56 protein-coding genes (2 of these 56 only partly in view) are annotated in these 55,459 nt (G+C 64.5%); 26 read left to right on the top strand and 30 right to left on the bottom strand.

The window, feature by feature from the left end:
* On the top strand, positions 1-724 hold the 3' portion of the coding sequence (locus ACNJX9_RS01055) for an outer membrane lipoprotein carrier protein LolA (RefSeq protein WP_057752503.1). Its footprint begins 35 nt before the window's first position; the window shows 724 of its 759 coding nt (coding positions 36-759); its start codon lies off the left edge, out of view; it ends in the stop codon at positions 722-724.
* 209 nt (positions 725-933) lie between these two features.
* Positions 934-1,749: an exodeoxyribonuclease III gene (gene xth / locus ACNJX9_RS01050; protein ID WP_439407560.1), complete on the top strand. Its 816-nt coding sequence runs from the start codon at positions 934-936 to the stop codon at positions 1,747-1,749.
* Between the two features lie 102 nt (positions 1,750-1,851).
* Here xth and ACNJX9_RS01045 read toward each other — a convergent pair whose 3' ends face one another.
* Together ACNJX9_RS01045 and ACNJX9_RS01040 are read right to left on the bottom strand one after the other, a co-directional pair.
* The gene (locus ACNJX9_RS01045) at positions 1,852-2,295 is read right to left on the bottom strand and encodes a cyclic nucleotide-binding domain-containing protein (RefSeq protein WP_057752509.1); all 444 of its coding nucleotides are present in this window, start codon (positions 2,293-2,295) and stop codon (positions 1,852-1,854) included.
* Positions 2,296-2,355: 60 nt separating this feature from the next.
* A complete protein-coding gene (locus ACNJX9_RS01040; protein WP_007598630.1) occupies positions 2,356-3,042 on the bottom strand; it encodes a response regulator transcription factor in 687 nt (228 codons plus the stop codon).
* A gap of 204 nt (positions 3,043-3,246) precedes the next feature.
* On the opposite strand from ACNJX9_RS01040, the gene ACNJX9_RS01035 reads away from it, so the two are divergent.
* Positions 3,247-3,816 carry a L,D-transpeptidase family protein gene (locus tag ACNJX9_RS01035; RefSeq protein WP_439407559.1) on the top strand — a complete coding sequence of 190 codons (570 nt, stop codon included), beginning with the start codon at positions 3,247-3,249 and terminating at the stop codon, positions 3,814-3,816.
* Between the two features lie 6 nt (positions 3,817-3,822).
* Complete coding sequence (locus ACNJX9_RS01030) at positions 3,823-4,608, top strand: 2-keto-4-pentenoate hydratase (RefSeq protein ID WP_439407558.1); 786 nt, start codon at positions 3,823-3,825, stop codon at positions 4,606-4,608.
* A 138-nt stretch (positions 4,609-4,746) separates the two neighbouring features.
* Here the strand turns inward: ACNJX9_RS01030 and ACNJX9_RS01025 are convergent, their stop codons facing one another.
* Positions 4,747-5,436 carry a YggS family pyridoxal phosphate-dependent enzyme gene (locus tag ACNJX9_RS01025; RefSeq protein WP_439407557.1) on the bottom strand — a complete coding sequence of 230 codons (690 nt, stop codon included), beginning with the start codon at positions 5,434-5,436 and terminating at the stop codon, positions 4,747-4,749.
* Positions 5,437-5,542: 106 nt separating this feature from the next.
* On the opposite strand from ACNJX9_RS01025, the gene ACNJX9_RS01020 reads away from it, so the two are divergent.
* Positions 5,543-7,246, top strand: coding sequence for a diguanylate cyclase domain-containing protein (locus ACNJX9_RS01020; RefSeq protein WP_439407556.1), 1,704 nt, complete (start codon positions 5,543-5,545; stop codon positions 7,244-7,246).
* Between the two features lie 85 nt (positions 7,247-7,331).
* Here the strand turns inward: ACNJX9_RS01020 and ACNJX9_RS01015 are convergent, their stop codons facing one another.
* A complete protein-coding gene (locus tag ACNJX9_RS01015; RefSeq protein ID WP_439407555.1) occupies positions 7,332-7,616 on the bottom strand; it encodes a hypothetical protein in 285 nt (94 codons plus the stop codon).
* A 197-nt stretch (positions 7,617-7,813) separates the two neighbouring features.
* On the opposite strand from ACNJX9_RS01015, the gene leuS reads away from it, so the two are divergent.
* The 3 genes from leuS (at position 7,814) to holA (ending at position 12,117) form a co-directional block, all read left to right on the top strand.
* Positions 7,814-10,438 (top strand): leucine--tRNA ligase, encoded by a 2,625-nt coding sequence (gene leuS, locus ACNJX9_RS01010; protein WP_439407554.1) that lies wholly within the window; start codon positions 7,814-7,816, stop codon positions 10,436-10,438.
* Entirely contained in the window at positions 10,425-10,976 is a 552-nt protein-coding gene (locus ACNJX9_RS01005) for an LPS assembly lipoprotein LptE (RefSeq protein WP_057751964.1), read from the top strand. The genes leuS and ACNJX9_RS01005 overlap by 14 nt, the downstream gene beginning before the upstream one ends.
* A 112-nt stretch (positions 10,977-11,088) precedes the next feature.
* Positions 11,089-12,117, top strand: coding sequence for a DNA polymerase III subunit delta (gene holA / locus ACNJX9_RS01000; RefSeq protein WP_439407553.1), 1,029 nt, complete (start codon positions 11,089-11,091; stop codon positions 12,115-12,117).
* A 283-nt stretch (positions 12,118-12,400) separates the two neighbouring features.
* On the opposite strand, the gene ACNJX9_RS00995 is transcribed toward holA, so the two are convergent.
* From ACNJX9_RS00995 to hemJ, 7 genes are all read right to left on the bottom strand, one after another.
* Positions 12,401-13,288 (bottom strand): ParB/RepB/Spo0J family partition protein, encoded by an 888-nt coding sequence (locus ACNJX9_RS00995; RefSeq protein WP_439407552.1) that lies wholly within the window; start codon positions 13,286-13,288, stop codon positions 12,401-12,403.
* A gap of 157 nt (positions 13,289-13,445) precedes the next feature.
* On the bottom strand, positions 13,446-14,327 hold the full coding sequence (locus ACNJX9_RS00990; protein WP_057751970.1) for a ParA family protein: 882 nt from the start codon (positions 14,325-14,327) through the stop codon (positions 13,446-13,448).
* A gap of 30 nt (positions 14,328-14,357) precedes the next feature.
* Entirely contained in the window at positions 14,358-14,990 is a 633-nt protein-coding gene (gene rsmG, locus ACNJX9_RS00985) for a 16S rRNA (guanine(527)-N(7))-methyltransferase RsmG (protein ID WP_439410232.1), read from the bottom strand.
* Positions 14,991-15,140: 150 nt separating this feature from the next.
* Entirely contained in the window at positions 15,141-17,021 is a 1,881-nt protein-coding gene (gene mnmG / locus ACNJX9_RS00980) for a tRNA uridine-5-carboxymethylaminomethyl(34) synthesis enzyme MnmG (protein ID WP_439407551.1), read from the bottom strand.
* Between the two features lie 411 nt (positions 17,022-17,432).
* Positions 17,433-18,779: a tRNA uridine-5-carboxymethylaminomethyl(34) synthesis GTPase MnmE gene (gene mnmE / locus ACNJX9_RS00975; RefSeq protein ID WP_439407550.1), complete on the bottom strand. Its 1,347-nt coding sequence runs from the start codon at positions 18,777-18,779 to the stop codon at positions 17,433-17,435.
* Between the two features lie 136 nt (positions 18,780-18,915).
* Complete coding sequence (rho, locus tag ACNJX9_RS00970; RefSeq protein WP_057751982.1) at positions 18,916-20,181, bottom strand: transcription termination factor Rho; 1,266 nt, start codon at positions 20,179-20,181, stop codon at positions 18,916-18,918.
* Positions 20,182-20,441: 260 nt separating this feature from the next.
* The gene (gene hemJ, locus ACNJX9_RS00965) at positions 20,442-20,876 is read right to left on the bottom strand and encodes a protoporphyrinogen oxidase HemJ (RefSeq protein WP_057751985.1); all 435 of its coding nucleotides are present in this window, start codon (positions 20,874-20,876) and stop codon (positions 20,442-20,444) included.
* A gap of 461 nt (positions 20,877-21,337) precedes the next feature.
* Between hemJ and ACNJX9_RS00960 the strand changes: the two genes are divergently transcribed.
* The 4 genes from ACNJX9_RS00960 to dnaQ are packed head-to-tail and all read left to right on the top strand — an operon-like array spanning position 21,338 to position 24,181.
* Positions 21,338-22,183: a pyruvate, water dikinase regulatory protein gene (locus tag ACNJX9_RS00960; RefSeq protein WP_057751988.1), complete on the top strand. Its 846-nt coding sequence runs from the start codon at positions 21,338-21,340 to the stop codon at positions 22,181-22,183.
* A gap of 8 nt (positions 22,184-22,191) precedes the next feature.
* Positions 22,192-22,800: a Maf family nucleotide pyrophosphatase gene (locus ACNJX9_RS00955; protein WP_439407549.1), complete on the top strand. Its 609-nt coding sequence runs from the start codon at positions 22,192-22,194 to the stop codon at positions 22,798-22,800.
* 23 nt (positions 22,801-22,823) lie between these two features.
* Entirely contained in the window at positions 22,824-23,423 is a 600-nt protein-coding gene (gene coaE, locus ACNJX9_RS00950; protein ID WP_057751994.1) for a dephospho-CoA kinase, read from the top strand.
* Between the two features lie 41 nt (positions 23,424-23,464).
* The gene (gene dnaQ / locus ACNJX9_RS00945; protein WP_439407548.1) at positions 23,465-24,181 is read left to right on the top strand and encodes a DNA polymerase III subunit epsilon; all 717 of its coding nucleotides are present in this window, start codon (positions 23,465-23,467) and stop codon (positions 24,179-24,181) included.
* Between the two features lie 9 nt (positions 24,182-24,190).
* Here dnaQ and secB read toward each other — a convergent pair whose 3' ends face one another.
* Positions 24,191-24,676: a protein-export chaperone SecB gene (secB, locus tag ACNJX9_RS00940; protein WP_057752001.1), complete on the bottom strand. Its 486-nt coding sequence runs from the start codon at positions 24,674-24,676 to the stop codon at positions 24,191-24,193.
* Positions 24,677-25,102: 426 nt separating this feature from the next.
* Here secB and ACNJX9_RS00935 point away from each other — a divergent pair, with 426 nt between their 5' ends.
* The 3 genes from ACNJX9_RS00935 to ACNJX9_RS00925 are packed head-to-tail and all read left to right on the top strand — an operon-like array spanning position 25,103 to position 27,940.
* On the top strand, positions 25,103-25,807 hold the full coding sequence (locus ACNJX9_RS00935; RefSeq protein ID WP_057752362.1) for a Tim44/TimA family putative adaptor protein: 705 nt from the start codon (positions 25,103-25,105) through the stop codon (positions 25,805-25,807).
* A complete protein-coding gene (mltA, locus tag ACNJX9_RS00930) occupies positions 25,785-27,329 on the top strand; it encodes a murein transglycosylase A (protein ID WP_439407547.1) in 1,545 nt (514 codons plus the stop codon). Before ACNJX9_RS00935 ends, mltA begins: the two co-directional genes overlap by 23 nt.
* Positions 27,326-27,940: a Smr/MutS family protein gene (locus tag ACNJX9_RS00925; protein ID WP_439407546.1), complete on the top strand. Its 615-nt coding sequence runs from the start codon at positions 27,326-27,328 to the stop codon at positions 27,938-27,940. Before mltA ends, ACNJX9_RS00925 begins: the two co-directional genes overlap by 4 nt.
* Positions 27,941-27,983: 43 nt before the next feature.
* Here ACNJX9_RS00925 and ACNJX9_RS00920 read toward each other — a convergent pair whose 3' ends face one another.
* The 5 genes from ACNJX9_RS00920 to hslV all read right to left on the bottom strand — a co-directional run bounded on the left by ACNJX9_RS00920 (position 27,984) and on the right by hslV (position 32,296).
* Positions 27,984-29,108, bottom strand: a complete 1,125-nt coding sequence (locus ACNJX9_RS00920; protein ID WP_439407545.1) for a hypothetical protein — start codon at positions 29,106-29,108, stop codon at positions 27,984-27,986.
* Between the two features lie 179 nt (positions 29,109-29,287).
* Positions 29,288-30,592: an ATP-dependent protease ATPase subunit HslU gene (gene hslU / locus ACNJX9_RS00915; RefSeq protein WP_057752011.1), complete on the bottom strand. Its 1,305-nt coding sequence runs from the start codon at positions 30,590-30,592 to the stop codon at positions 29,288-29,290.
* Between the two features lie 52 nt (positions 30,593-30,644).
* On the bottom strand, positions 30,645-31,250 hold the full coding sequence (locus ACNJX9_RS00910; protein ID WP_439407544.1) for a DUF2585 domain-containing protein: 606 nt from the start codon (positions 31,248-31,250) through the stop codon (positions 30,645-30,647).
* Complete coding sequence (locus ACNJX9_RS00905) at positions 31,247-31,732, bottom strand: GNAT family N-acetyltransferase (RefSeq protein WP_439407543.1); 486 nt, start codon at positions 31,730-31,732, stop codon at positions 31,247-31,249. The genes ACNJX9_RS00910 and ACNJX9_RS00905 overlap by 4 nt, the downstream gene beginning before the upstream one ends.
* A 3-nt stretch (positions 31,733-31,735) precedes the next feature.
* Complete coding sequence (gene hslV, locus ACNJX9_RS00900) at positions 31,736-32,296, bottom strand: ATP-dependent protease subunit HslV (protein WP_057752020.1); 561 nt, start codon at positions 32,294-32,296, stop codon at positions 31,736-31,738.
* A 190-nt stretch (positions 32,297-32,486) separates the two neighbouring features.
* On the opposite strand from hslV, the gene hisB reads away from it, so the two are divergent.
* From hisB to coaA, 7 genes are all read left to right on the top strand, one after another.
* Complete coding sequence (gene hisB, locus ACNJX9_RS00895) at positions 32,487-33,080, top strand: imidazoleglycerol-phosphate dehydratase HisB (RefSeq protein WP_188106967.1); 594 nt, start codon at positions 32,487-32,489, stop codon at positions 33,078-33,080.
* 68 nt (positions 33,081-33,148) lie between these two features.
* Entirely contained in the window at positions 33,149-33,682 is a 534-nt protein-coding gene (locus ACNJX9_RS00890) for a DUF2628 domain-containing protein (protein ID WP_057752026.1), read from the top strand.
* Positions 33,679-34,329 (top strand): imidazole glycerol phosphate synthase subunit HisH, encoded by a 651-nt coding sequence (hisH, locus tag ACNJX9_RS00885; protein WP_439407542.1) that lies wholly within the window; start codon positions 33,679-33,681, stop codon positions 34,327-34,329. The genes ACNJX9_RS00890 and hisH overlap by 4 nt, the downstream gene beginning before the upstream one ends.
* Positions 34,330-34,480: 151 nt before the next feature.
* Positions 34,481-35,218 carry a 1-(5-phosphoribosyl)-5-[(5-phosphoribosylamino)methylideneamino]imidazole-4-carboxamide isomerase gene (hisA, locus tag ACNJX9_RS00880; protein WP_439407541.1) on the top strand — a complete coding sequence of 246 codons (738 nt, stop codon included), beginning with the start codon at positions 34,481-34,483 and terminating at the stop codon, positions 35,216-35,218.
* 3 nt (positions 35,219-35,221) lie between these two features.
* Complete coding sequence (gene hisF, locus ACNJX9_RS00875; RefSeq protein WP_057752035.1) at positions 35,222-35,995, top strand: imidazole glycerol phosphate synthase subunit HisF; 774 nt, start codon at positions 35,222-35,224, stop codon at positions 35,993-35,995.
* A gap of 77 nt (positions 35,996-36,072) precedes the next feature.
* Positions 36,073-36,393 carry a phosphoribosyl-ATP diphosphatase gene (locus tag ACNJX9_RS00870; RefSeq protein WP_057752038.1) on the top strand — a complete coding sequence of 107 codons (321 nt, stop codon included), beginning with the start codon at positions 36,073-36,075 and terminating at the stop codon, positions 36,391-36,393.
* Positions 36,394-36,494: 101 nt separating this feature from the next.
* Positions 36,495-37,451, top strand: a complete 957-nt coding sequence (coaA, locus tag ACNJX9_RS00865; RefSeq protein WP_057752041.1) for a type I pantothenate kinase — start codon at positions 36,495-36,497, stop codon at positions 37,449-37,451.
* Between the two features lie 75 nt (positions 37,452-37,526).
* Here the strand turns inward: coaA and ACNJX9_RS00860 are convergent, their stop codons facing one another.
* From ACNJX9_RS00860 to ACNJX9_RS00850, 3 genes are all read right to left on the bottom strand, one after another.
* The gene (locus ACNJX9_RS00860; RefSeq protein WP_439410231.1) at positions 37,527-39,773 is read right to left on the bottom strand and encodes an ATP-binding protein; all 2,247 of its coding nucleotides are present in this window, start codon (positions 39,771-39,773) and stop codon (positions 37,527-37,529) included.
* A gap of 117 nt (positions 39,774-39,890) precedes the next feature.
* The gene (locus tag ACNJX9_RS00855) at positions 39,891-40,361 is read right to left on the bottom strand and encodes a hypothetical protein (RefSeq protein WP_439407540.1); all 471 of its coding nucleotides are present in this window, start codon (positions 40,359-40,361) and stop codon (positions 39,891-39,893) included.
* Between the two features lie 97 nt (positions 40,362-40,458).
* Positions 40,459-41,997 (bottom strand): YifB family Mg chelatase-like AAA ATPase, encoded by a 1,539-nt coding sequence (locus ACNJX9_RS00850; RefSeq protein ID WP_057752047.1) that lies wholly within the window; start codon positions 41,995-41,997, stop codon positions 40,459-40,461.
* A 227-nt stretch (positions 41,998-42,224) separates the two neighbouring features.
* On the opposite strand from ACNJX9_RS00850, the gene ACNJX9_RS00845 reads away from it, so the two are divergent.
* Together ACNJX9_RS00845 and ACNJX9_RS00840 are read left to right on the top strand one after the other, a co-directional pair.
* On the top strand, positions 42,225-42,470 hold the full coding sequence (locus tag ACNJX9_RS00845) for a PilZ domain-containing protein (RefSeq protein ID WP_011083489.1): 246 nt from the start codon (positions 42,225-42,227) through the stop codon (positions 42,468-42,470).
* A gap of 83 nt (positions 42,471-42,553) precedes the next feature.
* Positions 42,554-43,330: a tetratricopeptide repeat protein gene (locus ACNJX9_RS00840; protein ID WP_439407539.1), complete on the top strand. Its 777-nt coding sequence runs from the start codon at positions 42,554-42,556 to the stop codon at positions 43,328-43,330.
* 21 nt (positions 43,331-43,351) lie between these two features.
* Here the strand turns inward: ACNJX9_RS00840 and ACNJX9_RS00835 are convergent, their stop codons facing one another.
* The 7 genes from ACNJX9_RS00835 to rsmI all read right to left on the bottom strand — a co-directional run bounded on the left by ACNJX9_RS00835 (position 43,352) and on the right by rsmI (position 50,474).
* The gene (locus tag ACNJX9_RS00835) at positions 43,352-44,644 is read right to left on the bottom strand and encodes an AAA family ATPase (protein ID WP_057752053.1); all 1,293 of its coding nucleotides are present in this window, start codon (positions 44,642-44,644) and stop codon (positions 43,352-43,354) included.
* On the bottom strand, positions 44,641-45,375 hold the full coding sequence (locus tag ACNJX9_RS00830) for a CpaD family pilus assembly protein (RefSeq protein ID WP_439407538.1): 735 nt from the start codon (positions 45,373-45,375) through the stop codon (positions 44,641-44,643). Before ACNJX9_RS00830 ends, ACNJX9_RS00835 begins: the two co-directional genes overlap by 4 nt.
* Before the next feature lie 52 nt (positions 45,376-45,427).
* Positions 45,428-46,945: a type II and III secretion system protein family protein gene (locus ACNJX9_RS00825; RefSeq protein WP_083514471.1), complete on the bottom strand. Its 1,518-nt coding sequence runs from the start codon at positions 46,943-46,945 to the stop codon at positions 45,428-45,430.
* Positions 46,946-46,955: 10 nt separating this feature from the next.
* On the bottom strand, positions 46,956-47,774 hold the full coding sequence (cpaB, locus tag ACNJX9_RS00820) for a Flp pilus assembly protein CpaB (protein ID WP_057752062.1): 819 nt from the start codon (positions 47,772-47,774) through the stop codon (positions 46,956-46,958).
* Between the two features lie 370 nt (positions 47,775-48,144).
* On the bottom strand, positions 48,145-49,089 hold the full coding sequence (gene gshB, locus ACNJX9_RS00815; RefSeq protein WP_057752077.1) for a glutathione synthase: 945 nt from the start codon (positions 49,087-49,089) through the stop codon (positions 48,145-48,147).
* Between the two features lie 10 nt (positions 49,090-49,099).
* Complete coding sequence (locus ACNJX9_RS00810) at positions 49,100-49,537, bottom strand: YraN family protein (RefSeq protein WP_057752079.1); 438 nt, start codon at positions 49,535-49,537, stop codon at positions 49,100-49,102.
* Positions 49,524-50,474: a 16S rRNA (cytidine(1402)-2'-O)-methyltransferase gene (gene rsmI, locus ACNJX9_RS00805; protein ID WP_439407537.1), complete on the bottom strand. Its 951-nt coding sequence runs from the start codon at positions 50,472-50,474 to the stop codon at positions 49,524-49,526. The genes ACNJX9_RS00810 and rsmI overlap by 14 nt, the downstream gene beginning before the upstream one ends.
* Positions 50,475-50,824: 350 nt before the next feature.
* On the opposite strand from rsmI, the gene ACNJX9_RS00800 reads away from it, so the two are divergent.
* Positions 50,825-52,060 (top strand): penicillin-binding protein activator, encoded by a 1,236-nt coding sequence (locus ACNJX9_RS00800; RefSeq protein ID WP_439407536.1) that lies wholly within the window; start codon positions 50,825-50,827, stop codon positions 52,058-52,060.
* A 107-nt stretch (positions 52,061-52,167) separates the two neighbouring features.
* On the opposite strand, the gene hemW is transcribed toward ACNJX9_RS00800, so the two are convergent.
* Genes hemW through rph form a run of 3 tightly spaced genes read right to left on the bottom strand, consistent with a single transcriptional unit; the run spans position 52,168 to position 54,672 of the window.
* Complete coding sequence (gene hemW, locus ACNJX9_RS00795; protein WP_439407535.1) at positions 52,168-53,325, bottom strand: radical SAM family heme chaperone HemW; 1,158 nt, start codon at positions 53,323-53,325, stop codon at positions 52,168-52,170.
* Complete coding sequence (rdgB, locus tag ACNJX9_RS00790; protein ID WP_220003676.1) at positions 53,312-53,947, bottom strand: RdgB/HAM1 family non-canonical purine NTP pyrophosphatase; 636 nt, start codon at positions 53,945-53,947, stop codon at positions 53,312-53,314. Before rdgB ends, hemW begins: the two co-directional genes overlap by 14 nt.
* A gap of 11 nt (positions 53,948-53,958) precedes the next feature.
* Positions 53,959-54,672 (bottom strand): ribonuclease PH, encoded by a 714-nt coding sequence (rph, locus tag ACNJX9_RS00785; protein ID WP_220003677.1) that lies wholly within the window; start codon positions 54,670-54,672, stop codon positions 53,959-53,961.
* A gap of 182 nt (positions 54,673-54,854) precedes the next feature.
* Here rph and hrcA point away from each other — a divergent pair, with 182 nt between their 5' ends.
* Positions 54,855-55,459, top strand: the 5' portion of a protein-coding gene (gene hrcA / locus ACNJX9_RS00780) for a heat-inducible transcriptional repressor HrcA (protein ID WP_057752098.1). The gene runs 484 nt beyond the window's last position; only the first 605 of its 1,089 coding nucleotides appear in the window; it begins with the start codon at positions 54,855-54,857; the stop codon falls past the right edge of the window.

Here is a 55,459-nt window from a genome sequence, read left to right as displayed (position 1 = left end):
GACCGTAGCCTCGGTCGCGCAGACGGTCCCCGTGCCGAAGCCGGCGCCGAAGGCGCGTGACGCCGCTCCGCCATCGGGCGGACCGGCGATCTCAGGCGCAACGCAAGCGCCACCGAATCCGATCATTCCGGATCCGCGCCGCAACGTGCCGAGCAGCATCTTCCAGACCTTCGACGACAAGCAGAAGGCGCAGGCCGCCAAGGTCAGTGCGTATCTGTCATCGCTGCAGACACTGGTCGGAAATTTCGTCCAGGTCGGCCCCGACGGCAGCAAGACGCAGGGCGATTTCTACATCCAGAAACCGGGCAAGATGCGCGTCGAATATGATCCGCCGAGCCCGATCGACATCGTCGCCGATGGATCCTCCGTCGTGGTGCGCGATCGCAAGCTTGCGACGCAAGACGTCTATCCGCTGTCGCAGACGCCGCTCCGCTTCCTGCTGTCCGATCGCATCGACCTGATGAAGGACACCAACGTCGTCAACGTCTCCGCCGACGACCTCTTCATCAGCGTCACGATCGAGGAGAAGCAGGCACTGGTCGGCACCAGCCGCCTCCTGCTGATGCTCGGCGCCAAGGACGGGCAGTTGAAGCAATGGACCGTGACCGATCCGCAAGGCTACGACACCACATTTGCGGTCTACAATCTGGACACGACCAAGAAGCTCGATCCGAACATGTTCAAGATCGACTTCACCAATTACAACGTGCCGTCGCCGGGCTGACGGCGCCGTAGGGCGGGTTAGCCCCGCCGATTGCGCGAAGCGCAAACCGCGAGGCGTAACCCATCACTGTTTGGCTCCGCGGATGCAGAGGTTGGTGGGTTACGCCGAGCAGATGCGCTTCGCGCACCTGCACGGCTAACCCACCCTACGGCACCGTCCCTGTGGACAGGCATTTCGCCCACGCCAATCCATGCTAAGACGCACCTCCCATGCGTCTTTCCCTGACAACCTGGAACATCAATTCGGTGCGGCTGCGCATCGATCTGGTCGCGAAATTTCTCAAAAGCGCGCGGCCGGACGTGCTGTGTCTGCAGGAGACCAAATGCATCGACGATGCCTTTCCGCTGAAGCGCTTCAAGCGACTCGGCTATGAGCATGTCGCGCTGAACGGACAGAAGGGCTATCACGGTGTCGCCATCGTCTCGAAGATTCCGTTCGAGTCGACCGACATCCGCACCTTCTGCGACAAGGTGGATTCGCGCCATATCTCGGTCTCGTTCGGCGAGAAGGCCAATATCGCAAAGCCGCTGGTGCTGCATAATTTCTACGTCCCCGCCGGCGGCGACATTCCCGATCCGGCGCTGAACGAAAAGTTCGACCACAAGCTTCGCTTCCTCGACGAGATGAAGGCCTGCGAGCCGCTGCATCCGCGCGAGCAGGATCGTCACATCCTGGTCGGCGATCTCAATGTCGCGCCGCACGAGAACGACGTGTGGTCGCACAAGCAGCTGCTGAAGGTCGTCTCGCACACGCCTGTAGAAACCGAAAAGCTGAAGGCGGCGCTCGAGGCCGGCGAGTGGGTCGACGTCGCACGCGACCGCATTCCGATGTCGGAAAAGGTCTACACCTGGTGGAGCTATCGCTCCGCCGACTGGACCGTCGGCGACCGCGGCCGGCGGCTCGACCACATCTGGGTCTCGCGCGCGCTGAAGGACGCGGTGCAGGATTTCAAGATATTACGCGATGCCCGCAGCTGGGAGCGGCCATCGGACCACGTGCCTGTGACGGTGACGCTGGAGTTGTGAGCGCCCGTAGCCCGGATGGAGCGCAGCGAAATCCGGGATTCTCGCGTGCGGAAAGACTGCCCCGGATTGCGCTTCGCTCCATCCGGGCTACGGCACCATGAGCTACGTACTCAGCTTCGAACCGGCCATCAGAATATCGCTGGCGATCTGGCTGGAGCGGATGGCGAATTCGTCGCGCAGGCGCACCGCGGCGGCGGGATCGCTCTCGAGCACGCGCTGAAACAGGCTGCGTGCGACGCGGATGACGGAGGAGTTCTCCAGCGCCACCGCACCGGACGGCCGCTTCATCGGCACGACCAGGGCGAGCTCGCCGATCAGCGTGCCGGGACCTGCGATCATCTCGGCGCCGGCGCCGTCATCGACGCGAAAGGCGCCGCGCTGGACCACGAAGCCGGCGTCGGCATCGTCCCCGAGATTGAACAGGATGTCGCCGCGGACGAAGTCGCGCTGCTCGGAGCCGATCGCCAGCATGCGCAACGAGGCGTCTCCCAACAGGCGCAGTGTCGGGACACGCTCAAGCAGCGCTACGTCATCGTCGATTGACATTCCGGTCCGAGGCTTGAGGAACGCGCCAATTTACGACGAATCGCGCGTATCCGGAACGTATCACGGCACCAGCTTGTAGCCACCGGCTTCCGTGACCAGGATCTCCGGGTTGGCGGCATCCTTCTCGATCTTCTGGCGGAGGCGGTAGATGTGGGTTTCCAGCGTGTGGGTGGTGACGCCGGAATTGTAGCCCCAGACCTCCTGGAGCAGGGTCTCGCGCGAGACCGGCATCTGGCCGGCCCGGTAGAGGAAGCGCAGGATCGCCGTTTCCTTCTCGGTGAGGCGGACCTTGCGGGCATTGGCCGCGGTCAGCATCTTGGAGCCGGGGCGGAAGGAGTAGGGGCCGACCGAGAACACCGCGTCCTCGCTGGCCTCGTGCTGGCGCAGCTGGGCGCGGATGCGGGCGAGCAGCACGGCGAAGCGGAAGGGCTTCGCGACATAGTCATTGGCCCCTGATTCCAGGCCCAAAATCGTGTCGGAATCGGTGTCGTGCCCCGTCAGCATGATGATCGGCGCCTTGAAGCCGCCTTTGCGCAGGGAGCGGACCACCTCGCGGCCGTCGGTGTCGGGGAGGCCGACATCCATCAGAACAAGATCAGGGGCGTTGGCTTTTGCGGCGCTGGCGCCCTTGGCGCCGGTATCGACGGCGGAGGCTTCAAACTCTTCGTGTAGCGATAATTGCTCCACCAACGTATCGCGCAGATCGGTATCGTCATCCACGATCAGGATCTTGCGGGCATTGGCCATGGGGGATCATCCTTTTGGAGTCCGGCGAGGCGCGCATGCATGCGGCACCCAGCCGTGATGGGAAAGTTTAGGGGTCGCTGTTTTTATTGTTGTTCGTGTTGAAGTAGTGGGCTGCTACCGATTCACAAGCCGGAAACACTCTAACCTAGAATAGCAGGACGGTTCGATGAATGTCCTGTAATGAATTCGACATCGCGATTTCACATGAAAAACAAAGCTGTGTCAGTTAGTTACACCGGGAATCGAGGCAACGGACCACTCTCCGCGATCCGCGTTAAGCCTGCCGCCGGGAATCCGCGCAGGGGCTGGCTGAGGGCCGGCGGCCTGACAATCCCGGTGGCGCTGGGGCGCGGCGGCATTCTGGCCAACAAGCGCGAAGGCGATGGCGGCACTCCCAGGGGCAGCTTTCGGCCCCGGCAATTATGGTGGCGGGGCGACCGGCACAGCCGTCCCAGGACGTTTCTGCCGGCGCGCATCATCACCGACACGGACGCCTGGTGCGAGGACCCCGGTGACCGCCATTACAACCAGTGGATCCGGCGCGGGCAGGGCGAGGGCGGTGATCGGCTCAAGCGCGACGACCATCTCTATGATTTCATCATCGAGATCGATCACAACACATGCCCGCGCATCGCCGGCCGCGGCAGCGCGGTGTTCCTGCACCTGGCGCGCGACAATTTCGGCCCGACCGCAGGCTGCATCTCCATGACACGAGCGGCCATGCTGCAGCTGCTGCGGCGGATAGGACCAAGAACAAGAATCATCATCGGGTGAGGACACATGCTCGACAAGAATCAGATCGAAGCCGCTTCGCGTGTCCTCGTTCAACATTGGCGTGACGGCAGCAAGCTCGACGCGCTGGAGGCGCGGCTGCGGCCGCGGAGTAGGGCCGAGGCTTACGCCGTGCAGGCCGTGCTCGAAAACCAATCGTTCGGAAGCTTGTTCGGCTGGAAAATCGCAGCCACGAGCGAAGCCGGTCAGAAGCACATCAATGTTGCAGGGCCGCTGGCCGGCCGCATCATGAGCGAGACCGTGATCGCCGATGGCGGTACCGCATCGATGACAGGCAATTCGATGCGCGTCGGCGAGCCGGAATTCTGCTTCCGCATGGGACGCGACCTGGCGCCGCGGTCTTCGCCCTTTAGCACCGATGAAGTGCTTGCCGCCGTCGACACCTTGCATCCCGCGATCGAAATTCCGGATTCACGCTTCAGCGATTTCACCAGCGCGGGCGAGGCACAGCTGATCGCCGACAATGCCTGCGCGCATCTGTTCGTGCTGGGGCCGGCAGCGGCTGCGAATTGGCGCGCGATCGATCTCGTCGAGGAGCGGCCGCAGATCACGCTGCGCGGCGAGCGTTATCTCGGTCACGGCAAGAACGTGCTCGGCGATCCCCGCGCCGCGCTCGCCTGGCTCGCCAACGAACTGCGCGAGCTCGGCATCACCTTGCGGGCAGGGCAGGTGGTGACGACAGGCACCTGCCATCCGCCGCTGCCGATCCAGGCCGGCGATCATTTTGCGGCGGATTTTGGTGTGCTGGGGAAGGTGTCGGTGGGGTTCGTGTAGCGCACCTCTCTCTCCACCGTCATTGCGAGCGAAGCGAAACAATCCAGAATATTTCCGCGGAGGACTCTGGATTGCTTCGCTACGCTCGCAATGACGAAATCGAGAATCTTGGCCGGGCACGATCGTCGCAAACGGCTCCTACCGATGCCCGAAGATCGCGCTGCCCACGCGCACATGGGTGGCACCCAGCATGATGGCGGTCGCATAATCCGCGCTCATGCCCATCGAGAGGTTGGTCAGGCCGTTGCGCGCGGCGATCTTGGCGGTGAGCGCGAAATGCGCCGCGGGCGGCTCGTCCACCGGCGGGATGCACATCAGGCCTGATATCGTCAGGCCATAGGTGTCGCGGCAGCTCTTGAGGAAGGCGTCGGCCTCGCCGGGTGCGACGCCGGCCTTCTGCGGCTCCTCGCCGACGTTGATCTGAACGAAGAGTTGCGGGTGCTTGTTCTGGGATTCGATTTCTTTGGCTAACGCTTGGCAAATGCTCGGACGATCGACCGAATGGATCGCATCGAACAGCGCGACCGCCTCCTTCGCCTTGTTGGATTGCAGCGGACCGATAAGATGCAATGTGATATCGGGGTAAGCAGACGTTAACGCCGGCCACTTGGCTTTGGCCTCCTGCACGCGATTCTCCCCGAACACGCGCTGTCCGGCGCCGATAACCGGCATAATTGCATCCGCCGAGAACGTCTTGGACACCGCGATCAGCGTCACCGAGGCGCGATCGCGCCGCGCGTCCTTGCAGGCGCGTGCAATTTCCGCCTCGACCGCGGCGAGCGCATTTGGTGAATCGCCGGTTACCGGCGCGGCGTTGTTGTCTGTCATGATGTCGGTTGGGCCGTGACTTCAGGAGGTAGTTCCAATTTTACCGAGTTCAAGAAAGGCTTTTTGAACCCTTCGCTTTACCTTGCCCGTGGGGTGGGTAACGAAGATGGCAAACGTCAGTTTCAACCGCAAGCGGGTAAAACTCAAGCAGGTCCTCGGCATCAGGGCCCGGCTTGCGTTGCTCGCGGTGATTCTGGTCGCGCCCTTGATGCTCGAGCGGATCCGCTCGCTTGAAGACACCCGCACCAAGCAGATCGCGCAGGCCACGGCCGAATTCACCACCGTTGCACGGCACAGCGCCGATGCGCAGCGTGAGGTGATCTCGTCGGTCGAGACCATTCTGAAATCGGAAGCCTTCATCCGCGCCTCCGCCGGCGGCGTCGGCAAGAGTTGCGACGTGCTGCGCGCGAGCCTGCCGACCAGCCTGCCCTGGATCCGCACACTCCTGATCGCCGGCGAGGACGGCCGCATCCAGTGTGCGACCAACAACATGTATGTCGGCCTCGACCTCTCCGACCGGCCTTATTTCCAGCAGGCGCAGGAGACCGGCCGGTTCGTGCTGTCCGACTTCATCCTGTCGCGGCCGGTGCAGGCACCGACCGTCATGGCGGTCTATCCGGTCTCCGCGTTCAGCGGCGTTGCGGACGCTGTCGTGCTCGCGACCGTCAATCTCGACTGGATGTCGAAGGTGATGAACAATCTCGGCGGTCGCGTCGGCATTACCGCGGTGCTGGTCGACAGCACCGGCACCGTGCTGGCCGCACCCGCCGACCAGCACAGCGCCGTCGGACGGCCCCTAGACGACATGCCGCTGATGTCGGCGATCGCCGAGCTGGCCTTGCGCTCGAACCAGGACGAAGGCTCGTTGTCGTTCCTCGCCGCTGACGGCTCGCAGCGCGCGGTCAGCTTCATCCGCATCGCCGGCACCAATGCCCGCCTGATCGCCAGCATCGACGAAGACAAAGTGTCCGCGGCGGTGAGCCGCGACATCCGCACCGCCTATCTCCAGCTCGCTTTCGTCGTGATGTTCGTGCTGCTCGGTGCGCTGATCGCCGCCGAGAAGCTCGTGATCAAGCCGATCGAAATGCTTGCCGACATGGCCAAGCGTCTCGGCGAGGGCGATCTGTCGGCCCGCGCCGCGCGCAAGAGCCTTCCCTCCGAATTCGTGCCGCTGGCGCGCGCCTTCAACGCCATGGCGGCGCAGCTCAGCCAGCGCGAACGCGAGCTGATCGCGACCAATGATCGACTTACGGTGATGGCATCGATCGACATGCTGTCGGGCCTCGCCAACCGCCGCGGCTTCCAGAGCCGTCTCGACTTCGAATGGATGCGCGCGCAGCAATATGGCAGCGAGCTGGCGCTGCTGATGATCGACGTCGACCATTTCAAGCTGTTCAACGACACCTACGGCCATCTCGAAGGCGATTCCTGCCTGACGCGCCTCGGCGAGTCGCTGTCCGACATCGCTGCCGATACGATGGGCTTTGCCGCGCGCTATGGCGGCGAGGAGTTCTGCCTCCTGCTGCCGAACACCGACTTGATGCGCGCAGTCGCGATCGGCGAACAGGTGCGCGCGGCCGTGCTGAAACTCTGCATGCCACACATCACCTCGGCCCACATGGTCGTCACCGTTTCAATCGGCGTCGCTGCGACCCGGCCGAACGAGTCGCTGCGTCCCGGCGATCTGATCGAAGCTGCTGACGCGGCGCTCTATGCCGCCAAGCATCGCGGCCGCAACAATGTCGTCGAGCACGGCGTGCAAGCGATCGAGAAAGGCACGGCGGGTATGGTGATTGCGGCGAGCGCCTAAAGCGCGATGAGATTGGGTTGAATCGTCATCGCGCTTTGGCTCTAGCCGGCAGCCTCGGCGCGATCGAGCTCGTTTTCCGCATCCATCAGGCCTGCAGCCGCTCGGACGTCTCGACCACGACGGCGCTGACCTCGGGAGCGATACAGGTCTCGAACAAGTCCTGATTGGTCCTGACGTCGAAGGGGCGGTTGCGGTCAATCAGCAGGTCGATGGCGTTGCGCAGGTCATTATGGCTGCCGGCGTAGTACTGGAACCAGATCGCAAAATTGGTCGGCATCGGCGGAATCCGTTGCGCGGCCATGGTCCGCACGGCCCGTCCGGCGACGGACACGGCATAGTCGTAGCCGGGATCGTCGAAATCTGAGGCCATTGCCTGACGCGGGGGTACACTATTGGGGGCCAACCTCGCACCGACCCCTTAATCCGATCCCAACACCCATATACGTACTTTTGCGGAGCAGGATTGCGAGTGGCCGCTCGCCACGGCAACCCATTGACCCCCCGAGGACTTCTATGGCCTAGTCCGGCCTCTTCAGGCCGCTAAAACCACGAAAACGCAACGATTCCATGACCTCCGAACGCTATAACGCCCGCGACGCCGAACCGCGCTGGCAACGCAAATGGGACGAACAGGCGATCTTCGTCTCGAAGAACGACGATTCGCGGCCGAAATATTATGTGCTGGAGATGTTCCCCTACCCCTCCGGGCGCATCCACATCGGCCATGTCCGCAACTACACGCTCGGCGACGTGCTGGCCCGCTTCATGCGCGCCAAGGGGTTCAACGTACTGCACCCGATGGGCTGGGACGCCTTCGGCCTGCCGGCCGAGAACGCCGCCATCGAGCGCAAGGTCGCACCCAAGGCCTGGACCTACGACAACATCGCCGCGATGAAGAAGCAGCTCCGCTCGATCGGGCTGTCGCTGGACTGGTCACGCGAATTCGCGACCTGCGACCCCAGCTACTACAAGCATCAGCAGAAGATGTTCCTGGATATGCTCGCCGCGGGCCTTGCCGAGCGCGAGAAGCGCAAGCTGAATTGGGATCCGGTCGACATGACCGTGCTCGCCAACGAGCAGGTGATCGACGGCCGTGGCTGGCGCTCGGGCGCAATCGTCGAGCAGCGTGAAATGAGCCAGTGGGTCTTCAAGATCACGAAGTATGCGCAGGAGCTGCTATCGGCGCTGGATAGCCTCGACCGCTGGCCCGACAAGGTCAGGCTGATGCAGCGCAACTGGATCGGCCGCTCCGAAGGCCTGTTGATCCGCTTCGCGCTGGATCAGGCGACGACGCCCGCCGGCGAGAGCGAGCTGAAGATCTTCACGACGCGCCCGGACACGCTGTTCGGCGCAAGGTTCATGGCGATCTCGGCGGATCATCCGCTGGCGCAGGCGGCCGCCGCGAAGAACCCTGATCTCGCCGAGTTCATCTCCGACATCAAGAAGATCGGCACGGCACAATCGATCATCGACACCGCGGAGAAGCAGGGCTTTGATACCGGCATCCGCGCGGTGCACCCGTTCGACCCGGACTGGAAGCTGCCGGTCTATGTCGCCAACTTCGTGCTGATGGAATACGGCACGGGCGCGATCTTCGGCTGTCCCGCGCATGATCAGCGCGACCTCGACTTCGTCAACAAATACGCGCTGGGCAATACGCCGGTCGTCTGTCCCGAAGGCCAGGATCCCAAATCCTTCGTCATCACCGACACCGCCTATGACGGTGATGGCCGCATGATCAATTCGCGTTTCCTCGACGGCATGACCATCGAGCAGGCGAAGGAAGAGGTCGCCAAGCGCCTCGAAAGCGAGATGCGCGGCAACGCGCCGGTGGCCGAGCGCCAGGTCAATTTCCGCCTGCGCGACTGGGGCATTTCGCGCCAGCGCTATTGGGGCTGCCCGATTCCGGTCATCCACTGTCCGAGATGCGACGTGGTGCCGGTGCCTGATGACCAGTTGCCGGTGGTGCTGCCGGAAGACGTGAGCTTCGACAAGCCGGGCAATGCGCTCGACCATCATCCGACCTGGAAGCACGTCACCTGTCCCAAATGCGGCGGCAGCGCCAGCCGCGAAACCGACACCATGGACACCTTCGTGGATTCGTCCTGGTACTTTGCGCGCTTCACCGATCCCTGGAACGAGAAAGCACCGACGACGCCCCCGATCGCCAACCGCATGCTCCCGGTCGACCAGTATATCGGCGGCGTCGAGCACGCGATCCTGCATCTGCTCTACAGCCGCTTCTTCACCCGCGCCATGAAAGCCACCGGGCACCTCGCGCTGGATGAGCCGTTCGCCGGCATGTTCACGCAAGGCATGGTGGTACACGAGACCTACCAGAAGGCCGACGGCAGCTGGGTGCAGCCGGCCGAGGTGAAGATCGAGGTCGGCGGCAACGGACGCCGCGCGATCCTGCTCGCGACCGGCGAAGACGTCACGATCGGCCCGATCGAGAAGATGTCGAAGTCGAAGAAGAACACGGTCGACCCCGATGACATCATCGCGACCTATGGCGCCGATGTCGCCCGCTGGTTCATGCTGTCGGACTCCCCGCCCGACCGCGACGTGATCTGGAGCGATGAGCGCGTCCAGGGCGCCTCGCGCTTCGTGCAGCGGCTGTGGCGGCTGGTGAACGATGCCGTGGAGGTCAGCAAAACCGCTCCCGCAACCCGGCCGGGTTCCTTCAGTGACGATGCGACCGCCCTGCGCAAGGCCGCCCATGGCGCGCTGGACAAGGTCACATCAGGCGTCGAGCGGCTACATTTCAACGTGTGCCTCGCCCATATCCGCGAGTTCACGAATTCGTTTTCCGAGATGCTCCAGCGTCCCGGCCAGCCGGCCCCTGATTTGGCTTGGGCGATCCGGGAGGCCAGCCAGATCCTGGTCCAGCTGTTCTCCCCGATGATGCCGCATCTGGCCGAGGAGTGCTGGCAGGTTCTGGGCCAGCCCGGGTTGGTTTCCGAGGCCAGTTGGCCGCAAATCGAACGCGATTTGCTGGTTGAAGACAGCGTGACCCTGGTGGTCCAGGTCAACGGCAAGAAGCGGGGCGAGGTCACGGTTGCAACAGTGGCCCAGAATCCGGAAATCGAGGCTGCCGCTTTGGCCCTTGATGCTGTAAAACTGGCCTTGGACGGCAAGCCCGTCCGCAAGGTGATCATCGTCCCCAAGAGGATCGTGAATGTTGTCGGCTAGGATCCGTATCGCTGCCCGCTTGCTGGCGATTGCCACACTGGCGGCGCTGACGGCCGGCTGCTTCCAGCCGATGTATGCCGAGCATACCGATGGCACCCCCGGCCTGCGTGAAAAGCTGATGGGGGTCGATCTGCCGCCGATCTCGAAGGCAAACGCCTCCCGCGAGGCCCGCGTCGGCGTCGAGATCCGCAACGCCCTCGCCTTCAAGCTCTACGGCTCGGCGACCGGCATGCCGCCGACGCATCGACTCGATATCCGCTTCACCACCACCAAATCGTCGCTGATCGTCTCGGCCGTGACCGGCCTGCCGACCAGTGAGAATTACGGAATCGACTGCCAGTATAATTTGGTCGAGGTCGTGACCGGCAAATCGGTGATGACCGGCTCGACCTTCTCGCGCGTGTCCTACGACATGCCCGGCTCGTATCAGCGCTTCGCCCGCAACCGCGCGATACGCGACGCCGAGGATCGTGCGGCCAACGAGATTGCCGAGAACATCAACACAAGGCTCGCCGCGTTCTTCACCGCGGGCTCCTGATTCATCCCAGTCATTCCGGGGCACCCGAAGGGTGAACCCGGAATCTCGATCCACAATCTCCGGATTCCGGGTTCGCGCGTTGCGCGCCCCGGAATGACGAACCCTGAGCAACATGGTCGCGCTGCGCGGAAAAGAGATCGATGCCTTCCTCGCACGTCCTGATGCGGGCCGCCCGATCATCCTGCTTTACGGTCCCGACGCCGGCCTCGTGCGCGAGCGCGCCGACGCACTGATTGCGTCCGCCATTGACGATCCCAACGATCCCTTCTCGCTGGTCAAGCTCGACGGTGACGAGCTGTCCGCCGAGCCGTCGCGTCTGGTCGACGAGGCCATGACCGTGCCGCTGTTCGGCGGCCGCCGCGCCATTCGCATCCGCGCCGGCTCGCGCAGCTTTGCTGCCGGCATCGACACGCTGGCCGAGATGAGCGTGAAGGATTGCCGCATCGTGATCGAAGCCGGCGAGCTGCGTCCCGAATCGCCGCTGCGCAAGGCCTGCGAGAAGGCCAGGATGGCGGTGGCGATCGGCTGCTATCCCGACACCGAGCGCGACCTCGCCAAATTGATGGAGGACGAGCTTCGCATTGCGAACTTGCGTATCACCCAGGATGCCCGTGCCGCGCTGATGTCGTTCCTCGGCGGCGACCGGCAGGCCTCGCGCAACGAGCTGCGCAAGCTCACGCTCTATGCCCACGGCAGGGGCGAGATCACGCTTGAAGACGTGATGTCCGTGGTCGCGGATGCGTCCGAGCTCAAGCTCGATCCGATCGTCGACGGCGCTTTCGCCGGCCGGCCCGACATTGTCGAGACCGAGTTCGCAAAAGCCATGATCGCCGGAACATATCCCGGTGTGATCATTTCGGCCGCGCAGCGCCAGGCCGCATGGCTGCACAAATCCGCGCTCGCGATCGCAGGCGGCCAGCCGGCCTCCGCCGTGCTGGACGGCGGATTTCCGCGCTTACATTTTTCACGCAAACCGATGGTCGAAACGGCGCTGCGCAATTTCAGCGTGGCAAGGCTCGCTGCCATCATCGAGCAGCTCGCGACCGCCGCGCTCGACACCCGCAAACAATCGACGCTCGCCGCCGCCATCGCCCAGCGCACGCTGATGGCGATCGCGGCGAACGCGAAGCGGCGGGGGTAGCCACGGCTCTCTCCCCGTCATTGCGAGGAGCACTTGCGACGAAGCAATCCAGAGTCTTTCCGCGGAGAGATTCTGGATTGCTTCGCTACGCGCGCAATGACGAATTCCGTCATCCTGAGGTGCGAGCCGCGCGCCGCAACGCGGTGCGCGGGGAGCCTCGAAGGATGAACGGCGCCGATGCAACCGGGCCGTCGCCCTTCGAGGGCCGCTGAAGAAGCGGCCACCTCCAGCGACAACGGCTTCGCCGTTGCGCGGGGGTGACGGTCATAGGAAGTTGCTGAGCCTACAGCCCGCCCTTCGCCAGCCGCTTCATCACCTCGTCGAGCTGATCGAGGTTGCGGTAGTTGATCTGGACCGAGCCGCCGGGATCGCGGTGATTGACGGTGACCTTGAGGCCGAGCGCGTCGCTGACGCGCTTCTCGAGATCGATCGTATCAGGGTCCTTTTCCTTAGACCTGATGGAGCGCGGCTTTTGCGGCTTGCGCTCCGGGACCCCCTCTTCATGCGCGAGCGCTTCGGTCTGGCGGACGTTGAGCCCCTCCGCAACGATCCGCTTGGCGGCGGCGAGCGGATCCGGCACGCCGATCAGCGCGCGGGCGTGACCGGCGGTCAATTCGCCGGTCGCGATGAAGGCCTGCACCTCGGCCGGCAGCTTGGTCAGCCGCATCATGTTGGCGACGTGGCTGCGGCTCTTGCCGACGACCTTCGCGATGTCGTCCTGGCTGCGTTTGAACTCGTTGGCGAGCGCATGATAGCCCTGCGCCTCTTCCATCGGATTGAGGTCTTCGCGCTGCACGTTCTCGACGATCGCGAATTCCAGCGCATCGCTGTCGCTGATGTCGACCGGCACGATCGGCACCTCATGCAGGCCAGCCATCTGCGAAGCGCGCCAGCGCCGCTCGCCGGCGATGATCTCGAAGCGATCCTGCGCGCCCTTGACGGGACGGACCACGATCGGCTGGATCACGCCGTGCTGTTTGATGGACTCGCAGAGCTCCTTGAGCTCGGTGTCCGAAAACGTGCGGCGCGGGTTGCGCGGATTGGCCTTGATGAATTCGATCGGCACCTTGCGCTGCGCACGCGGACGGTCGACGTGCTGGGCTTCGCCGCCGACGTCACCGATCAGACTTGCAAGACCCCGGCCCAGTCGCGAACGCGCTTCATCGGCCATCGCCAGCTCCCTTGGATTCACGCTGCAGCACTCCAGAACTGAATTTTGTAATCGTAGGGTGGGTTAGCGAAGCGTAACCCACCGCTTCTGTTTCCACGGACATAGACAGTGGTGGGTTACGCCTTCGGCTAACCCACCCTACGGCACCACGGCATCGTCAATGCGTCGTCCGCAGCTCGCGCTCGCGCTGGATCACTTCGGTGGCGAGCCGCAAATAGGCTTCGCTGCCGACGCATTTGAGATCATAGACCAGCACCGGCTTGCCGTAGGACGGCGCCTCCGAGATGCGCACGTTGCGCGGGATCATGGTCTTGTAGACCTTCTCGCCCATGAATTGGCGAACGTCGGCGACGACCTGGTTCGAGAGGTTGTTGCGCGAGTCGAACATGGTCAGCACGATGCCGTGGATCGACAGGTTCGGATTGAGAGTCGAGCGCACCTGCTCCACCGTCTGCAGCAATTGCGACAGACCTTCGAGCGCGAAGAACTCGCACTGCAGCGGCACCAGGATCGCGTCCGATGCGGCCATCGCATTCACCGTGAGCAAATTGAGCGAGGGCGGACAGTCGATCAGCACATAGGTGTAATCGGCATCCGGCGAGACGTTGTTGTTGAGCGAGGCGATCGCATCGCGCAGCTTGAAGGCGCGGCCGGCAGTGGTGCCAAGCTCGAGCTCGAGGCCGGAGAGATCCATGGTCGAGGGCGCGATGTGCAGGCGCGGCACCGCGGTCGACACGACGGCCTCGCGCAGCGGCGCCTCACCGATCAGCACGTCATAGGTCGAGCAGGAGCGGTTGCGGCGGTCGATGCCGAGACCGGTCGAGGCGTTGCCCTGCGGATCGAGATCGACGATCAGGACGCGCTCGCCGATCGCGGCGAGTGCTGTGCCAAGATTGATCGCGGTGGTTGTTTTTCCCACACCGCCCTTCTGATTCGCCAGCGCCAGGATGCGCGGGTGCCCATGCGGCACTTCAGCTTTTTCTCGGTCAGCTCTTTCCTGGGCGCCCTGGTCTTGCTGCGGCTCGTCCATCACGGTCATCGAAATTCCCCAACCCAACCCCTGAGCGCCTCACCCGCGCCGTTCAACTGAAGTCAGCTCGACGATCCAACCGTCACCCGTCCGGCTTCGGTGGAGTTGCGGCCGAATATTCCAATATTTAGCGGCTTCGGTCAATTCAGCCTCTACATCTTGACCCTTCGGAAATAACGCCTTTGCACCTTGGCGCATCAGCGGCTCCGCAAAGCCGATGAGTTGATGTAGCGGAGCCAGCGCGCGCGCGGTGACGCAATCGACGGGGCCGGTGATTCTATCCACATTATCCCCGATCTCAGCGAGGTGTACGACCCCCGGAGATGTGGTGACGCGAACAGCTTCGCGCAGAAAGGCGGCCTTCTTGGCGATTCGCTCGACAAGATGGACACGAGCGTCCGGGGTCCCCGCCATGGCGCAGGCCAGCACGACGCCGGGAAAACCGCCGCCGCTGCCGAGGTCGGCCCAGCGTTTTGCAGACGGGGCGAGATCGACGAGCTGAAGCGAATCGGCGATGTGCCGCGTCCAGAGGTTCGGCAGGGTCGACGGTGCGACCAGATTGGTCTTGGCCTGCCACTCCCGGAGCAAAGCGATATAGCGATCGAGCCGGGCTTCCGTTTCATGTGAAACGGGCGCGAGCTTGAGTGCCGCGCGCTTGTCGGCGGCGATGATGGAGTCGAGCGCCTGATCGTTGGCGCCGGCCTTGTCGATCCTTGTCCGGGCTGGTGCCGGATCCGGTCGATGACGAGCGCCCTCGCCGGCTCCAGGTCGTCGCGATAGCGGCCTGTCCCCGCCCGATCCGCGCTGTTTCACGTGAAACGCCTATGCGATTGCTTTGGACGACTTTCGGGCCTCGCGGCGGAGATAGGCCGCGAGGATGCCGAGCGCGGCCGGTGTCATGCCGTCGATCCGGCCGGCCTGGCCGACGGTGAACGGCCGCGCCTTCTCCAGCTTGGCCCGGACTTCATTGGAGAGACCGGGGACGAGGCTATAGTCGACCTCAGACAGCACCATGCCTTCGTCGCGCCGGAAAGCTTCGACGTCAGCGCTCTGGCGCTCCAGATAGACGTCGTACTTGGCGTCGATCTCGAGATGGGTGGCGATGACCGGATCAATGGACGCCAACTCCGGCCAGATCGCGCGGACCTGGCTCCAGCCGATCTCGGGATAGGCCATCAGCTCGAACGCCGAGCGGCGCTGACCGTCCCGGTTGAGGGACAGCCCGCGCTTGATCGCCTCGTTAGGGGTGATGGTCAAGGACTTCGAGAGGGTTCGGGCGGCGTTCAGCGCGTCCATCTTGGCGCGGTGGTGCCTGATACGGGCGCTGCCGACGCAGCCCAGCGCGATCCCCTTCTCGGTCAGGCGCTGATCGGCATTGTCGGCCCGCAGGGTCAGCCGGTACTCGGCCCGCGAGGTGAACATCCGATAGGGCTCGGTGATCCCTCGGGTGACGAGATCGTCGATCATCACGCCGAGATAACCGTCGGCACGGTCGAACACGGTCAGCGCAGCGCCGCTGGCGGCGAGCGCTGCATTGAGGCCGGCGACGATGCCCTGGCCGGCGGCTTCCTCGTATCCCGTGGTGCCGTTGATCTGCCCGGCCAGGAAGAGACCGCGCAGTCGCTTGGTCTGGAGGGTCGGATCGAGCTCCCGGGGATCGATGTGATCGTATTCGATGGCATAACCCGGGCGGACCATCTTCACCTGCTCGAGCCCGGGGATGGTCGCGAGGATCGCGAGTTGGACCTCGTCCGGCAGCGACGTCGAGATGCCGTTGGGGTAGACCGTGCTGTCATCGAGCCCTTCGGGCTCCAGGAAGATCTGGTGGCCGTCGCGATCGCCGAAGCGGACGATCTTGTCCTCGATCGACGGGCAATAGCGCGGACCGGAGCTCTTGATCTGGCCCGAGTACATGGGGGAGCGATGGACGTTGGCCCGGATCACCTCATGGGTCGCGGTCGTGGTCCGGGTGATGCCGCACTGGATCTGCGGGGTCGTGATCCGCTCGGTCATCACCGAGAACGGCTCCGGCGGCTCGTCGCCGGGCTGCATTTCGACCGCGGACCAGTCGATGGTCGAGCCGTCGAGACGCGGCGGAGTGCCCGTCTTGAGGCGTCCGAGGGTAAAGCCGGCCCGCTCAAAGGAGGCTGAAAGGCCCATTGCAGGTGCCTCGCCGACCCGGCCCGCGGGCCAATTCCTCTCACCGAGATGGATCAGACCACGCAGGAAGGTGCCGGTTGTGACCACAACAGCCCCTGCCCGGAGCTCCCGGCCATCGGCCAGACGCAGTCCTGTGACCCGGCCATCGACCACGATCAGTTCGTCGGCCTCACCTTCGATGACGAAAAGGCCTGCAGTCTCCCGGATCGCGACCTGCATCGCGGCGGCATAAAGCTTCCGATCGGCCTGGGCGCGTGGACCGCGGACTGCCGGACCCTTGCGTCGGTTCAGGACGCGAAATTGAATGCCGCCGGCGTCGCCGACCCGGCCCATCAGACCATCGAGGGCATCGACCTCACGGACCAGATGGCCCTTGCCGAGACCGCCGATGGCGGGATTGCAGGACATCGCGCCGATGGTGGAGAACCGGTGCGTCACCAGAGCGGTCACGGCGCCCATTCGCGCAGCCGCAGCCGCGGCCTCGCAGCCGGCATGGCCCCCGCCGATGACGATGACGTCGAAACTCTCTCGCTCCTGTCGCATGGCGGGACTTCTAGCTCAGCGGGGGGAAAGCCGGAAGTAGAAACTGGGTGCGCGGCTGTTTCACGTGAAACAGGGCGGCCACGGAAGTCCCGACGGCTCCCGCGAAACAACCCCATGCACAGTAGGAAAGTCGTCTGAGCGGAGATCTGTTTCACGTGAAACAGATGGGGCACGAGGCGAGGGGCGAGCAAGGGACTGAGGCCCCGTTCCGGCCACCGTCATTGCGAGCGCAGCGAAGCAATCAATGCCCACCACCGCGAGGTTCTGGATTGCTTCGTCGCAAGGCTCCTCGCAATGACCGGGGGCTGGGGGCCCCTCCTGCGCGTTTCACGTGAAACACGCGGAACCCTCCTGTTTTACGTGAAACGCAAACAATGGAACAAGCTCTAGTTCTACATTGAAGAACTAGCTCTACTTTCCAATACAGAATTTCTGGAAGATCGCACCAAGGACGTCCTCGACGTCCACCCGGCCGAGCAGCCGGCCCAAGGCATAGGCGGCGGCACGCAATTCTTCGGCGGCCAGCTCTTCGCCCTCTTCTACAAGCTCCAGGCTCCGGCGCAAGCTGTCCGACGCCTGGCTCAACAGATCCCGCTGGCGGGTTCGAGTCACCATTCCGCCCTCGGTGGTCCCAAAGAAATCCGAGGCGAACTTGACGAGGGCGTCGACCAGCTCGGCGATGCCATCGCCGCGGCTCGCCGAGATTGCGAATTCGCCGCGCGGATCGGCGCCACCGAGGTCGATCTTGTTGCGCACGATCCAGACTGACCCATCTGGCCGATCGCCCTCTTCGGATCTCCGAAGCAACCGTACCGCATCCGGATCGGCGGCACGGTCTCCCTCCACCAGCCACAGCACCAGGTCGGCATCGTCGGCCCGCGCCCTCGCCCGGCGCACGCCTTCCTGCTCGACGGGATCATCGGTCTCGCGGATCCCGGCGGTGTCGATGACGGTGACCGGGTAGCCGTCGAGATCGAGCTGCGCCTCGATCACGTCGCGCGTGGTCCCGGCGTGCGGCGAGACGATCGCGACCTCGCGGCGGGCGAGCTGGTTCATCAGCGTCGACTTGCCGACATTCGGCTCGCCGGCGATGGCAACCACGAGGCCGTCGCGCAGGCGTTCAGAATGTCCCCGTGCCGCAAGGACTTCTGCAATTTCATCGCAAAGCGCCTGGATCGCTCTCACCGCCGGCGCCCTCAGCTCCGCCGGCACATCGCCTTCATCGGAAAAATCGATGCCGGCCTCGATCAGCGCCGAGGCTTCGATGATGCGCTCGCGCCAATCGCGCGCGCGATGGCCGAGCAGACCCTGCAACTGCCGCAACGCCTGGCGGCGCTGACGATCCGTGTCGGCATGAATGAGGTCGTCGAGACCCTCGGCTTCGGTGAGATCGAGCTTGCCGTTCTCGAACGCGCGGCGCGTGAACTCGCCGGGGTCGGCTGCGCGCGTATTCGGAATTAGCGAAATAGCGGTGAACAGCGCAGCGAGCACCGCGCGGCCGCCATGGATGTGGAATTCGGCGACATCCTCGCCGGTCGCGCTGGCCGGCCCCGGAAACCAGAGCACGACGGCCTCGTCGATCGGTTGACCCCTGCCGTCGCGGAGGACGCGGCGGGTTGCTTGCCGCGGTGTCGGCAGCCTGCCCGCGAGCAATGTCAGGGCGAGCGCGGCTTGCGGACCGGAGACACGCACCAAGGCGATTGCGCTCGGCGGTCGGCCGGATGACAGCGCAAAGATGGTCTGGTCCCGCGGGTGCATGGCCTATTTGTCCACCTGGCGGGGAAAAGGCAAACGGCCTGTGAAGCCGGACCGTTATGCTGCACCCTTTCCGCAGCAAAGCCGCACAAAAAAAAGGGCGCCCCGAGGGCGCCCCAAAATGTTTCTGCACCCTGGCTCAGGTGTTCATGGAGTCGAAGAACTCCGAATTGCTCTTGGTCGAGCGCAGCTTGTCGAGCAGGAAGTCGATCGCGTCCATCGTGCCCATCGGATTGAGGATGCGGCGGAGCACGTACATCTTCTTGAGCACCTGCGGATCGGTAATGAGCTCCTCCTTGCGGGTGCCGGAGCGTGAGATGTCGATCGCCGGGAAGGTGCGCTTGTCCGAGACCTTGCGGTCGAGGATCAGTTCCGAGTTACCGGTGCCCTTGAACTCTTCGAAGATGACTTCGTCCATGCGGCTGCCGGTATCGACCAGCGCGGTCGCGATGATGGTGAGCGAGCCGCCCTCCTCGATGTTGCGGGCGGCACCGAAGAAGCGCTTCGGGCGCTGCAGCGCGTTGGCGTCAACACCGCCGGTCAGCACCTTGCCTGATGACGGCACCACGGTGTTGTAGGCGCGCCCGAGGCGCGTGATCGAATCGAGCAGGATGACGACGTCGCGGCCGTGCTCGACCAGGCGCTTGGCTTTCTCGATCACCATTTCGGCGACCTGGACGTGACGCACCGCCGGCTCGTCGAAGGTCGACGACACCACCTCGCCCTTCACCGAGCGCTGCATGTCGGTGACTTCTTCCGGACGCTCGTCGATCAAGAGCACGATCAGATAGCAATCGGGATGATTGGCCGTGATCGAATGCGCGATGTTCTGCATCAGCACGGTCTTGCCGGTGCGCGGCGGCGCGACGATCAGCGCGCGCTGGCCCTTGCCGATCGGCGCGACGATATCGATCACGCGTGCGGACAGGTCCTTCCGCGTCGGATCGTCGATTTCCATGCGGAAACGCTGATTCGGAAACAGTGGCGTGAGGTTGTCGAAATTGACCTTGTGCTTGGCCTTTTCCGGGTCCTCGAAATTGAGCGTGTTGACCTTCAGCAGCGCAAAATAGCGCTCGCCCTCTTTCGGGCTGCGAATATGGCCTTCGATGGTATCGCCGGTGCGCAGGCCAAAGCGGCGGATCTGCGAGGGCGAAACGTAGATGTCGTCAGGGCCCGGCAGATAATTGGCGTCGGGCGAGCGGAGGAAGCCGAAGCCGTCGGAGAGCACCTCGACGACGCCCTGGCCGACAATGTCGGTTTCGGCGAGCGCGAGCTGCTTGAGGATAGCGAACAACAGCTCCTGCTTGCGCATGGTGCTGGCATTCTCGACCCCATTCTCCTCGGCGAACGAGACGAGCTCGGCCGGCGTTTTGGATTTGAGGTCTTCGAGTTTGATTTCCCGCATTGGGGTGGTCCTGTGGGGTAACCTTGGGAGGGGTGCGAGGAGGCTCTGAAATGCGGACGTGAGAAGGTAAGGTCCGCAGGTCTGGCAAGGTTAAGTGCCGGTGGGGGCTTCAAACCTGATGCGGTGTCCGGCCTTCAAAAAGCTCGGACACAACCACATCCGCCTGCGTTGGGTGGGATATCGATAATATAGAAAATCGCTTTCCACTCCGCAAGCCGAAGCTCTGAGCGATCGTTCACGTTTCCTGCCTCAAATCTCGCCTAGAACGGCTTCACGATCACCATGATAACGATGATGATCATCAGGGCGGTCGGCACCTCATTGATAATCCGGAAGAATTTCTGGCTGTGCGGGCGCTTGTCGGCGGCGAAGTCCTTGAGCCAGCGGGAAAAAAAGCCGTGGACCGCGGACAGCGCCAGCACCATTGCCAGTTTTACGTGCAGCCAGCCGAAGCTGAACCAATGGCCGGCCCAGGCGAGATACAGCCCGGCGAGCCAGGTGAGGATCATGGCGGGATTGATGATCGCCTTGAGCAGGCGACGTTCCATGACCTTGAAGGTTTCTGACTGCTTCGAGCCGATCTCGGCTTCGCAGTGATAGACGAACAGCCTGGGCAGATAGAGCATGCCGGCCATCCAGGCGATGACCGCGATCACGTGCACCGCCTTGATCCAGAGATAGACGTCTTCAAACATGTCAGGCGTCCGACTTTTCGCCCAGCCGTCAGTCGGGCTGGGGATAGTAAGAACTCGTTAAGGTCTCACCTCCACACATATCCGTCCCTAGGGCCTTCCTCAAATCTAGAATCTTAGATTCTTAAAGGTTTGAGTCTGAGTGACCGTGGATTGGACTCACACAATGCCGTCCGCGCGGTCGCGAGCGCTTGTTCACATCCATCAACACGTCCCGGGCCGGTTCCCGTCCGGCCAGATAAATGGTCCGGATACAAAGGCTTGCGCATCTCTGTCCGCAGCCTATCAACGGGGTTATCCGCGCAATCCCGCTTCGCTCTCGACAGGCCGTCGGATTTGTTCTGACAGGCAGCGGTGTGAAGAAAATTGGCAGATGTCCCGCCCCTGGTGTCGCGCAACCCTTTCCGAGGGGTTAAGCTCCACAGAAATCCACAAACCACACAGCCCCCATACAAAGAGTTTTTGTGCCGACCTCGAGCAATTATTTCCATCTGCACCTCGTCTCCGACTCCACCGGTGAGACCCTGATTACGGTCGCGCGCGCCGTCGCAGCGCAGTACGCGAATGTCACGCCGGTCGAGCATGTCTATCCGCTGGTGCGCAGCCAGAAGCAGCTCGACCGCGTGCTCGACGAGATCGAGGAAGCGCCCGGGATCGTGCTGTTCACGCTGCTGGAGAAGGATCTGGTCTCCAGGCTCGAGGACAAGTGCAAGGCGATCAATGTTCCGAGCCTGTCGATCATCGGCCCGGTCATGCAATTGTTCGAAGCCTATCTGGGTGCCGCGACCACGGGCCGCGTCGGTGCGCAGCACGTGCTCAACGCCGAATATTTCAAGCGCATCGATGCGCTGAACTACACGATGATCCATGACGACGGGCAGCATGTTGAAGGTCTGGAGGAAGCCGACGTCGTGCTGGTCGGCGTGTCCCGCACCTCGAAGACGCCGACCTCGATCTATCTCGCCAATCGCGGCATCCGCACCGCCAACGTGCCGCTGGTTCCGGGCATTCCGGTGCCCGCGCAGCTGGAGACATTGACCCGGCCGCTGGTGGTGAGCCTGCACGCGACGCCGGAACGCCTGATCCAGATCCGCCAGAACCGCCTGCTCTCGATGGGCGCCGAATCCGGATCGGGCAGCGACTCCTATACCGACAGGCAATCGGTGACCGAAGAGGTCGCGTTTGCGCGCAAGCTGAGCGCCAAGCACGACTGGCCGCTGCTTGACGTCACCCGGCGCTCGATCGAGGAAACCGCAGCGGCGATCATGAAGCTCTACAGCGATCGCCAACGCAACCGACCCCCGGAATAGCTTTCGACATGGGTCTATGGCGCGGCAAAACTCCGTTGATCCTGGCCTCGCAGAGCAGCGCACGCAAAATGCTGCTGGCGAATGCCGGACTCGAATTCAAGGCCATTACGGCTGACATCGACGAACGCGGCATTCAGGTTGCGTCCAAGCTCTCGAATCCGCGTGAGATCGGTCTGCTGCTGGCACGCGAGAAGGCGAAAGCAGTCTCGACCAATCATCCGGGGAGCTATGTGATCGGTGCTGACCAGACGCTGGCGCTCGGCGACCGCCTTTTTAACAAGCCTGCCGGGCGCACACAGGCGCTGGCACATCTGCGAGATCTCGCGGGCCGCACGCACGAGCTGAATTCAGCCGTGGCGGTGGCACATGACGGCAAGATTCTCTTTGAGGACGTCTCGATAGCTCGCATGACCATGCGGCAGATGACCGAGGCCGAGCTTTCAGCCTATCTCGACGCGGCTGGCGAGGCGGTCACGACCAGCGTCGGCGCCTATCAGCTCGAAGGGCTGGGCATCCATCTGTTCGAACGTCTCGAGGGCGACCATTTCACCATTCTCGGCCTGCCGCTGTTGCCGTTGCTTGCGTTCCTGCGGAGCCAGCGGCTGGTTGCGGTCTAACTGACAGGGATGGCTGCGCGCTGATGCGGATCCTGGGACTAACCGGCTCGATCGGGATGGGTAAATCCACCACCGCAAAGTTGTTCGCGGAGGCGGGCGTGCCCGTCTACGACGCCGATGCCGCTGTCCATCAGCTCTATGAAGGCGAGGCCGCGCCGGCGATCGAGGCCGCCTTCCCCGGCACCACCGCGGGCGGCAAGGTCGACAGGACCAAACTGTCCGCACGGGTGGTGCACGATCCCGCCGCGATCAAGCAGCTCGAGCAGATCGTCCATCCGATGCTCGGCGCTTCCAGGCAAAAATTTTTTGCCGATGCGGAGGACGCCAAGGCGCCGGTCGTGGTCCTCGATATCCCGCTGTTGTTCGAGACCGGCGGCGAGAAGCGGGTCGACGCCGTCGTCGTGGTCTCGACCTCGCCGGAGCTCCAGCGCGAGCGCGTGCTGGCGCGGGGAACCATGGACGAGGCCAAGCTGAACGCCATCATCGCCAAGCAGATGCCCGACGCCGAAAAGCGCAAGCGGGCAGATTTCGTCGTGGATACCTCGCACGGACTTGAGCCGGTGCGCGCGCAAATCACGCACATCCTGGCCGAGGTCGTTAAGATGCCGCAGCGGCGGACCTGATTCGCCGAGTTCTACGGCTTCCTGCACGGCATCTCAAAATCATGCGTGAAATCGTTCTCGATACCGAAACCACCGGCCTCGATCCGCTGCGCGGCGATCGCCTGGTCGAAATCGGCTGCGTCGAGATCTTCAACCGCATGCCGACGGGGCAGACCTATCACGTCTATATCAACCCCGAGCGGGACATGCCGGCGGAAGCCTTTGCGGTGCATGGACTGTCGTCCGAGTTTCTCTCGACCAAGCCGCTATTCCATGAGGTGGCCGACGAATTCCTGGCATTCATCGGCGATGCGCCGCTGGTGATCCACAACGCTTCGTTCGACATCAGCTTCATCAATGCCGAGCTCGACAGGATCAAGCGCGCGCCGATTCCGCGCGAGCGGCTGGTCGATACGCTGCTGCTGGCGCGGCGCAAGCATCCCGGCGTGTCGAACCGGCTCGACGATCTCTGTTCGCGCTATTCGATCGACAATTCACACCGCACCAAGCACGGCGCGTTGCTCGACTCCGAGCTTCTGGCTGAGGTTTACGTCGATCTGGTCGGAGCGCGGCAGTCGCAGCTGCTGCTCGCGTCGGAGACCGAGGAAATTCGCGTCAATACCGCCGGCGATGCGCCGCGGCGGCAGCGGCCGGTAGCCCTTGCGCCGCGGGTGTCAGACGCCGAGCGCGAGGCCCACCGGGCCTTCATCGCAACAATGGGCGAAAAGGCGATCTGGAACGAATATCTCGCCGCTCCACTCGCCTCTCCCGCTGGCTAGATCGACAGCTCAGGCTTGACCGGCCGGCTGCTGAGCGGCCATTTGCCGCTCCATGTTCTGGCGATAGAGACCGACGAAGTCGACCGGGTCCAGCATCAGCGGCGGGAACCCGCCGTCGCGCACGGCGGTGGCAATGATCTCGCGGGCGAATGGGAACAGCAGGCGCGGGCATTCGATCATCACCAGCGGGTGCAAATTCTCTTTCGGCACGTTGGCGATGCGGAACACGCCCGCATAGGCCAGCTCGAACGAGAACATCACCTTGCCAGCGGTCTCGGCCTTGCCTTCGACCGACAGCGTCACCTCGAATTCGGTTTCGCTGAGGTTGTTGGCGCTGACATTGATCTGGATATTGATCTGGGGCGGCTGGCTCTGCTGCTGGAGCGAGCTCGGCGCGTTCGGATTCTCGAAGGACAGGTCCTTGGTATATTGCGCCAGCACATTGAGCTGGGGAGCCTGGGCCGCCTCGGGAGGGGTGCCGTTACCGTTGGTCATCAAAATCTCTCCTTACCCGATTGGGGCTGAATTTCGCGGCGGTTGGCTAACATAGGGCCGCCTCATTCCACAAGGACGAACGGCACCCGGCGAGTCGATCCGGGCTCCGCCCACAACAGTGACGCTTGACCCGGCCTGGACACCAAATCGCGCGTTAAACGCTTGAAGATGCGCGATTTCCGCCCCACGATCGGGTTTCCCCTCAAGGATAAAACGCGCTACACTTGCCGCTGTGCCAAAAGGCGCCATTGGCCGGGCTAGATTTCGTGCCTACATGCCGCGGACGAGGCGCGCGGGCCAAAAAGGGTGATGTTATCTTGCCGTTCCGGTATGGAACGGTCTACTGGCCGGATTGATTTTCCCGGCAGCGACCCCAAAGAAGCCTTGGCCCAAAAGACTTGGGTAAAGACCAGAAAGCGATACGACGTGGACATCTACACCATCATCTTCCTTGCGCTGGCGGTCTTTATTTTCCTGCGGCTGCGTAGCGTGCTGGGGCAGCGGACGGGCAACGAGCGCCCGCCGTTCGACCGCACCGCCCGCAATGCGCTGGGTGGTGCCCCGGACAAGAACGTCGTGACCATGCCGGGCAAGGTGATCGATCAGCCGCCGCTGGCGCCGACGGCCGAGCCGGCGCCGCCGTCGGACCGCTGGAAGGGCCTGACCGAGCCGGGCACCGCACTGGCCCAGGGTCTCGACGCCATCGTCGAGCGGGATTCCACCTTCGACCCGCGCCACTTCCTGTCCGGCGCCCGCGGCGCCTATGAGATGATCGTGCTGGCCTTTGCCAATGGCGATCGCCGCTCGCTGCGCGACCTGCTCTCGTCGGAGGTCTATGAAAGCTTCGACGCTGCGATCAAGGACCGCGAGAAGAACGAGCAGAAAACCGAGACGCGTTTCGTCTCGATCGACAAGGCCGAGTTGGTCGGCGCCGAGCTGCGCGACCGTACGGCGCAGCTGACCGTGCGTTTCGTCTCGCAGATGATCTCGGTCACCCGTGACAAGGCCGGCAACATCGTCGATGGCAATCCCGACAAGGTCGCCGACATCACTGACATCTGGACTTTCGCCCGCGACACCACCTCTCGCGATCCGAACTGGAAGTTGGTTGGCACCGGAAGCGCGAATTAAGCTCTTTCTGAAGAACAGCGCGACGGCGCTTTGCGCAGCTCTCGTCGTGCTGGCTTCGTTTTCGCTTGGCGCCGAGGCCGCGCGGCGCCACTACCGCAGTCATCATTATCGTGATCATCGCGCCCCTGAAATGGCCGCGATCCCGCCGCGTGCACTGCCCTATCCGCAGCTCCCTCTTCCGTTCGAAATTCCCGGCGCGCAATACCTGCCGCTGGCCTGGGCCGACGTGAAGGGCTGGAGCGATGACGATCATCTCGCCGCCTACAAGACCTTTCGCGCCAGCTGCCGCTCGATCAACGCACAGACCGGCGCTCCTGAACCGAAAGCACTTGAAGTGAAGGCTCTCGGCGGCTCGTTGAGCGAGCCCTGCCGCGCCGCCAGGTCGCGCGAGCCGAGCGACGATGCCAGCGCAAAGGCTTTCTTCGAGGAAAATTTTTCGCCGCTGCGAATCTCGCGCCTCGGCGAGCCCGATGGCTTCGTCACCGGCTATTACGAGCCGGTGCTGGAAGGATCGCGGACGCAGAGCGAAATCTACAACGTGCCGGTCTATCGCCGACCCTCCAACCTGTTCGTGCGCGGCTTCAATCAGGCCTCGGTCAACCTGCCCAACAAGGGACCTGTGTATCGCAAGATCGGCCGCCGCAAGCTCGTGCCCTATTACGACCGCGGCGAGATCGAGGACGGCAAGATCGCCGGGCGCGGGCTGGAGATCGCCTGGCTGAAGGACCCGACGGATCTCTTGTTCGCCCAGATCCAGGGCTCGGCGCGGATCAAGTTCGAGGACGGCTCGACCGTCCGGCTCAATTACGATTCCTATAACGGCTATCCCTACACGGCGGTCGGGCGCATCCTGATCGAGCGCGGCATCATTCCGAAGGAAGAGATGTCGATGCAGAAGATCAGGGAGTGGATGGCGCAAAACCCTGATGGCGCCAAGGAGCTGCGGCGGCAGAACCGCTCCTACATCTTCTTCCACGAGGTCAATCTGTCCGACAAGGACGAGGCGGTCGGGGCGCAAGGCATTCCGCTGACCGCCGGCCGCTCGATCGCCGTCGACAAGTCGCTGCATGTCTATGGCACGCCGTTCTTCATCGAAGGCGAGCTGCCGATCGAATCCGACCGCGCCAGGACGCCGTTCCATCGTTTGATGATCGCGCAGGATACCGGCTCCGCCATTATCGGGCCTGCCCGCGCGGATCTCTATTTTGGTGCGGGGCTTGAAGCCGGCCGTGTCTCGGGACGGCTGCGCCACCCCATGCATTTCGTCATGCTGGTGCCGAAGAGCCTCGACCCCGCCACGCGCGCGGCCAGGCTGCCGGTGCCGGATCCGCGGCCGTCGGAGAAGATCGCAAAACTGTTTCCGCAAGCACCTGCGGCGAAGCCGGTTGTATCCGTCGCAACCTCAGGCAAGGACGAGACTGTTGCTGTTGCGACCCCGGTGCCGCTTCCGGCGCCGCGTCCTGTGATAGAACCTGTCCGCGAACCGCGCAGGCACATGAAGACCCGTCCCCACCAGCAATGAAGCGATCGTCCCGTCCGCCCGTGCTGGATCCGCGTCCCTCGCCGCGCCGTCGTGGCTTGAGCGAAGAAGATCGCGAGCTGTGGGATCTCGTCGCAAAGCAGGTCAAGCCGCTGCGGAAGCCTCGTGCGACCAAGCTGCACACCGCGCCGCGCGCTGAGCCGTCGCCGGCAGCACCGGTCGCCAAGCCGGTCACCAAGCCGGTCGCCAAGCAAGCATTGTCGCCGCGACTCCTGGCTGCGGCCTCGGCCGCGCGGCCGTCAAAACCGTCGTTGCCGCCGCTGGCCCCGCTCGGCAAGCGCGAACGCACAAAACTGTCGCGCGGCCGCAGCGAGATCGAGGCGCGGCTTGATCTGCACGGCATGACCCAGACGCGTGCCCACCGCGCGCTGACCGGCTTCCTGCATCGTGCCCATCATGATGGCCTGACCTTCGTGCTTGTGATCACCGGCAAGGGCCGCAGCGGCGGCGAAAGCGGCGTGCTGCGTCGGCAAGTGCCGGAATGGCTGAGCCTGCCCGAATTCCGCGCTTTCGTGGTCGGGTTCGAGGAAGCCGGCATCGGCCATGGCGGCGAGGGTGCGCTGTATGTGCGAATCCGGCGGGCGAGATTCTAGTGGCTTTACACCTCTCCCGCTTGCGGGAGAGGGAGCACACCGTCTAAAACGGCCTCACGATCCCGACGCGCGGGATCAGGGTGATGATCAGGCCGAAGATGTTTGTCTTCCTGTCCTCGGCCGCAATCAGCGGCGTCTCGTGGCTGGCCGGCAGCATCTTCACGGCGTGCAGGATCAGGACCATGCACACCGCCCAATTCGACATCCAGCGCGAATAGTCGAACACCATCGCGAACATCACGAGATAGGCGAGGCTGACGCCGATCAGGGCCGCGATGACGAGGCGGCGGTGGAGCTCGCTCGCGAGGGCGCGGATCAGGTCGGCGAAATAGCGCCATAGCGGCGTGTGCAGCCACAACAGCAGCGCGAACACGGGAATGCCGAGGCTGTTGTGCGGCAGCCGGGCCCAGGTGTCGGAGATTTCCTTCGAGAGCGGCTGATACCAGATGTAGGCGAACTGCAGCAGATCCTCGCGTGACGGATCGGCCATCCGGCTCTTCAGATAGGCGAGAAAATCAGCCTGCGGGATCGGCATGGTGCCGAGGAATTGCGCTGCGAAGAACAGCGCGCTGATGCAGAGCAATGCCACGAGGCCGAATGCGACATTGGCTCTGGTGATGCCGTACGAGAGATAATGCCTGATGCCGACGATGGTGATGATGGTCGGCACATACATCAAGAGATGAATGTGGTGGATCAGCACGAGAATGATCGAGAACAGCGCCGCCGTCGCCACGAACAACAATGAGCCCGCCGGCATCAGCAGCAGCACCAGCGCTGCGAGGCAGCCATAGATGTCGAAATGGCCGAGCGTGTGCATGAAATTCTTCAGGAAGTACGGCGAGCCCGCGATGAAGACGAACAGCGGCAGCGTCTTCGCGGTGAAGCCGAATGTCTTCTGAAACAGCCGCACGAACAGCGCCAGCATCGCCAGCCACGCCGTTCCCGAGATCGCGAACACAAGCCACACCGGCACCTTCGCGGTGAACAGCGCAACGATCGCCCCGATCAGGGCGCGCTTGATGAAGCCGAAATGATAGTCGACGACAAGATGGATGTAGGGGACATAAGGCGGCAGCTTCACCTTGTGAATGAAGACGCCGATGATCACGGCCGCGTTGATCGCGAGCAACAGCCGCCAGGGGTTTTTCTTGACGTCAGCGAGCATGTGGCACTCGTGGCGCGTCAAATTCGAGCGTCGTCCCGGCGAAGGCCGGGAGCCATAACCACGACTGTTTGCTTTGAGCCGGCGCTGGGGCTGCTATCATTTCCAACAAGGATTGCTGGTGAGTATGGGTCCCGGCCTTCGCCGGGACGACACCGGATGAATAGCGCGGCGGGCCCGAATTACAAAATGAACCGGCTCAGGTCGGCGTTCCTGGCGAGGTCACCGACGTGCTTCTGCACGAAATCGGCATCGACCCTGATGGTCTCGCCGTTGCGGTCGGGGGCGGTGAAGGAGATCTCGTCCAGCACCCGCTCCATGACGGTCTGCAGCCTGCGCGCGCCGATATTCTCGACGGTGGAATTGACGGCGACCGCCACGTCGGCGAGCGCGTCGATGGCGCTGTCGGTGATGTCGAGCGTCACGCCCTCGGTCTGCATCAAGGCGACATATTGCTTGATCAGCGAGGCCTCGGGCTCGGTCAGGATGCGGCGCATGTCGTCGCGGGTCAGCGCCTGCAATTCGACGCGGATCGGCAGGCGGCCCTGCAGCTCCGGCAGCAGGTCCGACGGCTTGGCGACGTGGAAGGCGCCGGAGGCGATGAACAGGATGTGATCGGTCTTGACCGCGCCGTGCTTGGTCGAGACCGTGGTGCCCTCGATCAGCGGCAACAGGTCGCGCTGCACGCCCTCGCGCGAGACGTCGCCGGCGGCGCGGCCTTCGCGGGCGCAGATCTTGTCGATCTCGTCGAGGAAGACGATGCCGTTGTTCTCGACGGCGCTGATCGCCTCCAGCGTGAGCTGATCAGTATCGAGCAGCTTGTCGGATTCCTCGTTGACGAGAATTTCGTGCGAGCCCTCGACGGTCAGCCGCCGCGTCTTGCTGCGGCCGCCCAGCTTGCCGAAGATGTCGCCGATCGAGATGGCGCCCATCTGCGCGCCAGGCATGCCCGGGATCTCGAACATCGGCATGCCGCCGCCTGAGGACTGCGTCTCGATCTCGATTTCCTTGTCGTTCAATTCGCCGGCGCGCAGCTTCTTGCGAAAGGATTCCCGCGTCGCCGAGCTTGCATTGGCGCCGACCAGCGCATCGAGCACGCGCTCCTCGGCGGCGAGCTGGGCGCGGGCCTGCACGTCCTTGCGCTTCTTCTCCCGGACCTGGGCGATCGCGACCTCGACGAGGTCGCGCACGATCTGCTCGACGTCGCGGCCGACATAGCCGACCTCGGTGAATTTTGTGGCTTCCACCTTCAGGAACGGCGCGTTCGCAAGCCTGGCAAGACGGCGCGCGATCTCGGTTTTGCCGACGCCGGTGGGCCCGATCATCAGGATGTTCTTGGGCAGCACCTCTTCGCGCAGCGAGCCGGTGAGCTGCTGCCGGCGCCAGCGGTTGCGCAGCGCGATCGAGACGGCGCGCTTGGCGTCGCCCTGGCCGACGATGAAACGGTCGAGTTCGGATACGATTTCGCGGGGGGAAAAGTCTGTCATGGCACCTTAGCTAGGATCAGAAACCGGCGGGGACAAGCCGCTTTTTGGGTCATCAGATGATCGGCGGACCGGATTGCCATTGCTTCACGGCCTCGATCGGATGGATCAGCATCAGAATATTGAGCGTCAGATTGTCCCTGATGTGCAGCGCCAGCATGAGCTCGAAGGCGAGCCCGAGCGCGACGGTTGCAGTAACAGGAAGCACGCGTGCGGTGAGGAACCCCAGCACCATGAACAGCGTGTCCGAGACCGAATTGACGATGCTGTCGCCGTAATAATCCAGCGAGATCGTGCCGGCGCGGTAGCGCTCGATGATTACAGGCGAATTCTCGACGATCTCCCAGGCGCCCTCGATCAGCATCGCGATGATCAGCCGTGCCGGCCAGCTGAGATGCCGCGAAAACAGCAGCCACGTCAGCCCGTAGAACAGCAAGCCGTGCAGCACGTGCGAGAAGCTGTACCAGTCGGCGATGTGCTGGGAATTCTCCGAGCTGTTCACCACGCCGTGCCACAGCTTGACATAGCCGCAGGTGCAGATCGGCACGCGCCCCATCGCAAACAGGATCGAGGCCTGCAGCGCCAGCAGCAGCAGCGCGATGCCGAGGAAGGCGAGCGGCGGCAGTGCGGCCCTGCTCTGGCGTGTGCTCGTCAGGGTCACGGCTCACGCACCATCAACAGCGCGGTGCCATCCGGCGTCTCGACCATGCGGTCACGGACGAAGCCTGATTTCTCGTAGGCGCGCAAGGCGCGCAGGTTGAGCGGATCGGGATCGGTGACCATGCGCGGCAGGCCGTTGCCGAACTGCTCATCGACAAATTGGCGGATGAACGCCGAACCATGGCCGCGTCCGATCATGTCGCTGTCGCCGATGAACTGGTCGATTCCACGCGTGCCCTCCGGCTGTGGCCCGAAGCCCGTATTCCAGGCGGTCAGGCGATAGCATTGAAGATAGCCGAACGGCCGGTTGCCGGCCAAGACGATGAACTGCTCCATCGCCGGTTCATCGAGATCGCCGCTGACGAGTGCAAACTGCTCGCCCGGATCGCCCCACCATTCCCGCACATGCGCTTCGCCGAGCCATCGCCGGATCAGCGGCAAATCGGCCGCGCTCAGCGGGTGGAAGGCGTAGCCGGGCTCCACGACCTAACCGGTGGACAGCGCTTCGATGGTGACGTTGCGGTTGGTGTAGACGCAGATGTCGGCGGCGATGTCGAGGGAGCGGCGGACGATGGTCTCGGCGTCCTTGTCGGTGTCAACAAGGGCCCTCGCCGCGGCCAGCGCGTAATTGCCGCCGGAGCCGATCGCCATCACGCCGGCCTCGGGCTCGAGCACGTCGCCGGTGCCTGTGAGCACCAAAGAGACGTCCTTGTCGGCCACGATCATCATGGCCTCCAGCCGGCGGAGGTAGCGATCGGTGCGCCAGTCCTTGGCGAGCTCGACCGCGGCCCGGGTCAATTGCCCCGGATATTGCTCCAGCTTGCTCTCAAGCCGCTCGAACAGGGTGAAGGCATCGGCTGTGGCGCCGGCAAAGCCGCCGATCACATCGCCCTTGCCGAGTTTCCGCACCTTTTTGGCGTTTGACTTGATCACGGTCTGGCCGATCGAGACCTGGCCGTCGCCGCCGACCACCACCTTGCCGCCCTTGCGGACCGTCAAAATCGTGGTGCCGTGCCAGACCGGCGAGCTGTTGTGGGAATCCTGCATGAATGACCCTCGTTGTCCGGCTGATTTAAGCGGTCGGGAGCGGGCGCACAACGGGCCGTTCCGGGCCGAATTTGCTCACCATAGGCAGAAGTAGAGGCCCGGCCAGCCGTTCCCGCAGTAGCGAAGGCGTCATTTGGCTGTTAAGAGACTGGCGTTTTCGGCTCAAAGCTAGAATGGAAACCGATTTTCCATGCGCACCGCGACGATCAAGCGCAAGACCAAGGAAACCGACATCGAGGTCTCCGTGAACCTCGATGGATCAGGCGTGGCCAATATCGCGACTGGCATCGGCTTTTTCGACCATATGCTCGATCTCCTCGCCCGCCATTCCCGCATCGACCTCACGGTCAAGGCGGTTGGCGACCTGCACATTGACTATCACCATACCACCGAAGACACCGGCATCGCGCTCGGCCAGGCGGTCAAGCAGGCGCTCGGCAACATGGCGGGCATCACCCGCTATGCCGGCGTGCACATGCCGATGGACGAGACGCTGACGCGCGTGGTCATCGACATCTCGGGCCGCCCGTTCCTGGTGTTCAAGGCGGAATTTCCCCGCCACAAGATCGGTGAGTTCGACACCGAGCTGGTGCGCGAGTGGTTCCAGGCCTTTGCCATCAACGCCGGCGTGACTCTCCACGTCGAGACCCTATATGGCGATAACAGCCACCATATCGCCGAGTCCTGCTTCAAGGGCTTGGCGCGGGCGCTGCGCACCGCGGTTGCGATCGATCCCAAGGCGGCGGGCGAAATCCCCTCCACCAAGGGCTCGCTTGGCGGCTGACCTCTCCATCTTGGCGGCCACGCGCCGTCGGCGGCATCGACTTCATTCTCGAGAGCGGGGCATCGAAAATGCCTGTCTACACAGTTCATGCTCCCTTCCCCGGCGGCGCCGATCTGCGCGCGACCGACAAGTTCGTGTTCGTGCGCGACGGCTTCCATGTCTGGGCGATGATCCTTGGTCCGTTCTGGCTGGCCTGGAACAGGCTGTGGCTGGCGCTGATCGGCTGGATCGTGTTCCTCGCCGCCTTCGATGCGGGGCTATCCAGCCTCGGTGTCGGTCGCCCCTCGATCTTCCTCGCCAACATCATCGTCGCGCTGCTGACGGGCTTTGAGGCCTCGAGCCTGCGCCGCTGGACCCTGTCACGCGGCAAGTGGCGGCAGCTCGACGTCGTCGTCGCCGCTGACCAAGACACCGCCGAGTGGCGGTTCTTCGAGCGCTGGAGCAAGTCACAGCAGGGCATCGTCAACGACCAATGGGCGGTCGATCGCGGCGGCCCGCCGCCGACCCGCAACGTGCCGGGCCAGCCATTTTCGAACCCGCCGCCGCTTCCGGCCGGCGGCATCATTGGATTGTTTCCAGAACCGGGAGGGTCATCACGATGAGCGTCGCCATCATCGATTACGGTTCCGGAAATCTGCATTCCGCCGCCAAGGCCTTTGAGCGCGCCGCGCGCAGCCTGGACAATCCGCAGAAAGTCCTCGTCACCAGCGATCCCGATCAGGCCTATGAAGCCGATCGCCTGGTGCTGCCTGGTGTCGGCGCCTTCGCCGATTGCCGGCGCGGCCTCGATGCCGTCAACGGCATGGTCGAGGCGATCACCGAAGCCGTGCGCGTCAAGGCGCGGCCGTTCTTCGGCATTTGCGTCGGCATGCAGCTGATGGCGAGCCGCGGCAAGGAGCATGTCGTCACCCAAGGCCTGAACTGGATCGGCGGCGACGTCGAGAAGATCACGCCGCGTGACGAGAGCCTGAAGATCCCGCACATGGGCTGGAACACGCTCGAGCTGCTGCAAGAGCACCCGGTGCTCGACAAGCTGCCGCTCGGCCCGAACGGGCAGCACGCTTATTTCGTGCATTCCTACCACCTCAACGCGGCCAATGAAGCGGATGTGCTCGCGCGCGCCGATTACGGCGGGCCCGTCACCGCGATCGTCGCCAAGGACACCGCCATCGGCACGCAGTTTCACCCCGAGAAGAGCCAGCGCTTTGGGCTGGCCCTGATCTCGAATTTTTTGCGATGGAAACCGTGATGGCCTCCGCTCTCACCTCGTCATTGCGAGCGCAGCGAAGCAATCCAGGGTCTTTCCGCGGCGGCGGTCTGGATTGCTTCGCTGCGCTCGCAATGACGGAGTGCTTAGCTGGCAGGTGCGTTCCCATGACGGGGACGAGAGCAGGTGCGACATGATTCTCTTTCCCGCGATCGACCTCAAGAACGGTCAGTGCGTGCGCCTCGAGCAAGGCGACATGGCGCGCGCGACCGTTTTCAACCTCGATCCCGCAGCTCAAGCCCAGAGCTTCGTTGCGCAGGGTTTTGAGTATCTCCACGTCGTCGATCTCGACGGTGCCTTCGCCGGCAAGCCTGTCAATGCGCACGCCGTCGAGGCGATGCTGAAGACGATTCCGATCCCGGTGCAGCTCGGCGGCGGCATTCGCGATCTCGCGACCGTCGAAGCCTGGCTTGAGAAAGGCATCACCCGCGTCATCATCGGCACCGCCGCGGTGCGCGATCCAGAGCTGGTGAAGGCAGCGGCCAAGATATTCCCCGGCCGCGTCGCCGTTGGCCTCGACGCACGCGACGGCAAGGTCGCCGTCGAAGGTTGGGCCGAGACCTCACAGGTGACAGTGCTGGAGATCGCACAGCGATTCGAGGATGCCGGCGTCGCCGCCATCATCTTCACCGATATCGCGCGCGACGGCCTGCTCAAGGGCCTGAACCTCGATGCGACCATCGCGCTCGCCGATGCGATTTCGATTCCCGTGATCGCCTCGGGCGGCCTCGCTTCGATCGAGGACGTCAAGGCCATGCTGACGCCTCGTGCGAAAAAGCTCGCCGGCGCGATCGCCGGCCGCGCGCTCTACGACGGCCGGCTCGATCCAGCCGCCGCCCTCGCCCTGATCCGCAACGCGCGCAGGAGCTGACACATGTTCAAGGTGCGCGTGATCCCCTGCCTCGACGTCAAGGACGGCCGCGTCGTCAAGGGCGTCAACTTCGTCGATTTGCGCGATGCCGGCGACCCCGTCGAAGCCGCGATCGCTTATGACGCCGCCGGCGCCGACGAGCTGACCTTTCTCGACATCACCGCGACCCATGAGAACCGCGGCATCATGCTGGATGTGGTCCGGCGCACGGCCGAGGCCTGCTTCATGCCCGTCACCGTCGGCGGTGGCGTGCGCGAAGTCAACGACATCAAGACGCTGCTGCGCGCCGGCGCGGACAAGGTCTCGATCAACAGCGCCGCGGTGTCGCGGCGCGAGTTCGTCAAGGAAGCTGCCGAAAAATTCGGCGAGCAGTGCGTCGTGGTCGCCATCGACGCCAAGCGGGTCAAGCGCCCGGGCGGCGACCGCTGGGAAATCTTTACCCATGGCGGCCGCAACTCGACCGGCATCGACGCCATCGAATACGCCCAGGAAGTGGTCTCGCTCGGCGCTGGTGAAATTTTGCTCACCTCGATGGACCGCGACGGTACCAGGCAGGGGTTTGACATCCCGCTGACCCGGGCGATAGCCGACAGCGTTCCCGTTCCCGTAATCGCCTCCGGCGGCGTCGGCAATCTCGATCACCTCGTCGACGGTATTCGCGACGGCCACGCCACGGCCGTGCTGGCCGCCTCCATCTTCCATTTCGGGGAATTCACCATTCGTGAAGCCAAGGAGCACATGGCGCGGCGGGGCTTGCCCATGCGCATGGATGCCTGACGACTCCCCTTGGTAAAAATGCTACACAGGCCGATGGGAAAAGGCCTGTCTGGCCGGATCTGTTCCTGAGTATTCCGATGCCGCGTTTCACGATCCATGACCTCGCCCAAACCATCGACGCCCGCGCGGCCTCTGGTGGCGAGGCCTCCTATACCCGCAAGCTGCTCGACAAGGGCGCCGAACATTGCGCCAAGAAGTTCGGTGAGGAAGCAGTCGAAACCGTAATCGCAGCAGTCGAAAACGATCGCGCGCATCTGATCGCCGAAAGTGCCGACCTGCTCTATCACTTCCTTGTGCTGCTCAAGGCGCGCGGCGTAAAGTTGGAAGAGGTGGAAGCTGCCCTCGACAAGCGCACGAATATGTCGGGGTTGGAAGAGAAAGCGTCGCGTAAGGGCTGACAGCATGATCCGGATCCGAAGCACCGCGTTGGCCCAACGTGTGAAGCGGTTTTCCGAAGAGATCATGCGTAGCTGAAGGGCCCCAACGGAAAGGTCGCGTCATGGATATCCGCGCACCGGAGCAGCAATATAATCCTTACCGCGTCTACACGCGCGAAGAGTGGGCGCGTCTGCGCGACGATACCCCGATGACGCTGGAGCCGGGCGAGTTCGACCGGCTGCGCTCGCTGCACGACCGCCTCGACCTGAAGGAAGTCGAGGACATCTATCTGCCGCTGTCGCGCCTGCTATCGATCTATGTCGATGCGACGCAGCGCCTGTATTACGCGGAGCGGCAGTTCCTCAACATCCGCGACCGCAAGGTGCCCTACATCATCGGCGTCGCTGGTTCTGTCGCAGTCGGGAAGTCGACGACCGCGCGCGTGCTCCAGGCGCTCTTGGCGCGCTGGTCGCCTCGTCCCAAAGTCGATCTGATCACCACCGACGGTTTCCTCTACCCGAAGGCCCTGCTCGAGCAGCAAGGCATTTTGCAGAAGAAGGGGTTTCCGGAGAGCTACGACCTGCCGCTGCTGCTGGGCTTCCTGTCCGACATCAAGTCGGGCCGCAGGCACGTGCGCTCGCCGGTCTATTCGCATCTGACCTACGACATCGTGCCGAATGAATGGGCCGAGATCGACCAGCCCGACATTTTGATCGTCGAGGGCGTCAATGTCCTGCAAACCGGCAAGCTGCCGCGCGACGGCAAGGCGGTGCCTGTCGTCTCCGACTTCTTCGACTTCTCGGTCTATATCGACGCCGACGAAGCGGCGCTGCGGCGCTGGTACATCAAGCGCTTCCTGGCGCTGCGCGACACCGCGTTCACCGATCCAAAGTCCTACTTCCACCGCTATGCGCTGTTGTCGGACGAGGAGGCCATCGCCACCGCCACCGCGATCTGGGAGCGCACCAACCTCGCCAATCTCGAGGACAATATCTTGCCGACGCGTCCGCGGGCGACGCTGATCCTGAAGAAGGGCGCGGATCACGCGGTGGAGAGCGTGGCGCTGCGAAGGCTGTAGCCAATGGTGCCGTAGGGTGGGCAAAGGCGCGAAGCGCCGTGCCCACGTTTTCCCTGTTGTCACGTGAGACGGCAGCTACGGCAGCGTCGCTTGTCGCTCCACCGCGAGCTGCCGTGCCGCCGCCAGCCCCGCCAGCGCCTCGTCCAGCTTCTCGCGATCGAGCGGCTTGATCAAAAATCCGTTCATGCCCGCTTCGAAGCAGGCGTAGCGATCTTCCACCAGCGTGTTCGCGGTGAGTGCGAGGACCGGTGTGTGCTGGCTGCCGGTGGCGGCCTCATGGGCGCGGATGCGTTTGGTTGCTTCGATGCCGTCGAGCTGCGGCATCTGGATGTCCATCAACACCAGGTCGTAGGGCGTGCCGGCAGAGCTGGCCGCAAGCCAGGATTCCAGTGCGGCTTCGCCATGGACCGCGATGACGACGCGGTGGCCGAGTTTTGTGAGCAGCGAGCGCATCAGCAGCGCGTTGATCTCGTTGTCCTCGGCGACAAGGATCGAGAGGCCCCCCGCAGGTGCCCTGACTGGCGCCGGCTCGGCGGGATCGGGTGCGAGATCGGGTGATGCGACCTCCGGCGTCAGCGCGAGGCGCGCGGCGAGCGAGGCTGCGCGCAACGGCTTGACCAGGAAGCCGGTGAAATTAGCCGAGAATTTTTCATGACGCGAGCTCGGTGTCAGCAGCACCAGGCGCTGCGTCGCATGGGCGCGGGCGGCTTCGCCGACACGATCGGCAACAGCAGCGCCGAGCGCGCGGTCGACCAGCACCGCGTGCCAGGAGCGCTCCGGCAGCAGTGCTTCGGCCACCGCTGCATCTGCGACCAGGCAGGTCTGGCCGCCCCAGCGCTCCAGCCGCCGCGCGATCAGCGACGCTTCGATGCCGTCGGCCACCAGCAGGATGGATTTGCCTGATAGATCAGGGCTCGGAAACGATGTTCGTCCGGCATCGCCTTGCGACAGCGCGAGCGGAATTGCGACCTCGAAGGTCGAGCCCTTGCCGGGCGCGCTCTCCAGCGTGATGCGGCCGCCCATCCGCTTGACGATGCGTTCGCTGATGGCAAGGCCAAGCCCGGTGCCGCCATAGGTGCGGGCGACGCGGTCGTCGGCCTGCTCGAATTCGCGGAAGATGCGCGATTGCGCCTCGGGCGCGATGCCGATGCCGGTGTCGCGGACCAGGAAGCTGATCTCGTTCGGCCAGATGCCGGGCTCGACGATCAGCGCCACGCCGCCGCTGCTCGTGAATTTGATGGCGTTGCCGGCGAGGTTGAGCAGCACCTGGCGCAGCCGGGCGGCATCGCCGGTGACCTCGAGCGGCAGCCGCTCGTCGACGTAAGCCGCGATCTCGAGCTTCTTGGCCTGCGCGCGCGGCGCCAGCAGCTCGGTGACCTCTTCGATCAGCGTCGAGAGGGCGAAGGGGCGCTGCTCCAGATCAAGCTTGCCGGCTTCGATCTTGGAATAGTCGAGCAGCTCCTCGATCAGCGTCATCAGCGCTTCGCCTGAAGTTTTCACGGCGCGTGCGTAGGTCGTCTGCTCCGGCGTCAGCGTGGTGTCGAGCAGCAGGCCGCCCATGCCGATAATGCCGTTCAGGGGGGTGCGGATCTCGTGCGAGGCCATCGCGAGGAAGCGCGATTTGGCGCGGTTGGCGGCATCGGCCTGGTCGCGCGCATCGGACAGTGCGCGTTCGGTCTCGGTGCGATCGGTCACGTCGCGTCCGACGCTTTGCAGCTCGGCGGGCCGGCCGGCATCGTGCCGGACCAGGCCCTCGCGCCAGGCGATCCAGCGCGCGCCGAGCGGCGTCGATATCTTCTGGTCATGGATGCGCGTGCCGCTCGCTTCGCGCGCACTGTCGCCCTGTTCCAGCACGTCGAAATCGAAGCGCGTGCCGACCAGGGCGCTGCGCGCCTGACCGGCCAGCGCGCAATAGGCGTCGTTGGCGAAGGTGATACGGCCCTGATGGTCGCGCAGCACGATCAGGTCGCCCTGCGATTCGAACAGGCTGCGGGCGCGCTCTTCGGCTTCCTTCAGCTCCCAATTGCGGTCGATCAGCGCCTCGTTGTGGGCGGCGAGCTTGCGCATCCGCTTGGCGACGAAACGCAGCCGCATGCTCAGCGTGGCAAGGCCAAGGCAGGCCAGCGCGAACAGGAAGCTCGCACCGATCGCAAAGGCGTTGGGATCGTAGCCCGAATTTTCCGATCGGCTGCCGGTGACGAAGCCATAGGCGCCGCCGAACGTCGCCGAAAAGATCATGAAGGAGCGGATGGCGAAGGCGATCTTCGGGTGGCGGCGCCTGAAGCGGCGCATGCGCACCTTGATCCGGAACGTCCGATCCATCGTCACCGACCCCGACTCTTACCTGCCGCCGCCGCGTGCGACGATGTCCTGCCGACCTTGCGAACAGCTTGAGGCCTTGGGGCGGCCTCGAAACATGGTTGACGAGGTCTTAATGCATCAAAGCGAGGCGGCCTGGAGGGGCCGCGTGTGGTCGCCATGAGCACCGACGATCAGGGCTGCGGCCTCGCGCGGCGAGAACGTCTTCGAGCGGACAAAGATGCGGTAATCGGCCGGGCCGTCGCTGGAAAGATAGATCACCGGGCCGCCATCGACGGGTTGCGCTGCGATGGTGATGAGGCGGTTCGCTGGATTGGCCTGGCAGGAATCGGTCTCGGAACCGAGACCATCATCAACGACCGCGAAGTCCGCGGCCTCGGCGTCGTCGGTGAGCTGGACCCGGACCGTGGCGCGCGACGGGTCGTCGGTGAAGGCGACATGGACGCGAGCGGTCCAGAACAGGGATGTGAGCTCGACCGAGGTGTCGCCGACGGCGATGCAGGGCTGCAAGACCGGTCCGATCTCGCCACGGGCGACCACTGCCGCCGCCAACAGGGGAACCACCGAGGCCAGGATCTTGAAACGCAACATGACGCTCTACTCGCCGGGCCCGTACCGGAACTTGTGGGCCCTATGGTTTGCAGAGCGTAAAGGAAACTCGTTACCACCGGGTTGACGCGCGGGAAGATCAGGCGAGCTGGCGCACATCCTCCGCGAGTGCCCGGTAGGACAGCGCTTCGGCCAGATGCAGCCGGCCGATCTTGTCAGTGCCGTCGAGATCGGCGAGCGTGCGCGCCACCCGCAGCACCCGGTGATAGCCGCGTGCCGACAGCCGCATGGTTTCGGCGGCATCGCGCAGCAGCTTTTGTCCCTGCGCGTCGGGCCGGGCAATGTCTTCGAGCACCGACGCCGGCGCCTCGGCATTGGTGCGGACCCGCGGCAGGCCCGCCTGTGCGTAACGCGCGAGCTGAATGTCGCGCGCCGCCGCCACGCGCGCGGCGACTTCAGCGGAGCCTTCGGTCGGTGGCGGCAGGATCAGATCGGCTGCGGTGACGGCCGGGACTTCGATGCGCAGATCGATGCGGTCCATCAGCGGGCCGGAGATGCGCGCCTGGTAATCGCCGGTGCAGCGGTCGATGCGGCCGCGCTTGCAGGCATAGCCGGGCTCGAACGCATTGCCGCAGCGGCAGGGATTCATCGCGGCGACCAGCATGAAGCGGGCCGGGTAGGTGACGCGGTGATTGGCGCGCGACACCGAGACCTCGCCGTTCTCCAGCGGCTGGCGCAGCGAATCCAGCACGCGTGGATCGAACTCGGGCAGCTCGTCGAGAAACAGCACGCCCTGATGCGCCAGCGAGATCTCGCCGGGCTTTGCCCGCGCGCCGCCGCCTGTCAGCGCGGCCATGCTGGCGGAATGATGTGGCGAGCGGAACGGCCGCCGCGACGTCAGCGCGCCACCCTCGATTTCGCCCGCGACCGAGGCGATCATCGAGACCTCGAGCAGTTCGCTCGGCGACAGCGGCGGCAGGATCGAGGGCAGGCGCGCGGCCAGCATGGATTTGCCGGCGCCGGGCGCGCCGATCATCAGCAGGTGATGGCCGCCGGCGGCTGCGATCTCCAGCGCGCGCTTGGCGCTCTCCTGGCCCTTGATGTCGCGCAGATCGAGCAGCGAGCTTGCGGCCTCATGCACTTTCGGCACGGGCCGCGACAGCACCTGCGTGCCCTTGAAATGGTTGGCGATCTGAATCAGCGAATGTGCGGCGACGATCTGGATATCAGGGCTCGCCCACGCCGCCTCCGAGCCGCAGGCGGCGGGGCAGATCAAGCCTTCCTCGCGCGTGTTGGCGCCGATCGCGGCGGGCAACACGCCCGCGACAGGCGCGATCGAGCCGTCGAGGCCGAGCTCGCCGAGCACGGTGAAGCCGGCCAGCGCATCCGGCGGGATCGCGCCGATCGCCGCCATCAGCCCGAGCGCGATCGGCAGGTCGTAATGGCTGCCTTCCTTCGGGACGTCGGCGGGCGCGAGATTGACGGTGATGCGGCGCGCCGGCAGCGCCAGTCCCGAAGCGATCAGCGCCGATCGCACCCGTTCGCGCGCCTCCGACACCGCCTTGTCAGGCAGGCCGACGATGGCGAAGGCCGGCAGGCCCGGCGCGACCTGCACCTGCACGTCGACCGCGCGGGCCTCTATGCCCTCAAAGGCGACTGTCGAAACCCGCTGGACCATGCTGCCCCCTTGCACAATCAAGGGTAGCAGACAGCGATCGCCCTGACAAGAACAATACAGGAACGTGGGCGAGGGCCGCCGGTCCCCTAACTTCAGGTAAACGGGATCAGGACATTAAGCTTCGACTACGCCTCGAATGCGAGTGGCTGCGCTCAGCACATCCCAACACATGTCCGCTACTCCTGAGGCTGCGGGATGGGCCGTGATCTAACGGGTGAAGAATTCAAATGCTTGCAAATCGCCGTAGAAGCGAACGTCGGGTGTGCAGCCGGCTGGCCAAGATTCATTTTGGCGCGGGCTCGCTGCCGCGGGACTGCACGATCACCGATATCTCGGACGGGGGCGTAAAAGTGGTGGCGGAATTTCTGGAAGTGCCGCCGCAATTCACGATCATCTTCGCGCCGGATTACTCCCGCCAATGCCGCCTGCGCTGGCGCATCGGCTGCGAGTTCGGTGCGGAATTTACCGACTAGGTCACATAAGGACGCGTCCTTAACGAGACTTTAGCGTTAATCGGTGAAGCATCTCTGATCAGTCCGCCGGCGGTGATCAGAGTATGTTCAAGCGTTCGTCCCTTGCCCCCTCCCCGGCGAGATTCCTGCTTCCCGCACTCGCGGTGCTGGCCCTCGGCGGCTGCCAGACCACCGGCCTGGACGACGTGACCGGTGCGCTCGGCGGCAGGTCCGAACCTGTCGCCGCGGCCGACGGCAAGCCGGAGATGGCCGCCTTGCGCGAGCGCTATCGCGCCAAGCCTGATAATCCAAACATCGTCCTCGAATATGGCAAGGCGCTGCGCGACAGCGGCCAGCATGCCCAGGCCGTCGCCGTGTTCGAGCAGGCGGTGCTCACCCATCCCAGCAACAAGGCGCTGCTCGCCGGCTATGGCCGTGCGCTCGCCGACAATGGAAATTTCCAGCAGGCTTTTGACGTGCTGGGCCGCGCGCATTCGCCCGAGGATCCCGACTGGCGCATCCTGTCGGCGCAGGGTGCGGCGCTCGACCAGCTCGGCCGCAACGAGGAAGCGCAGCAATATTACGCCGCGGCACTGAAGATCATGCCGGAGGAGCCGACCGTGCTGTCCAATCTCGGCCTGTCCTACATGCTGCAAAACAATCTGCCGAAGGCCGAACAGGTGCTCGGCCGCGCCTATCAGCGCAATCAGAACAATGCGCGGATCCGTACCAATCTCGCGCTGGTGCTGGGATTGCAGGGTCGCGAGACCGAGGCCGAAATTCTCGTGAAGGCCGATCTGCCGCCGGACCAGGCCGCGGCCAAGATCACGGCGCTGCGGCAGCTGCTGGCGAAGAAGCAGCAGCAGCGGGCGGAGAAATAATCCGCCGCCATTGCTTGGTGCCTACGACGCCTTGCGATGCGGCGCGGATCCGCGCCCGGTTTTGCCCTTCAGCTTCTTCAGCAGCGGTCCGAGCAACGAGCGCTTCGGTTTCTTCACCTCGCCGCGACCGGCGAGCCGGTTGGCCATGATCTGGAACAGCTCGGTGGTGCGGTGGCTCTTGGAGACCTCCGCGATCATCTGGCCGTTATTGGCCGCGGTCGAGAACAGTTTCGAGTCGAACGGGATCACCGCAAGCGGCTGGCTTTCCATGGTCTTGGCGAACGCCTTGACCTCGATCTCGGCCCGCTTGTGCATGCCGACCTGGTTGATGCAGTAGAGCGGCGGCCGGTCGTTCGGCCGTGCCGTTTTCAGCACCGTCAGCATGTTCTTGGTGTTGCGCAAATTGGCGAGATCCGGCTCGGCCACGATGACGATGTCGTCGGCGTTGACGAGGGCGCGCTTGGTCCAGGCCGACCATTGATGCGGCACGTCGAGCACGATGCAGGGCGTGGTCATGCGCAGCGTGTCGAAGATCGCATCGAACGCTTCCGCGCCGAAATCATAGACGCGATCGAGCGTGGCGGGCGCCGCCAGCAGGCTGAGGTGGTCGGTGCATTTGGCGAGCAGGCGCTCCATCAGCGCCGTGTCGGGTCTGTCAGGCGACAGCACCGCATTGGCGATGCCCTGCGCCGGATCCTGGTTGTAGTCGAGCCCGGCCGTGCCGAAGGCGAGGTCAAGGTCGATCACGACGGAATCGAGCGCGAGGTCGCGCGCGATGGTCCAGGCCACGTTGTGTGCGACCGTGGACGCGCCGACGCCGCCCTTGGCGCCAACCACCGCGATGATGCGGCCGGTGATGATGGCTTCCGAGGCCGAGAACAGGCTGCAGATCGAGCGCACCACGTCGATGGTTTCGACCGGCCCGACCACGTAGTCGTTGACGCCGCGCCGCACCAGCTCGCGATACGGCGCGGTATCGCCGGGATTGCCGATCACGACCACGCGCGTGCCGGGATCGCAGACGCCGGCGAGGTCGTCGAGACCTTCGAGGATGTCGCGTGTGCCGTCGGATTCGATCACGATGACGTTCGGCGTCGGCATCGTGTCATAGACTTCGATGGCCGCGGCAAGTCCGCCGCTCTTGGCGGTGAGATGCGCTTTGGCGAGACGGCGATCCTGGCCGGCCGCGGTCACCGCGGCGAGCGTCTGCTCGGTCTCGCAAAAGGCCTGCACCGAGATGCGGGGAACCGGCGCAATGTGGTCCTCGGGGTGGTGCGGATCGTCCGCCTCTTCGTCGTCGTGGATCTCAGTCATTTGCCTGTGTCGCTGAGTTTGGCCTTGTCAGCCTCGGGATAGGTGGTCGCGGTCGGGTTGCCCTTGCGGTAGCGGTCGAAAGCGATGTCACGCCGCGCCGTATAGACCGGCGTCTCCGCGCGCGGCTGCTCGAGATCGGCGGGGTTGTCGATCATGGCCGCAAGGTTGCGCTGGCTGGCGCAGCCGAAATTGAAATAGGGCCGGTTCTCGTTGTAGCCGGGATCGAGAATCGACGGACCCACGTCCTCGGGCCACAGCCCGCAAGGGCCGGCGACCGCAGTGATCTTGGAATAGCTGAGGCGGATGGTCGGCAGCAGGCCGGGATCTTCAGGGCGATAGGAATGCTGCACGATGGCGCGCGACGGCACGCCGCCGCTGCCCAGGACAGTGCGGATCTCGTGATAGGTCGCAGCAGCTGCGCGGGAATTTGCGGTGTCGATCGGCACGTCGACGACGACCGAGCCGCTGCCCTCGCGGACCCAGTCCTGGGCGATGCCCATCACGTCGGCGTGCTGCGCGGCCGACAGACCGCCGCGCGCCTTGCCGACGAAGATCACGATCGAGCGCTTGCCTTCCTGCACCGCGATCGGATGACGCATGCGGTAGTCGGTCGGCACCGTCTGCGTGGTGACGACCTCGCCCGTGGTGTTGCAGGCCCCGAGCATGACGGACAGCCCCGTCAGCACGAGCGCGATGCGCAAATTGCGACGTCGATCCGATGTCTTCGTCATCGCCTGGTCCCCTCTTGCCCCGTGTCTCGCCCCGGTCCCCAAACCGCCCGTGTCAGTCGATGATGAAGCCGAAATCGCCCCTGTCGCCGTCGATCGGGTCGACGCGGCGCGCGATGCCGTAAAGCCGGTTCATGCGCCCGAGCAGCGCCGATTGCGCATCCGAGGAGGGCGCGAAGCCGTCATCGGGCCGCGACAATTCCTTCTGGGCGACCGCGCGCACCACATAGGGCGTCACGATCACCATCAGCTCGGTCTCGTTGTTGACGTAGTCCTGGCTGCGGAACAGCGCGCCGAGGATCGGGATCTGGTCGACGCCGGGCAGGCCGTTGACGGCCTGCTTGGTCTGCTGCTGGATCAGGCCGGCCATCGCCATCGAGCCGCCCGACGGGATTTCCAGCGTGGTCTCGGCGCGGCGGGTCTGGACCGAGGGGATGGTGATCGAGTTGTTGGTGCTGCCGGACACTGCCTGGGTCAAGGTGATCGCATTCGTGTTCGACAACTCCGAGACCTCGGTCATCACGCGCAGGCTGATGCGGCCCTCGCTCAGCACGACCGGGGTGAAGTTCAGGGAGATGCCGAACTTCTTGTAGGTGACCTGGGTGGTACAGACATGGGTGACTGGATCGCAGGCATAGCCGCCGGGGATCGGGAATTCGCCGCCGGCAATGAAGGTCGCCGATTCACCCGAGATCGCGGTCAGGCTCGGCTCCGCCAGCGTGCGCATCACGCCTGCGGTTTCCATCGCGCGCATGGTGGCGTTCACGGTGGCAACGCCCTTGGCGAGGCCGGTGACGCCGAGCCCGTTGCTGCTGACCAGGGGACCGCCGGAGACCGAGAACGGGTTCGAATTGTTGAAGTTCACGACCGCGGTGCCGGCATTGAGGCTGGCGCTGAGGTCGACACCCAATTGCTTGACAATGTCGCGGCGGACTTCGCCGACCACGACTTTCAGCATCACCTGGTCGCGGCCACGCACGACGATGTTGTTGACGACCTTGTCGGCGCCGCCGACGAGCTTTGCGGCGACGTCGCCGGCCTGCTGGGCCTCGACCGGGCTCGCCACCGAGCCGGTCAGCATCACGCTGTCGCCGACGCCCTCGATCTGCACGCCGGGCAGGGAAGCGCGCAGCGCCGTGCGCATGCCATTGAGATCGCGCTTCACCGCGATGTCGTAGGAGGCGACCTGCTGGCCGTCGGCGGTGAAGAACACCACGTTGGTCTGACCGACCTGGGCGCCGATGATATAGGCGCGCTGCGACGAGCGGATCACCGCATTGGCGATCTTCGGGTCGGCCACCAGCACGTCCTTCACCTCGCGCGGCAGGTCGATGACGACCGACTTGCCGACGCCAAGCGACAGCGAGCGCGTCCTTGCCGACGCAATGGTTGCAACCGGCGCCACGCCGAGGTCCGGCGCCTGCATCGGCACCTGGTCTCCGACCGGCGCATCCGCAGCGCGGACGAGATCCGGGGCTGCGACCAGCCCCAGCAGCATGACAGCCCCTGCCCAGAACGAGCTTGCGCGCTTCCCCCGAATGCGCACGCCCGTCCGATCATCCCCGTAGTTCATCATGTCTCCATCACTTCTGTGACGTCAGCTGCCGCGCCTGTACGCCGTAGCGGATCACGTTCACGCCGGTCTGGCGCTGCTTGAGTGCCTGTTCTTCCGGTCCACCGTCGGAGGCGTTGGCATCGGCGATGCTGCGCAATGCGAGCGTCAGCGTGCCGCCCTGGCGCGAGGCCGAGAGCGTCGCGACCTGGTCGGGCCGGAGCTCGAGCGTGACGGTCTTGCCGAGCACGGCGTTCTGGCCGTCCTTTTCCTTCGGCGCCTGATCAATCGCGAGCACGCGGATGTTGGTCAGGATGACTTCCGACAGGACGAGGTCATTGCCGCCGGTCTGGCCGTTGGGGCCGTCGGGATTCTTCAGGCGGCGCGTCAGGACGATGTCGACGCGGTCGTTCGGCAGGATAAAGCCGCCAGCGCCGGTCTCTGCTGAAATCTCGGTCGATACGGCCCGCATGCCGGAGGGCAGGATCGCGGCCATGAAGCCGGAGCCGTCGGCCTTGACGAGCTTCTGCTCGCGGATCGGCTCGCCCTGCATCAAGGGCACGCGCGCGATCGAGCCGGCGATCTGCGTCTGGGCGTCGGGCCTGCTGTCGCGGCGGATGAAGGCGCTGCTGGCGGTCGCTTGCGGCCAGGTCTGCCATTGCAGATCCTCGGCCTTGACCGCCTGGCCGAGCTGGATGTCGGATTTGGCGACGAGCACATCGACCGTCGGCAGCTTCTCGACGACAGGGACAACAGCTGCGGGCTTGTTGTCGTAACCGCTGGCCAGATACGCAGCGACGCCGCCGGCGCCGAGCGCAATGACGAGAACGACAATGCGTGCGGTGTTCATACGCTTCTACTCTTACGCGGGGCACTCGGACCGCACGTGGCGGGTTCCCCCGGCATCGATGAGTAGGGAGTAAAAGTATAAGGGGTGTTGCGAGGCCGAGTGTGACGGCCAGTGACATCGCGGGTTTTGGGCAGATGGTGAATGCCAAGTTATTCCGGTGGCGCGACGGCCCGTAGAAACACGCGGGTGTGCTGCCGCGTCCGGATGAGAACGCGGGGCGTCATGGTGAACGGGTGGTTAGCGAGGGGCGGACACAGTTTCTATCGATGTCCGTAGCCCGGATGGAGCGAAGCGCAATCCGGGGCCGCTAAGCGTTGCGAGAGAATCCCGGATTTTGCTTCGCTCCATCCGGGCTACGGAGCGAGAGCCCCTACTTCGCCCGCTTCTGCTCGATCACGTCCCAGATCTTCGCCGCCACGTCAGGGCCGCCGAGCCGCGCGATGGCGCGGATGCCGGTGGGCGAGGTCACGTTGATCTCGGTGAGGTTGCCGTTGATGACGTCGATGCCGACGAATAGCAGGCCGCGCTCGCGTAGCGCGGGTCCCACGGTGGCGCAGATCTCGCGCTCGCGCGGCGTCAGCTCGGTCTCCTTGGCCGCACCGCCGCGCACCATGTTGGACCGGAGGTCGTCGGTCGCCGGCACCCGGTTCACGGCGCCGGCGAACTCGCCATCGACCAGGATGATGCGCTTGTCGCCGTGCTTCACCTCGGGGATGAACTGCTGGATCACCCAGGCCTCTTTGAATGTCACCGAGAACATATCGTAGAGCGAGCCGAAATTCATGTCCTGCGGCATCACGCGGAACACCGCGGCGCCGCCATGGCCGTGCAGCGGCTTCATCACCACGGCACCATGCTTGTCGCGGAACGCGTTGATCTCCTCCAGGTCGCGCGAGATCAAGGTCGGCGGCATCAGCTGCGGAAAATTCATCACGAACAGCTTTTCGGGCGCGTTGCGCACCGAAGCGGGATCGTTGACGACCAGCGTCTTCGGATGGATGCGCTCGAGCAGATGCGTCGAGGTGATGTAGGCGAGGTCGAATGGCGGGTCCTGGCGCAGCAGCACCACGTCAAAGCCGTTCAGCGCCTCGCGCCTGGGCTCGCCGAGGGTGAAATGATCGCCGGGCTCGTCGCGCACCGTCAGCGGCTGCACCGGCGCGACGATCTCCTCGCCGACCATCGAGAGCTTGTCGGGGGTGTAATAGGACAGGCCGTGGCCGCGCTTCTGCGCTTCCAGAAGCAGCGCAAAGGTGGAATCGCCCTTGATGTTGATGCGGGCGATGGGGTCCATCTGGACGGCGATGTTGAGTTTCATGGTCTGCCTTTCAGGTCGAGGCGTCGAATGCCGCCAACACATGGCGCGGAAGCGATCGCGGCGCAATCAGCATGGCATCGAATCGCAATTCGAATTCCGCATGCTCGGGATGCGCGACAAGCCAGCCCTGCGCGGCATCGATGATGCGTCGCTGCTGGCGCGGCGTCACCGCATAGGCGGCCTCGTCGAGGCTGGCGCGCGCCTTGACCTCGACGAAGGCGATCAGGTTGCGGCGGCGCGCCACGAGGTCGATCTCGCCATGCGCCGTGCGGTAGCGTTTTGCGAGAATGCGGTAGCCCTTCGCCATCAGGTAGGCTGCCGCACGGCTCTCGGCGGAGATTCCGGTGCGGAACGCGGCGACGCGCTCGGGCGAGGCGATCTTCGGTTCCCGTTTGGGTTCCTGTTCAGGTTCTTGTTCAGATTCCTGGACGCCCTTAATCCTCGTCATCGCCGCTCCGCAAGTCCTTGGCGAGCTCGAGCGCGCGGGCATAAACCTCGCGGCGCGGCCGCCCCGAAAGTGCGACGGCATGCGCAACCGCATCCTTGACGCTATGGGTGGCAAGCTGTGTGCGCAGCAGATCGTCCAGCGCGTCCGCGGTCAGCACGTCGGCATCCGCGGCAGGCGGGGCGATCACCAGCACGAATTCGCCGCGCGTCTCCAGCGTGTCGGCCTCGCGCGCGAGCTCGCTCAGCGTTGCGCGCGAAATCTCCTCGTGCAGCTTGGTCAGCTCGCGGCAGATCGCGGCCTCGCGCGCACCCATGATTTCAGAGAGCTCGGCGAGCGTATCCTGCACACGGTTGCCGGATTCGAACATCACCAGCGTCGCATCGATGCGGGCGAGCTCGGCGAGGCGCGAGCGCCGCGCGGCGGATTTCGCCGGCAGGAAGCCTTCGAAGAAGAAGCGGTCGGTCGGCAGCGCCGCGACCGACAGCGCCGCCAGCACCGAGGAGGGACCGGGCAGCGCATGGACCGCATGACCTGCGGCGCAGACCTCCCGCACCAGCTTGTAGCCGGGATCGGAAATCAGCGGCGTGCCGGCGTCCGACACCAGCGCGACCGAGCCGCCGGCCGCGAGCGCCTCCAGGATCCTGGGCCGCGCGGCCTCGGCATTGTGCTCGTGATATGGCTTGAGCTGGGCCGCGATGTCGTAACGCTCGGTCAGACGCCGCGTGATCCTTGTGTCCTCGCAGGCGATGATGTCGACCCCTGCCAGCGTTTGCAGCGCGCGCAGCGTGATGTCACCGAGATTGCCGATGGGGGTCGCCACCAGATAGAGGCCGGCCGGCAGCTTCGGTGCCACCAGCCGGTGCGCATCGATGGAGAACCCGCGCGAGGCGGCGTCAGTGGCTTCAGTCGTATTTATCGGGGCCGGCTTTGCGCGCATAATGAGATGAACTTAGGCATGATGCCAGGGGCTGGGAACCGGCCCCTCGAAAAAGATCACGCCTGGCTGGGATATTGAAGCGGGGCGAGGAAGGACTGGAATGTGATCCATCCGGCATCACATTCCAGAGGGAGTGGAGCGTCAGCGCCATATTCGCGGCGGAAACGGCGTCTTGATGCTTTCGTGACGGACGGCGGACAGCAAGCCAGGAAAGGAGGAGGATCGCGTTAAGCGGTCATTATCCTTTTGTTTTGGTTAACTATTTGCCGACAATATGCCTGAATCCGCACCCTGTGTCGCGGAAAGAGTATCGTGACTGGCGCGAGCGGCCGGTCAGAAGAGAAGCTGAGATGGTGGGCCCGCGCGATCTGAAGACTCCCGTCCAGGGGCGCCTGATGTCAGAGGCGACCCGGCGGAGTGCGCTTGGCCTGCTGCTCGGCACGCCGCTATTGTCCGCCTGCGCCGGTGTGCAGCAAAGCCTCAGCCAGTTCTCCAATCCCTTCTCGAGCTCCTCGCCGCCGCCGGCCCAGCCGGCCGGTCCGCCGCAGCAGGGGACGACCGCCGGCACCGGCGGCGTGAAGGTCGCCGTCATCCTGCCGCTCTCGGCCGCCGGCAATGCCGGGCTCGCGGCGCAATCCATGCGCAATGCCGCCGAGATGGCGCTGGCCGAGTTCCAGAACCCGAACATCCAGCTCCTGATCAAGGACGACAATGGCAGCCCGCAGGGCGCCCAAGCCGGCGCGCAGCAGGCGGTGGATGAAGGCGCCGAGATCATTCTGGGACCGCTGTTCGCGCAGTCGGTGCCGGCGGTGGCCCAGGTCGCGCGCACGCGCGGCATTTCGGTGATCGCCTTCTCGACCGATTCCAGCATCGCCGGCCGCGGCGTCTATCTGCTGAGCTTCCTGCCGGAATCCGACGTCAATCGCATCATCGAATATTCCGCCAGCATCGGAAAACGCTCCGTCGCCGTGCTGGTGCCTGATAACGCCTATGGCAACGTGGTCGAAGCCGCGGTGAAGGCAGCCGTGCCCAGGCGCGGCGGGCGCATCGTCGCATTCGAGAAATACGGCGCCGATCGTGCCACGCCGGCGCGATCGGTGGCGCAGCAGCTCGGCAGTGCGGATGCGCTGTTCATTGCCGATGACGGCGATGCCGTGGTTGCGGTCGCCGATGCGATGACCGCGGCCGGCGCGAATTTGCGCAACATCCAGTTGCTCGGCACCGGCCTGTGGGACAGTCCGCGTGTCTATGCCAGCCCAAACTTGCAAGGCGGACTCTACGCCGCGCCCGATCCGGCCGGCTTTCGCGCCTTCTCCGGCCGCTATCGCACCAAATACGGCGCCGAGCCGATCCGCACCGCGACGCTCGCCTATGACGCGGTCGCCCTCGTCGCCGCGCTCGCGCGCACGCAAGGCACCACGCGCTTCTCGTCCGACGTGCTCACCAATCCCTCGGGCTTCGCCGGCATCGACGGCCTGTTCCGCTTCCGTGCCGACGGCACCAACGAGCGCGGACTTGCGGTGATGAAGGTGACGACAGGGGGCGGTGTTGCGGTCGCGGGCTCGCCGAAGAGCTTTGGGGCGTAGCTCGCCGCCCTTCGTAGCCCGGATGGAGCGCAGCGCAATCCGGGATCGTGCAGCCGGAAAGACTGTTCCCGGATTACGCTGCGCTCCATCCGGGCTACGGCATCACGCTACGCCGCGAGATCCGCGACCACGGCATCGAGCACCGGAAATCCGCTGCTGGTCACGCGCAAGCGGCCCGTCGCATCGACCGTGATTGCGCCTTCCTCGCGCAGCAGCGAGATGCGCTTGGGGTCGAGCGGTCGGCCCGAGAGGGCCTTGTAGCGCTCGGGGTCGATACCCTCGGCCAAACGCAATCCCATCAGCAAAAATTCGTCGGCGCGTTCCTCGCTGTTGAGGAGATCGTCGGTGACGACGCCGTCGCCATTGGTCTCGACCCGCATCAGCCAGGCTTCCGGGCGCTTCTCGGTGGCGGTGGCGTGCCTGATACCGTCGATGTCGAGGCGGCCATGGGCGCCGGGACCGATGCCGGCATATTCCTCGCCGCGCCAATACACCAGATTGTGCCGACACTCGGCGCCGCGCCGTGCGTGGTTGGAGATCTCGTAGGCGGGCAGCCCCAGCCTGTCGCAGGTCTCCTGCGTCACGTCGTAGAGCGCGCGTGCAACCGCCTCGTCCGGCGTCTTCAACTTGCCGGCCTGGTGCAGGCCGAAGAACGGCGTGCCCTCTTCGATGGTGAGCTGATAGAGCGACAGATGCTCGGCCGCTTCATCGATGGCGAGACGCAGCTCCTCCGCCCACATCGCCGGCGTCTGGTCGGGGCGGGCGTAGATCAGGTCGAACGAGTAGCGATCGAACGAGCGGCGCGCGATGGCGACGGCATCGAGCGCTTCGCGCGCGCTATGCATGCGGCCGAGCGCTTTCAGCGAGGCGTCGTCAAGCGCCTGCACGCCGAGCGAGACGCGATTGACGCCGGCCGAGCGATAGCCGGCAAAGCGCGTGGCTTCCACACTGGTCGGGTTTGCTTCCAGCGTGACTTCGACATCGTTGGCGACGCTCCAGTGCTTGCCGATGGCCTCCAGCACGGCGCCGACGGTGGCCGGCTGCATCAGCGACGGCGTGCCGCCGCCGAGGAAGATCGAGGTGACCTCGCGGCCGGGTGCGCGCGCGGCGGTCGTCGCGATCTCGCGCGCAAAGGCCGAAGCAAAGCGCGCCTCGTCGATCGCTGCGTGGCGGACATGGCTGTTGAAGTCGCAATAGGGGCACTTCGACAGGCAGAACGGCCAGTGCACGTAGACGCCGAACGCATCCTTGTCAGCGCGGCTCAAGGCAGATCTCCGCCAGTTTCACGAAGGCGCGGGCGCGGTGCGACAGGCCGAGGCCGAGCGGCGGCAGGCCGTGCTTCTCGATGCTCTCCATCTCGCCGAAAGTGCGCGTATGACCGTCGGGCAGGAACATCGGATCGTAACCGAAGCCGGCAGTGCCGCGCGGCGGCCACACCAGCGTGCCGTCGACGCGCGCCTCGACCTCTTCGAGATGATGATCGGGCCAGGCGACGCAGAGCGCGGAGACGAAATGGGCCTTGCGCTTGTCGGGCTTGATGGCACCGCGCTCCTGCAACAGGCGCTCGATCTGCGCCATCGCGGCGGCGAAGTCTTTGTTTGGACCGGCCCAGCGCGCGCTGTAGATGCCCGGTGCGCCATCGAGCGCGTCGACCACGATGCCGGAATCGTCGGCGAAAGCAGGCAACCCGGTCGCCTGCGCCGCGGCGGCCGCCTTGATCGCGGCATTGCTGCGGAAGTCGTTGCCGGTCTCGTCAGGCTCGGGAAGGCCGAGCTCACCGGCCGACACCACCTCGATGCCGTGAGGCGCGAGCAGCTCCTTCATCTCGGCGAGCTTGCCGGGATTGTGGGTGGCGATGACGAGCTTTCCGGTGATTCGGCGGTGCATGGGCCTATTGACTACGCGACAGCCAGTTTCTGCAAGTCCACCAGCCGCGCGATGCCCTTTTGAGCGAGAGCGATCAGCTTCAGGAACTCGTCCTGCGTGAACGGCTCGCGTTCCGCGGTGCCCTGCACCTCGATGATGCGGCCATCGCCGGTCATGACGAAATTGGCGTCGGTCTCGGCCTCCGAATCCTCGGCATAGTCGAGATCGAGCACCGGCGTGCCGTTGTAGATGCCGCAGGAGATCGCGGCGACGTTGTCGCGCATCACGTTGGCCTTGACCATGTTTCGCGCCTTCATCCAGTTGATGCAATCGGCGAGCGCGACCCAGGCGCCGGTGATCGAGGCGGTGCGGGTGCCGCCGTCGGCCTGCAGCACGTCGCAATCGACCGTGATCTGGCGCTCACCGAGCGCTTCGAGATCGACGATGGTGCGAAGCGAGCGGCCGATCAGGCGCTGGATTTCGACGGTGCGGCCGCTCTGCTTGCCTGCGGAGGCTTCGCGGCGGGTGCGTTCGGAGGTGGCGCGCGGCAGCATGCCGTATTCGGCGGTGACCCAGCCGCGCCCCTGGCCCTTCAGCCATGGCGGCAGGCGGTCTTCCAGGGTGGCGGTGACGAGCACATGGGTGTCGCCGAATTTCACCAGGCAGGAGCCTTCCGCATATTTGACCACGCCGCGCTCCAGCGTCACGGGGCGCAATTCGTCGGGCGCACGGCGGCTTGGCCGCATGGGAAATCCTCCAGAACTCATGGTCTAGAACTTATGGGGTAGGGCTGTTCGCGGTGCTTGTAGGTGGGGTCAGGGTGGGCAGCAAGGCTTTTTCGCCCCCCGATATCCACCCCGCAAACGCCACGCTTGTCAGAACCGTCCTGGATGGACAAATTATGAGCATCTGAGAGGAGTTACCGTCTGTGGCCCATCACGATCCGATCCATCTGATCGCGCCGCGCGCAGGCCTCGCCCAGCTCAACGAGCGTTCCCGCGACATCTTTCGTCAAATTGTCGAAAGCTATCTCGCGACTGGCGAACCGGTCGGCTCGCGCAACATTTCCCGCCTGATCGCGATGCCGCTGTCGCCGGCCTCGGTGCGCAACGTCATGGCCGATCTGGAACAGCTCGGCCTGATCTATGCGCCGCACACCTCGGCCGGCCGCTTGCCGACGGAACTCGGCCTGCGCTTCTTTGTCGACGCCTTGATGCAGGTCGGCGATCTCAACGAGGCCGAGCGACAGTCGATCCAGAGCCAGCTGACCTCGGTCGGCCAGGCCCAATCGGTCGAGGCGGCGCTGGACCAGGCGCTGACGCGGCTGTCCGGCCTCACCCGCACCGCAGCGGTCGTTCTGACGCCGAAGTCCAATACGCGGCTGAAGCACATCGAATTCGTCCGATTGGAACCCGAGCAGGCGCTGGTGATCCTGGTCGGCGAGGACGGCCAGGTCGAAAACCGCGTGCTGACGCTGCCGCCGGGGGTTCCCTCCTCGGCCATCACTGAAGCCGGCAATTTCCTCAACGCGCG

Source organism: Bradyrhizobium sp. BLXBL-03, assembly GCF_051853015.1.
Classification (GTDB): Bacteria; Pseudomonadota; Alphaproteobacteria; order Rhizobiales; family Xanthobacteraceae; genus Bradyrhizobium; species Bradyrhizobium manausense.
This window is presented reverse-complemented; position numbering and strand designations above follow the sequence as displayed.

Bases quoted from the DNA above. Each gene is read 5' to 3' on its own strand.
- xth (WP_439407560.1), top strand. From the start codon at position 934: ATGCGTCTTTCCCTGACAACCTGGAACATCAATTCGGTGCGGCTGCGC.
- ACNJX9_RS00990 (WP_057751970.1), bottom strand. From the start codon at position 14,327: ATGACCGTGATGGACGAGCCGCAGCAAGACCAGGGCGCCCAGGAAAGA.
- ACNJX9_RS00855 (WP_439407540.1), bottom strand. From the start codon at position 40,361: ATGTTGCGTTTCAAGATCCTGGCCTCGGTGGTTCCCCTGTTGGCGGCG.
- ACNJX9_RS00830 (WP_439407538.1), bottom strand. From the start codon at position 45,375: ATGACGAAGACATCGGATCGACGTCGCAATTTGCGCATCGCGCTCGTG.
- cpaB (WP_057752062.1), bottom strand. From the start codon at position 47,774: ATGAACACCGCACGCATTGTCGTTCTCGTCATTGCGCTCGGCGCCGGC.
- ACNJX9_RS01035 (WP_439407559.1), top strand. From the start codon at position 3,247: ATGAAAAACAAAGCTGTGTCAGTTAGTTACACCGGGAATCGAGGCAAC.
- hisB (WP_188106967.1), top strand. From the start codon at position 32,487: ATGCGCACCGCGACGATCAAGCGCAAGACCAAGGAAACCGACATCGAG.
- rho (WP_057751982.1), bottom strand. From the start codon at position 20,181: ATGCGGGAAATCAAACTCGAAGACCTCAAATCCAAAACGCCGGCCGAG.
- ACNJX9_RS00860 (WP_439410231.1), bottom strand. From the start codon at position 39,773: ATGGATCGGACGTTCCGGATCAAGGTGCGCATGCGCCGCTTCAGGCGC.
- ACNJX9_RS00850 (WP_057752047.1), bottom strand. From the start codon at position 41,997: ATGGTCCAGCGGGTTTCGACAGTCGCCTTTGAGGGCATAGAGGCCCGC.
- ACNJX9_RS01005 (WP_057751964.1), top strand. From the start codon at position 10,425: ATGTTGTCGGCTAGGATCCGTATCGCTGCCCGCTTGCTGGCGATTGCC.
- ACNJX9_RS00800 (WP_439407536.1), top strand. From the start codon at position 50,825: ATGGTGGGCCCGCGCGATCTGAAGACTCCCGTCCAGGGGCGCCTGATG.
- secB (WP_057752001.1), bottom strand. From the start codon at position 24,676: ATGACCAACGGTAACGGCACCCCTCCCGAGGCGGCCCAGGCTCCCCAG.
- leuS (WP_439407554.1), top strand. From the start codon at position 7,814: ATGACCTCCGAACGCTATAACGCCCGCGACGCCGAACCGCGCTGGCAA.
- ACNJX9_RS01015 (WP_439407555.1), bottom strand. From the start codon at position 7,616: ATGGCCTCAGATTTCGACGATCCCGGCTACGACTATGCCGTGTCCGTC.
- hemJ (WP_057751985.1), bottom strand. From the start codon at position 20,876: ATGTTTGAAGACGTCTATCTCTGGATCAAGGCGGTGCACGTGATCGCG.
- ACNJX9_RS00835 (WP_057752053.1), bottom strand. From the start codon at position 44,644: ATGACTGAGATCCACGACGACGAAGAGGCGGACGATCCGCACCACCCC.
- ACNJX9_RS01020 (WP_439407556.1), top strand. From the start codon at position 5,543: ATGGCAAACGTCAGTTTCAACCGCAAGCGGGTAAAACTCAAGCAGGTC.
- dnaQ (WP_439407548.1), top strand. From the start codon at position 23,465: ATGCGTGAAATCGTTCTCGATACCGAAACCACCGGCCTCGATCCGCTG.
- ACNJX9_RS01030 (WP_439407558.1), top strand. From the start codon at position 3,823: ATGCTCGACAAGAATCAGATCGAAGCCGCTTCGCGTGTCCTCGTTCAA.
- ACNJX9_RS00955 (WP_439407549.1), top strand. From the start codon at position 22,192: ATGGGTCTATGGCGCGGCAAAACTCCGTTGATCCTGGCCTCGCAGAGC.
- ACNJX9_RS00890 (WP_057752026.1), top strand. From the start codon at position 33,149: ATGCCTGTCTACACAGTTCATGCTCCCTTCCCCGGCGGCGCCGATCTG.
- gshB (WP_057752077.1), bottom strand. From the start codon at position 49,089: ATGAAACTCAACATCGCCGTCCAGATGGACCCCATCGCCCGCATCAAC.
- coaA (WP_057752041.1), top strand. From the start codon at position 36,495: ATGGATATCCGCGCACCGGAGCAGCAATATAATCCTTACCGCGTCTAC.
- hisF (WP_057752035.1), top strand. From the start codon at position 35,222: ATGTTCAAGGTGCGCGTGATCCCCTGCCTCGACGTCAAGGACGGCCGC.
- holA (WP_439407553.1), top strand. From the start codon at position 11,089: ATGGTCGCGCTGCGCGGAAAAGAGATCGATGCCTTCCTCGCACGTCCT.
- rph (WP_220003677.1), bottom strand. From the start codon at position 54,672: ATGCGGCCAAGCCGCCGTGCGCCCGACGAATTGCGCCCCGTGACGCTG.
- ACNJX9_RS00920 (WP_439407545.1), bottom strand. From the start codon at position 29,108: ATGCTCGCTGACGTCAAGAAAAACCCCTGGCGGCTGTTGCTCGCGATC.
- mnmE (WP_439407550.1), bottom strand. From the start codon at position 18,779: ATGCACCCGCGGGACCAGACCATCTTTGCGCTGTCATCCGGCCGACCG.
- coaE (WP_057751994.1), top strand. From the start codon at position 22,824: ATGCGGATCCTGGGACTAACCGGCTCGATCGGGATGGGTAAATCCACC.
- ACNJX9_RS00845 (WP_011083489.1), top strand. From the start codon at position 42,225: ATGCTTGCAAATCGCCGTAGAAGCGAACGTCGGGTGTGCAGCCGGCTG.
- ACNJX9_RS00870 (WP_057752038.1), top strand. From the start codon at position 36,073: ATGCCGCGTTTCACGATCCATGACCTCGCCCAAACCATCGACGCCCGC.
- hisA (WP_439407541.1), top strand. From the start codon at position 34,481: ATGATTCTCTTTCCCGCGATCGACCTCAAGAACGGTCAGTGCGTGCGC.
- ACNJX9_RS01025 (WP_439407557.1), bottom strand. From the start codon at position 5,436: ATGACAGACAACAACGCCGCGCCGGTAACCGGCGATTCACCAAATGCG.
- rsmI (WP_439407537.1), bottom strand. From the start codon at position 50,474: ATGCGCGCAAAGCCGGCCCCGATAAATACGACTGAAGCCACTGACGCC.
- ACNJX9_RS00825 (WP_083514471.1), bottom strand. From the start codon at position 46,945: ATGAACTACGGGGATGATCGGACGGGCGTGCGCATTCGGGGGAAGCGC.
- ACNJX9_RS01040 (WP_007598630.1), bottom strand. From the start codon at position 3,042: ATGGCCAATGCCCGCAAGATCCTGATCGTGGATGACGATACCGATCTG.
- ACNJX9_RS00995 (WP_439407552.1), bottom strand. From the start codon at position 13,288: ATGGCCGATGAAGCGCGTTCGCGACTGGGCCGGGGTCTTGCAAGTCTG.
- rdgB (WP_220003676.1), bottom strand. From the start codon at position 53,947: ATGCACCGCCGAATCACCGGAAAGCTCGTCATCGCCACCCACAATCCC.
- hisH (WP_439407542.1), top strand. From the start codon at position 33,679: ATGAGCGTCGCCATCATCGATTACGGTTCCGGAAATCTGCATTCCGCC.
- ACNJX9_RS00810 (WP_057752079.1), bottom strand. From the start codon at position 49,537: ATGACGAGGATTAAGGGCGTCCAGGAATCTGAACAAGAACCTGAACAG.
- hslV (WP_057752020.1), bottom strand. From the start codon at position 32,296: ATGCAGGATTCCCACAACAGCTCGCCGGTCTGGCACGGCACCACGATT.
- ACNJX9_RS00925 (WP_439407546.1), top strand. From the start codon at position 27,326: ATGAAGCGATCGTCCCGTCCGCCCGTGCTGGATCCGCGTCCCTCGCCG.
- ACNJX9_RS01045 (WP_057752509.1), bottom strand. From the start codon at position 2,295: ATGTCAATCGACGATGACGTAGCGCTGCTTGAGCGTGTCCCGACACTG.
- hslU (WP_057752011.1), bottom strand. From the start codon at position 30,592: ATGACAGACTTTTCCCCCCGCGAAATCGTATCCGAACTCGACCGTTTC.
- mnmG (WP_439407551.1), bottom strand. From the start codon at position 17,021: ATGCGACAGGAGCGAGAGAGTTTCGACGTCATCGTCATCGGCGGGGGC.
- ACNJX9_RS00840 (WP_439407539.1), top strand. From the start codon at position 42,554: ATGTTCAAGCGTTCGTCCCTTGCCCCCTCCCCGGCGAGATTCCTGCTT.